A 56,565-nucleotide genomic window follows, 5' to 3' on the forward strand; every position below is an offset into this window, starting at 1 on the left:
CACGTTCGTCGAATGCCTCCTCGTGTACAAGGGCACGGACGGCACCGCCATGAACGGCTGCCAGCTCGACAACACCGGCTTCGCGTTCGAGGGGAACGCCGCGAAGACCATCGAACTGCTCGCCGCGATGCACAGGGGCGGCTTTCAGGAGCTCGTGGAGGCGACCATCGCCACCATCCGCGGTGAGGAAGTCCAGCAGCCCGGCGCCCAGCAACCCGGCACCGCCCAGGCTTAAAGTCCACGTTCAGGGGGCGGCTTCTCAGTTGGGGGCCGCCCCTTTCTGTTGGCGGTATGCTGCCGCGCGTGACCCAGTTCCCGCTGCCCGTGATTCTCGATGGTGACCCTGGCCTGGACGACGCCGTGGCGTGGCTGCTCGCGCTGGGCAGCCCGGAGGACCTGCGGGTGCTGGGCGTGACGACCGTGCACGGCAACGTCTCGCTGGACCGCACGACCCGCAACGCCGGGGTGACGCTGGCCCTGGCGGGCGCGGCGGCGGACGGGGTGGGCGTGTACGTGGGCGCGGACCGCCCGCTCGTGCGCCCGGCGCTGACGGCAGCGGCCGTGCACGGCGAGTCGGGCCTGCCCGCCGGGGGCCTGCCGGACCCGGCCCGCGAGCCGGAGGCCGCGCACGCCGTGGATTTCATCATCCGCACCGTGCGCGCCATGCCGGGCGAGGTGACCCTGATCCCCACCGGCCCGCTGACGAACGTGGCGCTGGCGCTGCGGCTGGCGCCGGACATCGCCCCGCTGATCCGCGAGATCGTGTGGATGGGCGGCAGCACCGCGCAGGGCAACCGCACGCCCGCCGCCGAGTTCAACGCGCTGGCCGACCCGCACGCCGCGCACGTCGTGTTCGGGAGCGGGGTGCCGCTGCGGATGGTGGGTCTGAACGTGACCATGCAGGCGGTCGCGGGGCCGGACCGCATCGCGGCGCTGCGCGCCCTGGGGACCCGCGCGGGGGCCGCCTGCGCCGAGCTGCTCACCTTCTACGCGGACGTGTACCGCCGCCGCTACGGCCTGGACGGCGGGGCGCTGCACGACCCGCTGGCGGTGGCCGCCGCGATCCGCCCGGAGCTACTGGACTGGCAGGCCATGCCCGTCAGCGTGGAGACCACCGAGGGCCTGAACGTGGGGCGCACCGTCTGCGACCTGTACGGCGTGACCGGGCAGACCCCGAACGCGCAGGTGGCCGTGGGCGTCCGGGACGCCGAGTTCTTCGACCTGCTGCTGGCACGGGTGGGCCGCCTGCCCTGAGGTCAGTGCCGGATGACGCACTGGAGGGATTCCTCGTCGGGTGTCAGGGGTTGGAAGCGCGGCAGGAACAGCTCGAAGGTGGCGGGCGCGACGAAATGTGCGCCCGCCTGTTCGTTGCGCGCTGCGATCCGTTCCCGCGCGGTGGCCGGGTCGAAGGGCAGGACGTGCAGGGTGAGGGGCACGCCGAGCGCGGCGGCCTGCGCGCGCAGCTCGTCGCGGCTGGCGCGGGTCCACAGGCCCTCGTCGAGGATGACCGGGACGCCCAGCGTGACGGCCCGCGTCCACTGCGCGAGCATGAGGGTCCGCACGCGGGCCAGCAGGGCCGGGTATTCGGCGGCGGGCGGGTCGGCGCCGTACAGGGCGGTCATCCACTCGTCGGGCGTGAAGCGCAGCGCGCCCAGATCGCGTTCCAGCATGCGGGCCCGCGTCGTCTTGCCGCTGCCGATGAAGCCGTGCAGAGCGTGAATGGCACTCACTCCGGGCCGTCCGTGACGTGCAGCGCAACCTCGTGCGCTTCGGGGAGCAGGTAGGCGCGCAGCGTGCCGCCGCTCAGGTCGGCGATCAGGTACGGCACGTCGTACGCGGCCAGCCGGGTGTCGGTGCGGCTGGGCCGGTCCGGGCCGCGCGGGTGGCTGTGGTACAGCCCCACGAGGTCCAACTCCTCGGCGCGCATGGCCTTCAGGGCGCGCAGCAGGTACGTGGGGTCGGCGAGGTACTCGCGGGTGGGGTCTGGCGCGATGTTCGGCAGGGGGTACAGCGTGTGCACGCACCAGGTTTCGCCGCGCAGGACGCCGCCCAGCGCGCCCACGACCTCGTGGTGGGGGTGGGTGCGGGCGTGCTGCCAGAGGGCCGCGTGCAGCGCGGCGGGAAGGTGCAGGGGCACGCCGGGCATTCTGCCATGACCCACGCCGGGGGTGTGAGGGTCGAAATGCCGTGCTGGTGCGGAATTGCGCGGCACTTTGGGGTACACTGCCCGGCATGGCGAAGGCGCGTTCGAGGGGTGCAGCTCCGGTCAGCCGGTTCGACGGAGAGGCCCTGGGCCTGGTGCTGTTCGCGCTCGGGATCTTCCTGGGCGTGACGGTGTTCATGGAGCCGGCGCAGCCCGGGTCGGAGTCGTTCATGGGGCAGGCGCGGGCGCTGCTGGTGGGCTGGCTGGGCTGGGCGGCGATGCTGCTGCCGGTGGTGCCGGTGGCGTACGGGACGCTGGTGTTTCTGAACCGCGACGTGGGCAACCTGACGCGGCGCGTGCTGGGCGGTGTCCTGGTCGTGCTGTCCCTGCTGGCCCTGCACGAGGTGGCGCAGCCGGGGCAGGCGGGGCAGCTGGCCGGACTGGCGATGCACCCGCTGGTGAACACACTGAGTTACGCGGCGGCGCTGCTGCCGCTGCTCACGCTGACGCTGGGCGTCGAGGTGATGCTGCGCCTCGCGCCACTGTCGCTCCTCAAGGGCTTCTTCCGGTCGCTGAGCGTGCTGCTGGGCGGCGGCGCGGCGCAGGTGCAGGGCGTGATCGAGTCGCGCCAGGAGGGCCGCGACGCCGCGCGCGCGCGGGTGGGGGCGCGGCAGGGGCTGGCGAACCTGCAACGCGAGGTCGAGGGCCTGCGCCGCCTCTACCCGCAGGCGCCGGAGCTGTCCGGCCTGCACGACGAGCTGCGCGCGGCGGGCCGGGACGTGCGCTCGCTGGACGAGGCGGGTCTGAAGAACCTGGACAGGGAGCTGGTCGCGTGGCGCGAGGTGGCGCGCACCTTCGTGGGGCACGCCGCGCGGGACCTGCGGGCCGCCGTGACCACGGAGGCCCCCGAGGCGGGCGCGCAGGTCGAGGCAGTGGCGAACGAGCTGCGCGCCGGGCGGCACGACCTGAGCGCCGAGCTGCCGAGCACCATGGCGAGCGCGGCGCTGGAGCGGCTGCGCCGGGCGCTGATGCTGGAGGTGCAGCGTCTGGCGCAGCGCGCTGGGCGGCTGGAACGCGACCGCAAGGCCGCCGAGAAGGCGCTGGGGAAACCGGACGCGGGCATGCTGACGCGCGAACTGCCCGCGCATGCGGGCCGCGCCCGCGAGTGGGCGGAACTGGCCGAGGAATTCACGGCGTGGCGGGCCCGCGCGGCGGCGTACGTGGGCTGGCCGGACCTGGCCGCCGCCTTCGACCGGGCGCCCACCGAGCTGGCCGAATCGCTCGCGGAGGCGCTGGGCGCCGATCCGGACGCGGTCCTGGCCGATCCCGGCGGCTGGCGGGCGCAACTGGCCCGCGCGCAGGAGGACGCCCGCCGCCGCGCCGAGGCGCTGGCCGCGCAGCCCGTCCCGGAGGCGGCCCCCGCGCTGCCCACCCTGGATTTCGATTTCGGCGCGCCGCTGACCGGTGCCGCCCCGGCCGTGGCGACGGCGCCCCTCTGGACGCCGCCCGCGCGGGCGACCGCGGTGGCGGTCGCCCCGGCCCCGGCGCATATGGGGCCGGCCCACGACCTCTCCCCCGCCCCTGTTTCTGCCCCGCTGGCTGCCCCGGCGGCGCCCGACTGGGACGCGACGCCGCTCCCCCCGGCCGCGGCTGAGCTCCCTCTGGTGGAGTCCGTGCCCACCCCGATAGCGCCCACCCCGGCCGCGACGCTGCCGCCCACGCCGCAGCGTGCCGCGCCGGCCTACACGCCAGAGGTGCGGCCCGATCCAGTCGTGCCGGGCATGGAGGACGCGCCAGACGGCATGGATCCCTTCAGCGGCTGGGATGACGACGACCTGCCGTTTGGCCCGGCGCCCACGATCCCGGCCGCCCCGCCATCCGCCCCTGTCCGGGCGACCACGGCGGCCCCCTGGGAGAGCCCGCAGCCGGAACGCCGCGCCCCCACCCCCGCGCCGGCGGCCCCGCTGCCGCTGTTCACGGGCGAGGCGAATCCGCGCCCGGTGCAGGGCGCGCTGCCGCTGGCCCGTCCGGACGAGACGCTGCTCGATCCGATTCCGGGAGCGGCGCTGAACACCGAGGCGCTGGACATCTCGGCGCGGCAGCGGGCCGGCCTGATCGACGAGACGCTGCGGCACTTCAACCTGCAGGCGCGCGTGGTGGATTACGCGCGCGGCCCGACCGTCACCCGCTACGAGATCGAGCCCGCGCCCGGCGAGAAGATCAGCCGCATCGCGGGCCTGTCGAACGATCTGGCGCGGGCCCTGGCAGTGGGTGGCGTGCGCATCGAGGCGCCGGTGCCGGGCAAGAGCGTGATCGGCCTGGAAGTCCCCAACGCGGAGCGCGAGCCGATCACGTTCCATCAGGCAGCGGCCGCGCCGAGTTTCAAGGGGTCGCGGGCAAAACTGCCGATCATCCTGGGCAAGAGCATTGACGGCGAGATGATGGTCGGGGACCTCGCGAAGATGCCGCACCTGCTCGTGGCGGGCAGTACGGGCAGCGGGAAGTCGGTGTGCGTGAACACGCTGATCACCAGCCTGCTGTTCAAGTACCTGCCGACCGAGCTGCGCTTCCTGATGATCGATCCGAAGATGGTGGAACTCACGCCGTACGACGGGATTCCGCATCTGGTGCGGGCGGTCGTGACCAACCCGGTGGACGCGGCGGGCGTGCTGCTGGGCGCCGTGGCGCACATGGAGCGGCGCTACAAGATGATGTCGCAGGTGGGCGCGAAGAACCTTGAGCAGTTCAACGCGAAGATGCGTCAGGTCGGCGAGCCGGAGCTGCCGCATCTGGTCATCATCATCGACGAGCTGGCCGACCTGATGATCACCAGCCCGAAAGAAGTCGAGTCGGCAATCATGCGGCTGGCGCAGATGGCCCGCGCGACCGGGATGCACCTGGTGCTGGCGACGCAGCGGCCCAGCGTGGATATCCTGACCAGCCTGATCAAGGTGAACGTGCCGGCCCGCATCGCGTTCGCGGTGAGCAGCAGCCACGACAGCCGCACGATCCTGGACGCGCTGGGCGCCGAGCGCCTGACCGGCATGGGCGACATGCTGTTCTATCAGCCGGGCCTCGTGAAACCGATCCGCTTGCAGGGGCCGTACATCAGCGAGGTGGAGTCCGCCCGCATCGCCGACGAGCTGCGCCGTCAGGTGTTCGAGGACGCGTTCGTGGAGGCCTACGGCACGGACTTCGAGGGTGGCGTGGAGGCCAGCGGGCCCAGCGGCGACAAGTCGAACATGGACTTCAGCGACCCGCTGCTGCGGCAGGCGGCTCAGATCGCCATCGAGGAGGGACAGGGGAGCGTGTCGCGGTTGCAGCGGCGCCTGTCGGTCGGGCATGCGCGCGCCGGGAAGCTCATGGACATGCTCGAGGCGATGGGGATCGTCAGCAAGCATCAGGGCAGCAAGCCGCGCGAGGTGCTGGTCACCGAGGCCGATCTGCCGGAGTATTTCGGCCGCTGAGCTCCGTGTCGGTCTTCGATCCGAGCGGCGGGTCCGCCCACCGGCGGGCCGGAGAGGGCACCTGACCAGCTCTCCTCTGCCGGCAGGGGGCCGCAGCTGTACACATGGGCCGCACCGAACGATAAACAATTCAATAAGCTTGTGAATTACTCATGAGAATGGCCCTAATTTCAGGGCTGTTTTCATTTAAGTGACCTGCAAGAATGCTTCCAAAAGTTGCTTTTCCCGCGCTGGTGGTGAAGATTGTTGGACGGTAACCCGCAGTTCAATACCCAATTCCCGAGGTGATCTCATGAAGAAGCACACTGGTCTGCTCACCCTGAGCCTGATGCTCGCCACCCCCGCACTCGCTGGTGGGGCCGGCGCGCCCATGGCCCCCATGCCCGCCGCCGCCTGCAAGAGCATTGCGCAGATCGTCATGACCGACCCCAACTTCAGCACCCTGGCGACGGCCGTGGAAGCGGCCGGGCTCGGCCAGACGCTGATGGGCGGGCAGTACACGGTGTTCGCGCCCACGAACGCCGCCTTCGCCAAGCTGCCCAGCGACACGCTGGCCGCCGCGCTGAACGACCCCGCCATGCTGCGCTCCATCCTCCTGTACCACGTCGTGCCCGGGAAGGTCACGGCCAAGCAGGTCATGACCATGTCCTCCGCCAAGACGGCCCAGGGCGGCAGCGTCCTGATCAACGTGATGGGCGGCAAGGTCATGGTGGACAACGCCACGGTCACGAAGGCCGACGTGATGGCCTGTAACGGCGTCGTGCACGTCGTGGATACCGTCCTGATGCCCGCCATGGCGGCTGCTACCCCCGCGCCCGTGACGGTCACCACACCCGCGCCGGCCCCGGCGCCCATGCCCGCTCCCGTCGCCACCGCGCCGGCCGCGACCGACATCATGTCGATTCCCGCCATGCCCGTGGGCATGACGACCACGACCACCACCACGACGACCACGACCACGGACACCGCCGCAACCACGACGACCGCCGCGACCGAGACGGCCGTCAGCAGCGATACGGTGTACGACCAGCTGGTGAGCGACGAGCGCTTCAGCACGCTGCGCGACCTGCTCAGCGACGCCGGTCTGACCGACCTGCTCATCAACAACGAGTTCACGATCTTCGCGCCCACCAACGACGCCTTCGCGGCCGTGGATCCCGAGACGCTCGCGGTGATCGCCAGCGATCCCGACACCCTCAAGGCTGTCCTGACCTACCACGTGGTGCAGGGCAAGGTCACCGGCGAGCAGGTGGCCGCCGCCACCCAGCTGCGCAGCGAGCAGGGCGCCAGCCTGAACTTCAAGCTGGACGGCTCGACCCAGATGGTCAACGAGGCCATGGTGGACGGCACGCCAGTGGAAGCCAGCAACGGCTACATCTACGCGATCAATCAGGTGCTCCTGCCCCCCGATCTGGTGCTGCCCACGCCCGCGGCCGACGCGGCTACCACGGACACGGCGACGACGGACGCCGCCGCGACGACCGCGACCGGCACCACCGCCACGGTGACCGTCGTGACGCTCCCCGCCGCGCAGGCCGGGACGAACATCACCGAAGTGCTGGCGCAGCCCCAGTTCAGCACCCTGCTGAGCCTGGTGCAGAAGGCCGGTCTGGTCGACGCCCTGATGGCCGGTGACGTGACCATCTTCGCCCCCACCAACGACGCCTTCGCCAAGGTGCCCCAGGCGACCCTTGACATGCTGATGGCCGACAACGACAAGCTCAAGCAGGTCCTGCTGTTCCACGTGGTCACGGGTCGCGTGGTCGATGACGGCCTGAACGTGGCGCAGCTGCGCTCCATGGAGGGCAGCAGCATCGACCTGATGGCCGACGGCAGCAGCTACAAGGTGGGCGTGCGCAGCGGCGACGTCATCACCGGCGGCGTGGTCGCCAGCCGCTCCGATGCGGGCAACAGCGTGATCTACCCGATCGACAGCGTGCTCATTCCCCCCACCCTGAAGTAAGCCTCCCCACGCAGGCCACGCTCCTCCCTGACCGGAGGGCGTGGCCTTCTGATACTGATATGGCCCGGGCACACGGCACGCGGCAGCTGGCCGCTCCCGTCAGGCCGCTGCGTTCAGGCGGTCTGCGCCTCCGGGTGGCTCCGCAGGAAGGCGGCCCAGGTGGCCGGGGTGCGCGGCTGGCGGGCCTCTTCCGTCCAGGCCCAGTACGGCGTGTAGAGGCTACGCGCGGTGACGATCTCGTCCCGGAAGATCTGGGCGCTCAGCCCGGTGCGCAGCAGTCCACTGGACTGGAAGCGGCCCAGCACGCCCGTCCGGTCGTAGGGAACGGCGCGCAGCGTGGCGTGCCACCCGTCGGCGCGGGCGTCCAGCAGGAGGTACTGGGCGCGCGGGTCGCCAGTGGCCGGGGAGCCGACCGCGCCGGTGTTCAGGATCAGGGTGCCGCGGTGGGCGTGCTGCACGGGCCGGTGGATGTGCGACCCGACGATCACGCCGTACTGCCCGCCGTCCGGGGCAGCCACCAGCCCGTCCAGCCGCGCCGGGTCGGTGCGGTCACTGAGGCTCTCGCGGTAGTGGTCGCGGGTGCCGTGCGCGATCTGCACGCGCGGCAGGCCCGGTTCGTCCAGGTCGACCGTCATGGGCCAGCTGGCGGGCACGTGCAGCAGCCCCGCGCGGTCGAGCTGCTCGGTGCTCCAGGCCGTCGCGCCCCAGAAGGGGTCGGCGTACCAGTCGGCGGGCAGGGCGTCGCTGCGGGCCTGCCACAGGCGCAGCAGGTCGTCGTGGTTGCCCAGCGTGAAGGTCACGTCGTCCCGGTCCAGCAGCGTCTGCATGACCTGTACGGAGTCCGGCCCGCGGTTCACGACGTCGCCGTTCACGATCAGCCGCCCGGCCCCCTGGGCCTGCGCGTCGCGCAGCACGGCCTCCAGGGCGTCGGCGTTCCCGTGAATGTCGGCCAGGACAGCAATCCTCATCGCGCGGCATTCTAGGTCAGAGTGGGCCGCGCCACTGGAAGGCGCGGCCCACTCTGGCTGCGGGGGTCAGTTGCGGAAGATGACCTCCTCGCGCCCGAAGGACCGCAGGGCCAGCGCGCCCAGCAGCAGCGCGCCCAGCAGGTTGCCCGCAATCGAGAGGGCCGCGTGCCCGGCGTCGACACTGCCGCGCACCGTGTCCAGGATGGTGACCATGCCCCCGATCAGCGGCGCGGCGTACACGGCGCCGCCCAGCGTCAGGAAGTCCGCGAACTGGAGCATCACGGCCGGGATCACGATCAGGAGGCTCAGCGGCGCGACGTAGGTCTGCGCCTCCTTGAACGAGCGGGCGTAGATGCCCAGGGCGATCAGGGCGGCACTGACCAGCAGGGCGGTCGTGGCCGCCACGGCCAGCAGCGTCAGCAGTGCGGCGGGGGTCAGGCTCAGCTGGCCGCCCAGCCCCTGGGTCAGCGCCCCGGTGGCCTCCGGCTGCCGGGCGAGGTAGGCGCGCATGACCAGCCCGCTCAGGAGAAAGCCGCCCACGCTGAACGCGGCGCTGGTCAGGGCCGTGATGGTGGTCGCCAGCAGCTTGCCCGCCACGACCTCGACGCGGCGCACCGGGGCGACCAGCAGGCTTTCCAGGGTGCCGCGTTCCTTCTCGCCGGCGGTGCCGTCCAGGGCGGTGGCCATGGCGCCGGAGAGGATGAACTGCATCATCAGCAGCGGGATCAGGAAGGCCAGCTGACCGCTGCGCTGCTCCTGCGCGCTGCTGGCGTCCACGGGCTGGAGCCGCACGGGTTCGAGGGTGTCGGCGCTCAGGCCGAGCGTCTCCAGGCGCGCGGTGGTCAGCTGGCGGTTGTAGCCCTGCACGACGTCCTGCACCTTGCTGTAGGCGCCGGTCTGGGCGCGCAGGTTCCCCAGCTTGGCGTACAGCTTCAGGGTGCCGGTGCCGTCGCCGGCCTGGCGGGGCAGCGGCCCGGCGGCCTGAAGGGCGGCGTCGACGGCGCCGCTGCGCACGGCGGTCAGCGGGTCGCTCACCGGCACGAGGTCCACGCCCGCGCGGGTCACGGTGCCGTCCGGGAGGGTCTCGTCACTGCTCAGGGCGCGGCGCAGGCTCTCGGGGAGGGTGCCCGCCACGCCCAGCTGCTGCCGGGCCTGCTGCTGCCCGCCGATCAGGTTGCCCATCAGCAGCGGCAGCCCCAGGGACAGCAGCGGAATGAGGATCAGGGGCATCAGGATCGTGGCGGTCAGGGTGCGGCGGTCACGCAGGGTGGTCAGCAGGTCGCGCGTGGCGATCTGCCAGAGCGTCGCGGGCCGCAGGCCGCGGCGCTCAGCGGGCATGCGGGGCCTCCGGGCGGACGAGTCGGAAAAAGGCGCGTTCCAGGCTGCTGGCGCCGGTGCGGGCCAGCACCTCGGGAATGGTACTGACATTCAGCAGGTGCCCCTCGTGCAGGATGGCGACCCGGTCGCAGACCTCCTCGACCTCGCTCATGACGTGGGTGGAGTACACGGTCAGGCGGCCCGGGGCGCGGGTGGCGTGTACGAAGTCGAGCAGAGTGCGACGCGCGAAGATGTCCAGGCCGCTGGCGGCCTCGTCCAGGATCAGGACGGGCGGGTCGTGGATGACGGCGCGCGCGATCACGACCTTCTGTTTCATGCCGGTGGAGTACTCCCCGGCCCGGACGTCCAGGGTGCGGCCGAGTTCCAGCCGGTCGTCAAGTTCCGCGATGCGGGCGTCCGCCTGCGGGCGGCTCAGGCCGTAGAGGGTGGCGAAGGAGCGCAGCACCTCGCGGCCCGTGAGGCGCGCGGGCAGGCCCATGCCGCCATTGACGACGCCCACCGAGCGGCGCACGCCTTCCGGGTCGCGCAGGATGTCGTGCCCGCCCAGGGTGGCGGTGCCGGCGGTGGGGCGCAGCAGGGTGGCGAGAATGCGCAGCAGGGTGGTCTTGCCCGCGCCGTTGGGGCCCAGCAGGCCGAACACCTCGCCGCCTCGCGCCTGCAGCGTGATGCCCGTGAGCGCCTGGTAGCGCCCGTAGGTCTTGGTGACGTTCTGAATATCGAGCATGCGTCTCCTTCCCCCCATCTGGGGGACTGGGGCTGAATACGCGTCAGTTCACAATCAGGTTCCTGGCATCCTGACGCTGCACGCTGAATCGATCCAGCCCAGGAATGAGACAGATGTGCAGCGCAGGAGAAACCGCGTCAGATACAGCATTTTGCGTTCAGGGACACAGGACGGTCATGAAAAGCAATCCCCCGATTGCTCATGCAAAATGAGAGCGAATCTGTAACAATGGGAAAGTTGCGCTTGAGGCCACTGCGGCCACAAAGTTGCACTGCGTTCAAGTTGAGTCTCGTCGATTCCGTTCCGACCTCGCTGCCCCACGCCCCCCGATCCGGCCGCCCCGCGCGGCCAGGGATCGCCACCGAACCGCCACAGTTCAGCGCCGCCGCCCCCCAGGGCCGGCCGGCGCCCCGGAGGCCCGAATGTTCAATCCCCCCACCCTCGAAGATCTGCAGGAAACCCGCCGCGCCAACGAGAAGCTGGTCCTCAAGGCCCTGGAAAGCAAGCCCGAATGGGTCGAGACCGAACTGGCCAAGACCACCAGCCTGGCCCTGAGCCACCTGCGCGCCGCGCTGGCCAGCCTGCTCGACCAGGGCCGCGTACGCCGCCTCCCCGGCACCGGCACCCGCGCCGTGTACGGCCTGGCCGACCCCGGTCTGGCCGACGTGCCCGCCACCCCCCTGACGAGCGACGCCAAGAAAGTGCGCGACTACCTCGAAGGCCGCGCCGACAGCGCCCTGTACATGAGTGACCAGCTGCGCATGACCCGCGAGGACGTCATGGCTGCCCTGAGCCTCCTGAACGCCCACGGCATGATCACCTGCACCTTCGTGGGCAGCCTGGTCATCTTCCGCCTGAAAGAAACCCAGGCCCTCGGGCAGGACGGCGCCGCCGCCCCCGAGAAGGCCAGCGGCCGCAAGAAAGCCGTCGCCTGAGCCCACCCCGCACCCCTTGCAGCCCCCGCTCCGGCGGGGGTTTGTGCTGCCGGGTGGGTACATAGCCTGACCAGCCTGACTGAACCTTTACCGGGCGTCTGGTATCCTGCCGGGCATGAAACTCGTGCTGGCTGTGATTCAGGATGCGGACGCGACCGCGCTGATCCGCGTGTTGTCCCAGAACGCCTTCGAAGTCACGAAACTCGCCAGTACCGGCGGCTTCCTGCGCGAGGGCAACACCACACTGATGATCGGCGTGGCGGACGAACGCCTCGACGAACTCAAGAGGCACGTGCAGCGCACCTGCCGCACCCGCACGCGCCTCGTCGCGCCCAGCGTCCCGATGGGCGAGCAGAACGAGGGACTCGTGAACGACCCGGTCGAGGTCCCCGTGGGCGGCGCGGTGATGTTCGTGATGGGCGTGCAGGAATTCGTGAAGGTCTGAGCGGGTCAGGGCGCGCGGGCCGGAGGCTGGGCGAGCACGTCCCCTCCGGCCCCTTCTGCTTTTCAGGTGTGCGCTGGTCAACTGGCGGGACGGGTACGGTCTGCGCGGGCCTCACCCGGGAGAATGTGACCGCCACGCCCACCGGCACGCGCTGACCGACCGGTTGGTCCGGGATGATTGACTGGGAGGCTCTCCGCTAGAGTACCGGGCGCTGCCCCACCCGACCCCGTTCCGGTGCGGCTTTCTGTCCCTTTTCGACCTGCGCCCACGCGGCGCGCCCCACCCCGGCAAGGAGCCTTTCACTGTGACCCGACCCAGCACGCCCGTCCTGACCCCTGACCCCACCAACCGCGACTCCGCGTTCCTGAAGACCATGCGCGGCGAGGCCGCCCCGCACACCCCGGTGTGGTTCATGCGGCAGGCCGGGCGTTACATGCCCGAGTACCGCGCGCTGCGCGCCGGGCGCAGCATGCTGGAGTGCATCCGCACGCCGGAGCTGGCCGCCGAGATCACCCTGCAGCCCATCAAGGCCATGCCGATGGACGCCGCGATCCTCTTCAACGACATCCTGACGCCCCTGCCGGTCATGGGCCTGGATCTGGACTTCGTGGGGGGCGTGGGCCCGCAGATCAGCAACCGCATCGAGACGCCCTTCGACGTGGACCGCCTGGGCGTGCCCGCCGCGGCGGAAGTCATGCCGTACACCGCCGAGTCCATCAGGCTCGTGCGCCAGGAACTCGACCCGCGCGGCGTGCCGCTGATCGGTTTCGTGGGCGCGCCGTTCACGCTGGCCAGCTACGCCATCGAGGGCAAGGGCAGCCGCAACTACGAGCGCACCAAGCGCTTCATGTACGGCGAGCCTGCCGCGTGGCACCGCCTGATGGACAAGTTCGAGACGATCCTCGCGGACTACCTGGCCGAGCAGGTCAAGGCGGGCGCGCAGGCCGTGCAGATCTTCGACTCGTGGGTGGGCGCGCTGAGCATCTACGACTACGTGACGTTCGTGAAGCCCGCCACGGGCCGCCTGATCGAACGCACCAAGAAACTGGGCGTGCCCGTCATCTACTTCGGGACCAGCACCCACCACCTCCTGCCCCAGATGTCCTCGCTGGGCAGCGACGTCATGGGCATCGACTGGCGCACGCCCCTGAACGACGCCTGGAAGCTCATCCAGCCCGGCCAGGGCGTGCAGGGGAACCTCGACCCGCTGCTGCTCCAGGGCCCCTGGCGTGAACTGAAGCACCAGACCGACCGCATCCTGGCCGAGGTGGACGGCCGCCCCGGGCACATCTTCAACGTGGGGCACGGCCTGCTGCCCGAGACGCCCGTGGATATGGTCCGCCGCCTCGTGGACTACGTGCACGAGCAGACCGCGAAGTAATCGCGGCCCACCCAAGTCAACCCGAGCGGAGCGAGCAGCGACTGCGCTGAACCCCACCCCGATTCCCCCCTGTGACCTGAGAGGAGCGACATGACCGATTCCACCCACCAAGGAGCGCCGCTGGGCGTGCTGTTCATGGCCTACGGCGGCCCCGAGAGCCTGGAGGACATGCCCGGGTACCTCGCGGACATCCGCGCCGGGCGCGTGACGACGCAGGCCGTGCTGGACGAGATCACCAACAACTACCGCCAGATCGGCGGGAAGAGCCCCCTGCCGGAATTCACCCGCGCGCAGGTCGAGGCGACCATGCAGGAACTCCAGGCGCGCGTGCAGCGTCCCCTGAAGGCGTACATCGGCATGCGCCACTGGAACCCGTGGATCGAGGACGCCGTGCGCGAGATGCTCGACGACGGCATCACGCAGGCGGTGGCGATCGTGCTGGCCCCTCACTACTCGAGCATGAGCGTCGCGAAGTACCAGAAGAAGATCAAGGCGGGCCTGAGCATGAACCACGGCCACATCGACTTCGAGTTCGTGAACGAGTACCACACGGAAAGCGGGTACGTGACGGCCCTGGCCAACCGCGTCCGCGAGGGCATCGAGGCGTTCCCGGAGGGCGAGCGGGACGACGTGCACGTGATCCTCAGCGCGCACAGCCTGCCGGTGCGGATCCTGCGTGAAGGTGACCCGTACGCCGACCAGCTGCACGAATCCGCGCGCCTGATCGCCGCCGCCGCCGGACTGCGCGACGACCAGTGGTCCTGGAGCTACCAGTCCGCCGGGCGCAGCCCCGAGCCGTGGCTGGGGCCGCAACTCGACGAGCACATGCACGACCTGTCGGGCAAGGGCATCAGGAAGGTGGTCAGCGTGCCGGTGGGCTTCGTGTCCGACCACGTGGAGATCCTGTTCGACATCGACATCGCCGCGCAGGAAACGGCCGCCGAACTGGGCATGACGCTGGTGCGCCCCCCGGCCCTGAACACGGACCCGCTGTTCATCGGGACGCTCGCCAGCGTGCTGGAACGCAAGGTGGCCGCGCTGTCATGACCGACGCCGCAGTGAAGGACGGCACAGGGGCGGGCGGTGAGCTGCCTGTGATCATCGTGGGGGGCGGCATCACCGGCCTGAGTGCCGCCTGGGAACTCCAGACGCGCGGCGTGCCGTTCGTGCTGCTCGAAGCCGGGGATTACCTGGGCGGGAAACTGCACTCCGAACGCACCGAGGACGGTTTCCTGGTCGAGCGGGCCGCCGACGCGTTCATCCTCGGCAAGCCGTACGCGGCGCAACTGGCGCGCGAGGTGGGCCTGGACGGTCAGGTCATCCACCCGCGCGAGGACACGAAGAAGATCTACTTCCTGCGCGGCGGCCAGCTCCTGCCGTTCCCGCCGAACATGAAGATGTTCGTGCCGCTGGACGACGAATCGTTCCTGCAGAGTGGCGTGCTGTCCCCCGAGGGCCTGCGCCGCTACCTGGACGAACAGCACGTGCCGCCCAGGCCCCCCACCGACGAGGACGAGTCCCTCGCGTCGTTCCTCACGCGGCGGTTCGGGCCGGAAAGCCTGAACTTCATCGTGCCGCTCGCCGCCGGGATCTACGTGGCGAACCCGCTGGAACTGAGCATGAAAGCGGCGTTCCCGCAGTTCCTGAAGATGGAACAGGAGTACGGCAGCGTCATCCGGGGCAGCCGCGCCACGCCCCGCGCCGCCGGACCCGTCTTCATGTCCTTCCAGGAAGGTACGAGCACCCTGATCCGCGCGCTGCACGAACGCCTCACCGGCGGCGAGATCCGCCTGAACACCCCCGTCCTGCGTGTGCACGAGCACGGCGTGACCCTCGCAGGCGGCGAGGAACTGCGCGGCCGGGCCGTCATCAACACCACCCCCGCCTGGTACGCCGGCGCCATGTACCAGCGGGACTACCCGGAGGCCGCCAGCCTGATCGGGCAGCTCAAGGCGAACAGCAGCGTCGCCGTGGTGCTCGCGTACCGCGCCGAGCAGTTCCCCGGCGACATGCTCCTGCACGGCCTGCAGGTGGACGCCAGCGAGGACACCCTCCTGAAGGCCATCACCGTGCACTCCGCGAAGATGCACGGCCGCGCCCCCGAAGGGCACGTGCTGATGCGCGTGTTCTTCAAGGACATCGAACCCGCGCAGGCCCGCGTCCTGGCGCAGGAGACCGCCGAGCGGCTCTTCGGCGCGCAGGGCGACCCGCTGTGGCACGCGTTCGGCGACTGGCGCGGCAAGAACCCCGCCTACGTCGTCGGGCACCTCGACCACATCGCGCGCATCCGCGCCGCGCTGCCCGCACACCAGCAGATCGCCGGGGCCAGCTACACCGGCGTGGGCGTCCCCGACTGCGTGAACGCCGGACGCACCGCCGCCCGCGCCGTCCTGGCACCCGTCACCGCGTAGACTGAATCCCACCACGCACCGCTTCCACTCCGGAGGCGGTGCGTTCTGCTGTCATACCAGATGATGTATACCGCACCTGCATTTGACCCACCGGCATACCGCATGTAGACTCCGGCAGTCGCTGCGCACGCAGCACTTCGCGGGAACAGAGGGAAGTCCGGTCACGCCCCATCAGGGGGCTTCAGTCCGGCACGGTCGCGCCACGGTCTTCAGTCCGAACGCTCGCCCAGCGAAGAGACGCCCACTTCACGGCCCCCGCGCAAGGGGCACAAGGCGGTTTCCCCTTGATCACCTGACAACCTCTGCCCCGCTGCCCCTGACCCGGCCCCGCTCTGACTGCGGCGCACGTTCGGAACACCGCCGAACCTGCACCTCCGTCGCCGCCGGGCCTCCCCGTCTTCCTCTCGCTCCGCTCGGGTTCGTCTGACGACTCACCGGAAGCCCCTCAGAGGTGTTCCATGACCCTGTCCCTGTCCCGTCCCCCGCTGGGCGGCCTTCCGCCCGTGCCGCCGCGTGAGACGCGCGTGACGCACGTCGTCTTTCCCGGCCTGACGAACCATCACGGCACGCTGTTCGGCGGTGAGGCGCTGTCCCTGATGGATTCGGCGGCGTTCATCGCGGCGACCCGGCACTGCCGGAAGAAGGTGGTGACGCGGCATCTGGACGCCATGGAGTTCCGGCATCCGATTCCGCAGGGGTCGCTGGTGGAACTCGTGGCGCGCGTGGTGCGGACCGGGCGGACGAGCATGACGGTGCAGGTGGACGTGTTCCGTGAGGACATGTACAGCGAGACGCGGGAACTGGCGTGCGCGGGGACGTTCGCGCTCGTGGCGCTGGGTGAGGACGGGCAGCCGGCGCCCGTGCCCCCACTGGCGGACGTGTGCTGAGGGTGCCGTCTGTTCCGTGGACCACCCGGCGCGTTTCCGGGTGGTCCACTCCACGCCGGGCGCCCTCGCTGCTCCTTCTCGCATCCGCTCGGATAGATCGGCTCCTGAGAACCGATCTATCGGAGGGCATGTGAGGCTGGTCTTCGACTCCCTGACGGGGAACGTGCGGCGGTTCGCGACGGCCCTGGCGCGCGAGGCGGGGGGCCTGCCGGTCGGGTCGGTGCGGGACGCGCCGCCCGCGCCGGGTGAGGGGTTCCTGCTGCTGACGTACACGTTCGGGTCGGGGCAGGTGCCGGACAGCACCGCCGCGTTCCTGCGCGAGCACGGCGCGGGCCTGCGGGGCGTGGTGGCGAGCGGCAGTTACCACTGGGGGGAGAACTTCGGGCGGGCGGGCGACCGGATCGCCGCGCAGTTCGGGGTGCCACTGGTGGCCCGGCTGAACAAGGGCGGGACGGCTGCGGACCGCGCGGCGGTGCTGGCGTGGCTGGCGGGGCAGGGCAAGGAATCGAGTGCAGCGTGGGTGTCGCCCGTGGTGGCGGAAAGGACGAACGAATGGATCCCTGGATTGAACTGAACAACAAGGTGCTGGCGGGTGGCGTGGTGGATACGTCGCATGATCAGGAAGCGCTGCGGGTGTACTTCCGCGAGAAGGTCAACCCGAACACCGTGACCTTTCCCAGCCTGGAGGAGAAGATCGCCACGCTGACGGAACGGGGCGTGTGGGACCCGGCGGTGTTCGCGCGCTTCACACCGCAGGAGGTCCGCGCCGTGTTCGAGCGAGCGTACAGCCTGAACTTCCGCTTCCGGTCATTCATGGGCGCGTTCAAGTTCTACAGCGAGTACGCGACCATGACGCCTGACCGCAGGCAGTGGCTGGAGCGCTACGAGGACCGCCTGAGCGTCACGGCGCTGGCCCGCAGCGAGTCGCTGCCGGAAGCGCTGGAACTCGTGGAGCATCTGGTCAACCAGACGTTCACGCCCGCCACGCCCACCCTGATGAACTCCGGGAAGGCGAACACCGGGCGGCTGGTGAGCTGCTTCCTGCTCCAGGACTGCACGGACAACCTGGATTCGATCACGAAGACGCTGTCGTTCGTGGCGGAACTCAGCAAGGGCGGCGGCGGGATCGGCGTGGAGGTCAGCAACCTGCGTGCGCGGGGCGAGAGTCTGCGCGGCATCCAGAACGTCACGAAGGGCGTGATGGGCGTGGCGAAGATGCTGGACAACATGCTGCGCTACGCGGATCAGGCGGGACAGCGGCCCGGCGCGGGCGCGATCTACCTGAGCGTCATGCACCCGGACTTCCTGGACACCCTGAGCGCGAAGAAGATCGCCTCGGACGAGGACGCCCGCCTGAAGACCCTCTCGATGGGCGCAACCATCCCGGACATCTTCCTGGAGAGGGCGCGCGCCGGGCAGGACATCTATCAGTTCTACCCGCACTCGCTGTTCCAGGAGACCGGGCGCGAGTTCACCAGCATCGACTGGACGCGCGAGTATGAGACGCTGGCCGCCAACCCGCGCCTGCGCAAGAAACTCGTGTCGCCCCGCCGCATCCTGGAGGACATCGCCGTCACGCAGGGCGAGAGCGGCTACCCGTACCTGCTGTTCGAGGGCAACGCGAACCGCGCGAACCCCATCCCGAACGTCGGGACGATCAAGATGAGCAACCTGTGCAGCGAGATCCTGCAACCCACCCTCCCCAGCACCTTCCACGCCTACGGGCAGGAGGACAGGGACCAGGTGGGTCTGGACGTCAGCTGCAACCTCGCGTCACTGGTCATTGAGCAGAGCCTCGCGAGCGGCGACCTGGGGCGCGTGGTGCGCTCGGCGGTGAAGCTGCTGGACAACGTGGCCCGCTCGACCAGCATCCACGAGGTGCCGGCCGTGAAACGCGCCAACGAGGAGATGCGCAGCGTCGGCCTGGGCGCGATGGGCCTGCACTCGTTCCTGGCGAAGAACGAACTCGTGTACGGCAGCCCAGAGGCGCTGGAGTTCGTGAACGTGTACTTCGCCGCCGTGCACTACCACGCCCGCCGCACCAGCATGCAGATCGCGCGGGACACCGGCTTCGTGTTCCAGGGCTTCCAGGGCAGCCGTTACCAGACCGGCGAGCACTTCGCGCAGTACCTGACCCAGGATTTCCTGCCGGTCACGCCCGAGGTCGCCGCGCTGTTCAAGGGGCACGACCTCCCCACCCGCGCCGACTGGCAGAGGCTCGTGCAGGACATCCAGACATACGGGCTGGCGCACTCCTTCGTCATGGCCATCGCCCCGACGGGCAGCATCAGCTACGTCAGCAACGCCTCGGCCAGCATCATGCCCATCACCGAACGCGTCGAGACCCGCACGAGCAACAAGGCCCGCACCATCTACCCCATGCCGCACTTAAGCGAGATGACCGAATGGTTCTACGAGGAAGCGTACGACATGGACCAGCAGCGCGTGATCGACACCGTCGCCGCCGCGCAGCGCCACGTGGACCAGGGCATCTCCTGCACGCTCTTCGTGCCCAGCAACGCCAGCACCCGCACCCTGCAACGCTACTACCTGTACGCCTACGCGCGGGGCCTGAAAACGCTGTACTACACGCGCCTGCGCAAGGTTAGCATCGACGAGTGCCTGAACTGCGCCATCTGACGGCGGAACGGGGGACGGGGTGGCATCGGACTACACGACTGACCGTCCGAGGGTCGAAGAGTCAAAGGGTCAAAGAGTCTAGGAAAAGCCCCTCTGCCAAACCATTCTTAGACCCTCAGACGTTTAGACCCTTGGACAGTTAGACCCTCAGCCCCTTCCCTCAAGTCGCCACCGGATAGACCCCCTCTCCCCTCTCCAACCCCTGTGAGACCTGATATGACCCGAGCCCCCTTTACCGCCACGAACTGGAGCGACCCGGAAGACAGCTTCTCGGTCACGTTCTACGAGAAGTACACGTCCCAGCTGTGGTTCCCCGACGAGATTCCGCTGACGAACGACGCGATTCACTGGAAGAGCCTGACCGAGCAGGAACGCTGGACGTACATGCACGCCTCGGCGGGCCTGAATGCGCTGGACACGCTCCAGGGCGAGGTGGGCATGCCGGGCCTGCGCGGCCTCGTGTACGGCCACATCCGCAAGGCGACCCTGCAATTCCAGGGGATGATGGAGGACATTCACGCGCGCAGCTACAGCCTGATGAACAAGACGTTCCTGACGACCACCGAGGAACGCGCCGTGTTCGCGTGGGTGGAGGCGCAGCCGCAGCTTCAGTTCAAGATTCAGTTCATCGAGGACGTGTTCCGCGACCCGGACACCAGCGACTTCGGCCTGTGGCGGAAGATGGTCGTGTCGTGCATGCTGGAAACCGCGCTGTTCTACAGCGGCTTCTACTACCCGCTGCTGCTGGCCGGGCAGGGCCGCATGGTGGCGGCCGGGGAGATCTTCAACCTGATCATCCTCGACGAGGCGGTGCACGGCGTGTACGTGGCGCTGCTGGCGCAGGAGAAGTTCGCCGCGCTGACCGATGACGAGCAGGCGCAGGCGCTCGAGTGGTACGAGCAGAGCCTCAACACGCTGTACCGCAACGAACTGGCGTACACCGAGGTGCTGTACGGCGGCGTGAACCTCGCCCACGACGTCGCCACGTTCATCCGCTTCAATTTCAACGTGCTGGCCGACAACCTCGGCCTCAAACGCCGCTTCCCCGACGAGGACGTGAATCCCGTCGTGCTGAACGGCATCCGCTCACGCGGCACCACCCACGACTTCTTCAGCGCCAAGGGCAGCAGCTACGCCAAACTCCGCGTCGAGGCCCTCACCGACGACGACTTCAGCGAACTCTGGCCCGCTCAGGCGGATTCCGTCTGTTCCGTTGACCACCCGGCACAGCACCGGGCGGCCAACTCCACGCCCGGAACCCTTACCGCTCCTACTCGCATCCGCTCGGATTGAACTGGTTTTACAAACCAGTCAATCGGAGTCATTTTGAGGAGATCGCCCATGACTGACCCAAGACCCTTCGTGCTGTTCACGCAGGACCAGTGCCCACAGTGCGAGACCCTCAAGCGCATGCTGACCCTCCCCCTGCGCGGCGCGTTCGACGACCAGATCGAAGTGCTGCACCGCCAGCAGAACCCCGACGCATTCACCGCCCTGGCCGACGCGCACGCCCTGGCCCGCACCCCGGCCCTGCTGCACCGCCCCAGCGGAAAGCTGCTGCTCGACACCGGCAGCCTCGGCGCGGTCAAGGCGTTCCTGACGCAGTAGGAATATGACCCCAGGCACGCCTGTCACAGCGTTTTTCAGCTGAATTCGGCTTACAGTAGACTGACCGGGTGAATCTCCGCGCGACTGTTCTTGGACTGTTCCTCTTCACATCTGCCGCATCTGCCGAGCTGTGCTTCCCGCAGTACGTCCCGCAGGAAGAGAATGCGTGGAGCGTGTTCACCAGCATGACGCTCCCCAGCAACACCATCGAGAAGTTCTTCGATGACAATGGCAAGCTTGAACGCTGGACAGAAACCACGTTCGACGGCCGGACATTGACGCGCAACATCTACGTCGTGGATGCCTTCGCCAGCAGGACGACCGTCACCGCACAGGTCAACCAGGGCGTCTTTCAGCGGGCCCGGAAATGGTTCGTGCCGGGAGACGACATCGACCTGCCGTCCTCACGCGAAGACCGGGTCAAGACACTCGGGCAGGTCAACCTCAACGCGGGCCGCTTCGGGCCAACTGACATCACGCTGAACTATGACGGGACCGGTCGCCCCCTTTACCTGAAAATGAACGTTCCAGAGCTCTACAACGCCAAGGACATCGAGATTGCCTGCCAATACCCCAGCCCACAACAGGTGATCATGACCGAGACGCTCTACGGCCAGACCATAACCACCACCGCCGAACTGAACGAACGCGGTCAACTCAGTAGACTGACCAGGAAAGGCGGATCGACAGGCTCCGTCACCGTTTTCGGCGCGCCAGACGCCCAGCGTCGCATCGTGTACACCACGGCCCGGCTGGACGGCTTCGTGACGGAGAACGGCACGCTCCTTCTGGACGAGCAGGGCCGAGTCGTGAATGAGACCTCCACCGCCACCCAGTTTGGAAAGGAAACGAGCGTCACAACCTGGGAATACAATGCTCAGGGACAATGGACCGCCAAAACCCTGACGATTGCGGGGCGCACCTACCGCACGACGCGCACCATCCAGAACTAGGGACGGTCTTCCCGCAAGGCGGCTGCTCCTATCCGACCTATTGATAACGGCATAAGTTCGAGTCCATCAAATGTTGAGGCAGGTCGATGTACCGAACCCGCTGCCAGGCCTTCACCAGCTTCGCTTTCAGCATGCCCACTGAGCGGGCACAGAAGTTCCCCAGCACATTCCGCTTCACGTACGCCCACACCAGCTCGATCGGATTCAACTCTGGAGCGTAAGGCGGCAAAAACACCAGCGACAGGCGTTCGTGGAGATCCACGAACGCCTGAGTTGCCTTCGCTCGGTGAATGCCCGCGTTGTCCAGCACCACCACGATCTCCCCCTGCGCATGGCGCAACAGATGCTGGAAGAACCGGATGACGTCCCCACTCCGGATCGCCCCAGGCTTCGTGTGCTGGAAGAATCGACCGTCCGAGGTGATCGCCCCGATGGTCGAGAGTTTTTCCCAGTTGGCCGGGAGTGTGACCAGGGGCGTGACGCCCCTGGTCGACCACGTTCGTCTTCGCACGCCTTTCAGCGAGAAGCCAACCTCATCCAGGTACACCAGGGTTGCGCCCTGCGCGACCTTTTTTTCCCAACTCCGGAGCCACCTGTTCTTTCCAGGACGCGATCCGGAGTTCATTACGTTCTGCTGCCCGTCCATCCGGCATCTGGGGCGTGAACCCCAGCTGACGAAGAATTCTCCGGACGTGATCGGGGTGGTACCACACGTCGAAGTGCCGCCCGATCAGGTCTGCGACTCGTCTGGTGCTCCAGGTCGGATCAGGGAAGCCGTGGTGCAGCGCACCCTCCCGCAGGAGGGTGCGGACCTGTTCGAGCTGGGCGGCGGTGAGTCGGGATGGGCGTCCTGTCGTCACCGTTGCCTGGAGACTGCCGGTGCGCTTCAGGCGTTTCTTCCAGTTACTGACGGTGTGGACGGACACGCCAAAGTGATCGGCAATCGCCTGCTGTGAATGCTGGCCCCCTTGAAGCCAGGGGGTCGCCGCCAGTCGGCGTTCCTCCAGCTGCGCCCGGGAGTACTTGGATGGATGCCATTCAGCCACACCTCCAGCATACCAGCTCGTATTTACGTCGCTATCAATAGTTCACCCGAGCACCACGCTATCCAAGCGGCTGACAAGAACCGCCACACCCTTCTCTCATTCCACACCCAGCGCCGCCAGTTCCTCGCGGAGCTGCGCGGCGTTCTCGTAGCGGATGGCGTGCATGCCGACCCGGCGGGCGGCTTCGGTGTTCTGGGCTCGGTCGTCGATCATGACGGCCTCGTGCGGGGCGACGGCGGCCAGGGTGAGGGCGGCGCGGTAGATGGCGGGGTTGGGTTTCATGAGTTCCAGCGTGGAGGACGTGAAGAACGCCAGCAGGAAGTCGCTGAGGCCGAAGGTGCGGATGCGGTGGTCGTTCAGGTCGCGGCCCTCGTTGTTCAGGGCGTACAGGCGGTGGCGCGTGGCGAGGTCGCGGGCGAGGGCCAGGGCGCCCTCGTGCGGGGTGCTCTGCGCCTCCATCGCGGCGCGGAACTCGCCCGGCGTGAAGGTCTGCGGGTGGCAGAACACGGTCTGCTCCAGGTACTCGTCCAGGGTCATGCGGCCCAGTTCCAGTTCGGGCACGGCCAGCTTGTGGCGTTCACCAAAGTCCGTGGCGTCCAGCCCGAACTGCGCGGCGACGACGGCACGCTGCTCGCGGTCCCAGCCGTTGCTGAGCAGGACCCCGCCGATGTCGAAGAAGAGGGCGCGGATGGTCATGCCCGCAGGGTACGCCCGTGACAGACCGGGGCCGCCTGATCGCCAAGGAAGGGTGAGGTGCCGCGCCCCCGCCGTCCTCCCGATGAGGGAGGATGGAGCATGCGTTCCGTCATGGTGCCTGGCCTGACCCTCCCGCCCCTGGCCGGGGCGGAGCGGCTGGAGGTGAGCGGGCACGGGGTCCGGCTCGGTGGGTACGTGTGGCCGCAACCTCAGGCCGCGCCGCTGTTCGTGCTGCTGCACGGGTACGGGCAGGACGCCGCCGCGATGGTCCGGCCGGCTGAGGCCTTGCAGGCGCGGGGCGCGGCGGTCGTGAGCCTCTCGATGCGCGGCTGGCGCGGTTCCGGGGGGTGCGACGACTACGGGCGCAGTCATCCGGCTGATCTCCGGGCAGCCCTGGGAGACGTCCGGGCGCGTGTGCCCGCCTCGTCGGTGGTGCTGCTGGGCTTCTCGATGGGTGGCCTGATGGCCCTGCTGGCCGCTCGGCAGGGCGTGGGCGTCCCGCTGGATGGGGTGGTGGCCGTCAGCGCGCCCACCGACCTGCGGCGCGTGTATGAGACGACCGGGTACCGGGGGCTGCGCCGCTACTACGACGCGGTGCTCACGCCGGAGCAGTGGGTCAGCTGTTCTCCGGCGCGTTTCACGCGGGGCTGGCGCGTACCGACGCTGAATGTGGTGGGCCTGCGCGATACCATCTGCCCGCCGTGGGAGGGGCAGAGCTTCGCGGCCGCCGTGCGTGGGGGGCTGGTGGAAGTGCCGGATATGGGCCACGAGCCCGGGCCGGACCACTGGCCGGTGATCGTGGAGGCGGCCCTGGCCCGGTTTGCTCCGGCCCTGGCGCAGCGCTGACCTTGCGTCCGGCGGGGCAGCCGGCACCTCACAGGCGGCCAGCGCACGCCCTTACTTCGTGTCGTACCAGTTCGGCCCGACGCCGACCTCAACGGCGAGGGGCACCGTGAGGCTGGCCGCTCCTTCCATGATGCGGCGCACGGTCTCGCTGATCTCCTCGGCCCGGTCCTCCGGGGCTTCGAGGAGCAGTTCGTCGTGCACCTGCAACAGGAGGCGGGCGCCGGTGCCCTGGAGTTCGCGTTCCAGGGTGATCATGGCGAGTTTGATGATGTCGGCGGCGGTGCCCTGGATGGGCATGTTGTACGCGAGGCGTTCCCCGGCCTCGCGCAGGGTGCGGTTGGTGGCGACGAGTTCCGGGACGTAGCGGCGGCGGCCGTAGAGGGTCTCGACGTAGCCGTGCTGGCGGCCGAATTCCAGGGTGCGGTCGATGTACGCGCGGATGCCGGGGTACGTGGCGAAGTACGTCTCGATGAAGCCGGCGGCGTCCGCGTAGGGAATGCCGAGGTCGTTACTCAGACGGTGGGCGCTCATGCCGTACAGCACGCCGAAATTCACGGTCTTGGCGGCGCGGCGCTGATCGGGGGTGATGGTGCCCTCGTTCAGGCCGAGGACCTGCGCGGCGGTGCGGCGGTGGATGTCCGCGCCGTCCTGGAAGGCCTGCTGCATGAGGGGATCGTCGGCGATGTGCGCTAGGAGCCGCAGTTCGATCTGCGAGTAGTCGGCGCTGATCAGGCAGTAGCCGGGGTCGGCGATGAAGCCCTTGCGGATCTCGCGGCCGGTCTCGCTGCGGATGGGGATGTTCTGGAGGTTGGGGTTGAGGCTGCTCAGGCGCCCGGTGGCGACGGCGGCCTGCGCGAAGGTGGTGTGCAGGCGGCCCGTGCGGGGGTTGACGAGGTTCGGGAGGGGGTCGAGGTACGTGCCGCGTAGTTTTTCCAGTTCGCGGTACTCGAGCAGGGCGGGGATGATGGGGTGCTCGTCGCGCAGGGGTTCGAGGGCGGCGACGGCGGTGCTGCGCTTGCCGGTCAGTTTGGTCTTCTTGCCGCTGGCGAGGCCGAGTTCGTCGTACAGCACGGCTTCGAGCTGGTCGCGGCTGCGGATCTGGAATTCCCGTCCGGCCAGCGAGTGGATCTGGGTTTCCAGGGTGCTCAGGCGGGCACCCGTGGCGGCGGACAGGCCGCGCAGGTACTCGCTGTCCAGGCGCACGCCGCGCACTTCCATGCGGGCCAGGACGGCGGACAGGGGTTTTTCCATGTCGTCGTAGAGGGTGCGGCGGGCGTCGTCCAGCAGGGGCGGCAGCAGGTCGAGGAGTTGCGCGGTGATCGCGGCGCGGCCGGCGGCGTCATCGGGCCAGGGGACGTTCAGGTACCGCCCGGTCACGGCGCTCATGGTGGTGTTGGCGGGGTCGAGCAGGTACGCCATCAGCAGGGGGTCGTCGCCGGGTTCGACGCTGGTGCCGCGCACGCTGAGGTGCGTGGCGAGGGCCTTGGCGGCGGCGGCGGTGACGGTGCGCTGCGCGACGAACTGTGCGTCGTCCACCGTGGCGGGGAACTGCTCACGGAGTTTCGCGGCGGCCTTCTCCTGCTCCCTGCGGGCCTTCTCGGCGGCCTTCTGCTGGGTCTTGGTCAGGGGCGCGGCGGGTTCGTCGGGGGGGTCGAACAGGCCGCCGGGCTGGGCGTACACCTCGGCCTTGCGCCACTCGGCGGGTTCGGTGGTGGGCGCGGTGCGGACGGTGCCGGTCGTGCCGTCGAGTTCGAGGGTGGCGGCGTCCACGAGGGCGGCGGTCAGGTCGTCCTCGCGGGACAGGCGGTAGCCCCAGATGACGCCCTGCGCGGGGGTACGCCACGCGGCCTCCTGAATGGTCAGGGCCGGGACGGCGGGCACGGCGGATGCTTCTGGGGCGTCGTGCGGCGCGTCGCGGTGGGTGCTGTCGTTCACAACGTCGGGGACGCTCAGGACACTCTCGATGCCGTCCAGGGCTGCCACGTCCCGCTTGACGGAGTGCAGGTCCAGCTCGGTCAGCAGTTCGTGCAGGCGGTCCGGGTTGCCCGGCAGGCGGCCCGCGCCGAGCTGCACGTCCAGCGGCAGGTCCGTGACCATGCAGGACAGCCGGTGGCTGAACTCCACGGCCTCCTCGGAATCGAGGAGTTTCTGGCGCGTCCCGTCGGGTTTCAGGGTGCCGGCCTTCGCGGCGGCGTAGATGCCCTCCAGCGTGCCGTACTCCTGAAGCAGCTTGGCGGCGGTCTTCGGGCCGATGCCCTTGGCGCCGGGGATGTTGTCGCTGGCGTCGCCGGTCAGCGCGCGGTAGTCCACCCACTGCCCGACGGTCACGCCGTACTTTTCGAGCACCTCGGCCGGGCCGATCAGGCGGAAGTCGTTCGTGATGACGCGCACGTGGTCGTCGAGCAGCTGGTACGCGTCGCGGTCGCTCGTCACGATCCGCACCTGCATGCCGGTGCCCTCGGCCTTGCGGGTGAGGCTGGCGATCACGTCGTCCGCCTCGTAACCGGGTTCTTCCAGGCGGGGGAAGCCGATGGCGTCCACGATCTCACGGATGCGGTTGATCTGGCCGGGCAGGTCGGCGGGCGTCTCGGCGCGGCCGGACTTGTACCCGTCGAACTGCTCGTGCCGGAAGGTCTTCACGGGCGGGTCGAACACCACGATGACCTGATTGCTGCGCTGCCGGGCGAGGCGCAGCGTGAGGCGCAGGAACCCCAGGATGGCGTTGGTGGCCTCGCCCTGCTTGTTCGTGAGGGGCGGCAGGGCGAAGTACGAGCGGAACGCCAGGGCGTGGCCGTCGATCAGCACCAGGGTGTCGGGGGCGGCGGCAGTCATACCCGCCATTCTACTGGGAGCGTAATACCTTCCGGCCGCGCCCCGCAAGGGAACGCCGCTGCGGCGGTGAGGCACCGGCAGCGGCCTGTGGATGGATGGACTCTTGAATGTGCGGGTGGGGATCAGTCCCCGGCCTGAAGCCCCCGGAAGGGCCGCTCCTCCTGCTCGCGCAGCACGGCGCGGTCCTCATGCGTCATGGCGACGAAGGCCACGAGCATGATCAAGAGGGTCAGGGCCGCCATGATCAGGAGGAGATTCATAGGAGCAGTCTGCGCTCCTCTCCCCCGGCCTCCATGACGCGCGCCTCAAGCCCCCTGAAGCTGCCCTTGAGGGGAAATCGATCTATGAATACCGGCTTTAAGGTCGGCGCCCAGCCCCGCAGGCCGGCGGAGTTGGCACGCAGGAAAAAGCCCCGCAGCTGGCGGGGCGGCCCGTCCCGACTTCACCCGGTCGGGTCTGAATTGTGGGTAGCTCAAGCGTAGGGGCGCCGCGTGAGTCCGGCATGCGCGGCTGGTGGGGACGCGTTGATCTGTGAAGGCAGCGTGTGGCTGCGGCCACCCGGACAGGCCCCCACCGGGCGCGGGGGCGGGCGTGTTACCCTCGGGCCCGATGACGTTTGCGCAGGCCGTGACCGACCGCACCCGAGCCCTCCAGACCCGCCTGTGCGTGGGCCTGGACCCCCGCCTGGACGCCTACCGGGACGCGGCGCATCTGCGCGAGCACACCCTGGACGTGCTGGAGGCCGTGGCTCCCTACGCCGCGTGCGTGAAACCGCAGCTGGCCTTCTACGAGGCGCTGGGCCTGGGCGGCCTGCGCGTCCTGGAGGAGGTCTGCGCGGCGGCCCGCACGCTGGGCCTGCCGGTCCTGCTGGATGCCAAGCGCGGTGACATCGGCAGCACCGCGCAGGCGTACGCGCAGGGCTGGCTCACCGGGCGGCACGCGGGCGCGGCCCTCACCGTGAACCCGTTCCTGGGGTTCGAGACCCTCACGCCGTTCGTGGATACGGCCCGCGCGAACGGCGGCGCGGTGTTCGTGCTCGTGAAGACCAGCAACCCCGGGCAGGCCGACCTGCAAGGGGGCGGGATCAGCGAGCGCGTGGCGGACGAGATCACGCGCCTGAACGCCCAGGAAGACGCGGAGTACGCCAGCGTCGGCGCGGTCGTGGGGGCCACGCACCCCGGCGATCTGGCCGCCTTCCGCGCCCGGATGCCGCGCGCGCTGCTGCTCCTGCCGGGCCTGGGCGCGCAGGGCGCGACCGCCGCGCAACTCGCCCCGGCCTTCGATCCGGGCGGCACCGGCGCGCTCGCCAGCGCCAGCCGGGGCGTGCAGTACGCCAGCGGGCTCGACATTCGCGCCAGCGTGGACGCCGCGCGGGACTTCCGCAACGAACTGAACAGCGTGCTCAGTTGATAGGAGAAGGGTGATGGTTGATGGAGAACCCCCTCTATCAACCATCACCCTTCATCTGTCTCCTTTTACCCGAGCGCCGCGAGCATCCGTTCGATGTCGTCCAGCGTCGTGTAGTGCGCGATGCTGGCCCGCACGACGCCCTGCGGGTACAGGCCCAGGTCCTTGAGGGGCTGCACGGCGTAGAAGTGCCCGGCGGCCACGTCCACCCCGGCGGCGGTGAGGCGCAGCGCGGTCTGCTCGGGACTCTCCCCGGCCACGCGGAACGCGACGGTGCCCACGCGACCCTGGGTGCCCTGCGGGCCGTACACGGTCACGAGGTCGTGCGCGAGCAGGCCCCCCACCAGCCGGGCCATGACCGGCGCCTCAAGTTCGTGAATGCGCTGGGAGGCGGCCTCCAGCGCCGCGCGGGTCAGTTCCGCGTGTCCGCCCAGCTCACGCAGGTAGTCCAGGGTGCCCAGCCACCCGGCGAGTAGCTCGAACTGCGGCGTGCCGTGCTCGATGCCCGTGATGTCGCCCTGCGACACGAACTCCAGTTTCGGCCAGGGCAGCGTGGCGCGCAGCTCCGGACGCAGCCACATGGCCCCCAGGTGCGGCGCCCAGACCTTGTACGGGCTGAACGTCACGAAGTCCGCGCCCCAGGCCTGCACGTCCGGGAACGCGTGCGGCGCGGCGTGTACGGCGTCCACGATGCTCCACGCGCCCGCCGCGCGCACCTGCGCCGTGATGGCGGGAATGTCGGGCGTCACGCCCAGCGCGTTGCTGGCCGCCGTGACCGCCACCAGCCGCGTCCGGGGGGACAGCAGCGCCGCCAGATCGTCGGGGTGCAGCGTCATGTCCGGCTGGCGGGCGTGCCAGACCTTCACGGTCACGCCCCGCCGCTCCAGTTCCCGCCAGGGGCTGGCGTTGCTCTCGTGCTCCAGCCCGCTCAGGATCACCTCGTCCCCCTCACCCCACAGGCGGGCGAACGCCGCCGCGAGCCGGAAGGTCAGGGCCGTGGCGCTCTGGGCCAGCGCCACGTCTTCGGGATGCGCGTTCATGAACAGCGCGGTCGCCTCGCGCGCCCGGTACTTCAGGGCCAGGATCTCCGCCCCGGGCCGGTGCCCCGGCATGGCGTTCGTGGCGCCGTAGCGCGTCAGGTGCTCCGTGACCGCCTGGATGGCGCGGGTGGGAATCAGGCCCCCGGCGGCATTGTCGAGGTACGCGCGGCCCGACTGGAGTTGCGGAAACTGGGCACGCAGGTCAGCCTGCGTCAGGACGGCAGCAGTGGTCATGCGCCGAGTGTAGGCGCACGCGGCTCACGGAGTTCCGGGTGGCTGGACAACCGCCGGTCGGTTCGCTCGCCGCCGCCGGCCCGCCCTCCTGCACGCGCCCGCCCCTTTCCGCTCCTCACAAATCATGGGATCGACCAGATCTAGCAGTTCATCCTGCCGGCTTTCACGCCCGTTTGATCGTTCTTTGGTGGGATGCACGCCTCATGGGTCTCGCCTATCCTGCTGGAATGAGTTTCGTGCGTAAGCCCCGGCCGTACTCGTCGGGTCTGCCGTCCGCGCCGGTGTCCGCTCCGCGTGCGCCGCGCGTGCCGAAGGAGAAGGCCCCGCGTCCGGCCCGTCCGCGCAGGCCGCGTTCGTCGTGGGCGGGCGCGGTGACGGCCCTGGCGGGCCTGGGGGCGCTGCTGGTGCTGGTCGTGGGCCTGTCGGGCCTGTGGAACGCCGTGGCGCGCGACTGGCAGTTCCGGTCGGCGGCGGCGGGCGTGCTGGACGTGGTGCGCTGAGTGACGCGGCAGTTTAAAAAGTCGGTGCTGGGCTGGTGGAACCGCTGGCCGCGCACGCCGTTCGTGCGGCGGCCCGAGCCGTGGACGTTGCGGCGGGCGCTGCGGGCGGCGGGCGCGGGTGTGGGTCTGCTGACGCTGGGCATGCTGGGGCTGGGCATGGCGGGCGCGCTGAGTACCGGGGCGCTGGGGCGGGTGTGGAACCTGCGCTCGGAACTGCTGCCCATCGAGGTGCAGGACCGGCGGGGCGCGCCGCTGGGGGTGATCGATCACTGCCGCGAGGGGAACGCGGTGAACGCGGTGCCGTGCCGGGAGTCGCTGAGCGTGCCGCTGACGGGCGTCAGTGAGGCGTTCCTGCTGGCGTACGTGGCGAAGGAGGACGTGCGCTTCTTCTCGCATCCTGGGGTGGATCTGGGACGCCTGCCGCGCGCCATGCTCAGTGGCGCGGGTGGCAGCACGATCACCATGCAGCTGCTGAAGAACAGCGTGCTGGCCGGCCATTTCGATTACGACACGGACCGCCGTGGACCGCTGCTGACGGTGACGCGCAAGGCCACGGAGTTCGTGCTGGCGCCGCTGGTGACGTGGCGCTACGGTCGGCGTGAGGTGCTGGCCATGAGCGTGAACAGCCTTCCGTGGATCGGGATCGGGCAGCGTAAGGGCGTGTACGACGCGTCCAGAGCGGTGTTCGGGGTGGAACCGGCGGACCTGACCCTGGCGCAGAGTGCGTTCCTGGTGGGGCTGCTGCCCGCGCCGGGGCGATATCTGGTGCAGGAGGACACGCCGCCGGAGACGGCCACGGCGCGCTTCCGCTGGATGCGCGCGCAGCAGCTGGTGACGCTGAACATCCTGCGCTCGCACGGGCTGATCTCGGACGGGGCGTACGCGCAGGCGGCCGCCACGCCGGTGCAGCCGAGGTTGTGGCGGGTGGAGTACGCGGGGTCGGGTGCGGACCTGCGGGTGGTGGCGGCGGCCCGCAATCCGGAGTACGCGAACGAACCGGAACCTGTGTGGGCCATGCAGGAGCTCGTGCGACGCGAGCTGCGGCGGGCGGGCGTGGATCCCAAGCGGGTGGGGCGCGTGGTGCTGACCATTGACGCGCAGGCGCAGGCTGCCCTGACGCAGCGGGTGCAGGGCGAGGGCGCGACCGGCCCGCGCGCCGCCGGGGTGGCCGAGGGCGCGGCGGTCGTGGACGTGCGCGGCGGCGGGATCGTGGCGCTGGCGAGCAGCACGGGCGGGAGCCTCAGCAGTGATCCGGGGCGGCAGTGGGCGGCGTCGGCGCTGCGGCCGGTGGCGAGTACCGTGAAGCCTCTGCTGTACTCCCTGGCGTTCGGGGACGGCGTGACGCAGCTGACGGCCTTCCGCGACGGCGCGACGGGGTACGCCGGGCAGGCCATCCGGAACAACTCGGGTGAGTTCCTGAACCGCGCGGTGACGGTGCGCGAGGCGAACGCCCGCAGTCTGAACACCGTGGCGGTGCAGGTGGGTACGCCCCGCGAGAAGGCGCTGCGGCGCACGCTGGACGCGCTGGGGTACCGCGCGGACGCGGGGAACACGTCGAGCGTGTCGCTGGGCACGTACCGCGCCGCGCCGCTGGACGTGGCCGCTGCGTACGCGTCGTTCGCGAACGGCGGGACGCGCTGCGAGCCGCACCTGCTGGCCGAGGTGTACGACCGCGCCGGGCGGCCCCTGTCCCTGCCGCGCCCGGACTGCGCGCCGCTGTGGGACGAGGTGGTCGCCTACGAGACCTTCGACCTGCTGACCGGCGCGGTGACGTCGAACGCGGGGCACGTGAAGTTCCTGCGCCCCACCGTCTGGCAGCGGCTGTCCGGCAAGGGCATGCCGCTGGGCGCGAAGTCCGGCACGACCGACGACGTGAACGACACGTGGTGCGCCGCCGTGACGCCGCAGTACGCGATGGCCGTGTGGATCGGCGACCCGGACGGGCGGCAGAGCGTACCCGTGAACCTCTACCGCGATCAGGCGGCCTGCCGTGAGGTTGGGCTGCTGCGCGACCTGCCGCACGAACGCACGAGCGTCCCGGTGCCGCCGGGCATCACGACCGTGGGTGGGGTGGCGGTGCCGCTGCCGGGCCTGAACCCCCGCAACCCCGCGCCGCCCGCACCCTGAGCCCCCTCTTCCCCCTTCCAGACTCCCGAGGTGACCATGCCCTTCCCAATGATTGTTCCCGCCCTCCTGTCCACGCTGCTGCCCGCGCCGATGAGCGCCTCGACCCTGCTGGGGCTGTCCACGCCGCCGCTGCACCTGACGGTCGCGGTGGACATGACCGGCAGCAGCAAGAACCCGGCGTTCAAGTACGCGGATCAGGCGCGGCTGCTCTCGCAGAGCGTCCTGCTAAACCAGCTGCGCTCCGGAGACACCTTGACGCTGCTGCGCATCTGCGACGGCGTGCAGACCGTCGCGGACTTCAAATTTCAGTCGAAGAACGGCGCGCGGCTGGGCAAGGCCGACATCCTGCGCTACACGGCGGCCCTCACGAAGCCCTGCACCGGGAAGGGCAGCGCCATCACGGCGGGCGTGCAGCAGGCCGTGAAGCGGGGCGCGCAGACGAAAGGTGTGGGGGACGTGACGGTGCTGTTCACGGACGGCGCGCTGCTGGACGACCCGAAGCGCGCGTCGCTGGGCGCGGCGGTGAAGGGCTTCCTGGGCGCGAAGGACACCCGGCTGCTGTTCGTCGCGGGCCTGAGCCCCGAGGCGGGCGCGGGGGGCGTGTCCGTCCGGGACTCGTTCGTGAAGGCGCTGGGCGGCAGTTCCGCCGACAAGCGGGTGCTGCTGGCGGGCGCGTACGACCTGTCGAACGTGTACCCGACGTTCGCGGCGCAGGTGAAGGCGGCCAGGCGATGAGCGAGCGTACGCCGGACAGCCCGGCGGACACCGAAGTGCGCCCCCTGTCGCGCGTGACCCTCAGTGGGCCGGACCTGAGCACCGTGAACCTCGAGTTCGAGGACGGCGCGCGCGAGCGGCGTGCGGACACGCAGCAGGTGATCGTGCCGCCCTTCCCCGAGGAGCCGCCCGTCGAGGCGGAGGTGGCACCCGTCACGTCCCCTGCCGAAGAGCCGTTCGATCCGGCGCTCTACGAGGCCGCGCTGCCCGTCCCCGATCCGCTGGCGGCCGAGGCGTTCATGCCGGTGCTGACCCCAGCGCACTTCGGTGAGCTGCTGGGGGACCTGAGCGGCGAACTGCAACTCGTGCGGGACGAGGCGGCCCGGGCGGCGCTGACGTCGCGCTCGCGGCTGCTGCGGCTGAACGTGGAGCAGTACCGCGTGAACTTCGAGCTGGCCCGCACGACCCTGAACCGCGTGCTGGCCGAGACGGGCGTGGGTGTGCGCACGTCCTGGGCGCGGCAGCAGGAGCACCTGAACTTCATGAACGCGGCGAGCAGCGGCGTGGAGCGCGCCTACGAGCAGGCGACCGAGGCGATCGAGCAGGCCCGCGCGGCGCGCTTCGAGGCGCTGGCGCAGGCGGGCGTGCGCCCCGACACGGTGACCGCCGAGGACTTCTACACGCAGCAGGCGCTGGCCCAGCTGGCGGCCGAGGGTCACGCGGTGCGGCCGCCCGAGCAGAAGAGCGGCAGCAAGCGGGTGTTCAATGCCTTCGCGGTATTCAGCAAGTTCTTCGTGGGGCTGATCAGCGGCGTGAGCATCAATCTGCTGTTCAACCCGGAGTCCCGGCTGTACCTGACGCTGATCGCGCTGACGGCGGGCGTGATGTTCAGCGTGCTGCTGCTGTGGCTGGTGGACGAACTGTCGTACCGCGCGAAGCTGGCCGCCAGTACGCCCGGCATGAGCCGCCCCGCGAACTACGTGCTGGGCATCGTGGCGGTGACGCTGCTGTACCTGGGGGTGGAGGGGTTCCTGAACTGGGACGGCATCCTGCGGACCACGCAGGAGATCGCCGCGAACGCTGCGCAGCAGGGCCAGCTGACGGACCTGAGCGCCGCGCCGGACGGGCCGACCACGCCGGAGCACTGGTCGCTGCTGGTGTTTACGCTGGCGCTGGTGGGGATGGCGGCGGGTGCGGCGCTCATCCAGGGCCGCGAGCGGGCGCGTGGGGTGCTGGAGCGGGAGCGGCTCACGGCGCGCGTCTCGGCGCTAAAGGCGGGTGGCACGTGGCACGAGGTGGCCCGCGCGACCGATCTGGTCACGTACCTGGAGGCGGCGCGCGACCGGCTGGCCCCGCCGCGTGACGTGACGAGTCCGGACCACGCGCGGTTGAACGAGCGGGTGCTGAGCCACTGGGAATCCGAGCGGGACGGTCAGGTGCAGGCAGTGACGGGCGCGCTGGTGCGTGAGGCGCGGGCGCTGCACGAGACGCTGGAGGAGTTCGCGGCGCAGGTGCAGGCAGCGCGCTTCCCGCAGCGCCGGGCCGGGTGGCGGGGCCTGCTCGGCTGAACGGCAGTGGGCAACAGGGAGAGGTTGGGGGCGAATCCCACCTCTCCCATTTTTGTGATCATAGTCTCAATTAATAGTTTAATGTTAAGTAATATGGAGGCATGACGACCTTCTCACCCGCTCCCGGCACCAGCCCCGTCCAGGGTCTGCACCACGTCACCGTCATGGCCAGCGACCCGCAGCGCAACCTCGACTTCTACACCCAGGTGCTGGGCCAGCGGCTGGTGAAGGTCACCGTGAACTTCGACGACCCTGGCACGTACCACTTCTACTACGGCGACCACACCGGGCAGCCCGGCACGATCATGACCCACTTCCCCTGGCCCGGCGCCAAGCGCGGCGAGCGGGGCAACGGTGAAGTCGTCGCCACCGCATACAGCGCCCCCGCCGACTCGCTGGGCTACTGGCAGGAGCGGCTGGCCGCGCACGCGCTGACCGTCACCGGGGGCACCCGCTTCGGGCAGCCGGTCCTGACCTTCGAGGACCCGGACGGCACCTGGGTGGAACTGGTGTTCGAGGACGGGCAGGCCGTGCAGCCCTGGCCCGCCTCCCCGGTGGACGCCACGCACGAACTGCGGGGCTTCCACTCGGTGACCGCCTGGGTGCGCGACACCGACGCCGTGCGGCAGCTGCTGGTGGGACAGCTGGGCTTCACCGAGGTCGGCAGCGAATCCGATACCGAAGGGGTGCGCACCCGCTTCCAGGGCAGTGGCGACGGCGTGGGCCTGTTCGTGGACGCCGTGGAACGGCCCGGCAAACCGCGCGGGCACTTCGGGGCGGGCAGCATTCACCACGTGGCGCTGCGCACCCGCGACGACGCCGAGCAGGAGGCGTACATGGCCAGCCTGACCGGCGCCGGGTACCGCCCCACGCCCGTGCAGGACCGCCAGTACTTCCACTCGATCTACTTCCGTGAACCGAACGGCGTGCTGTTCGAGATCGCCACCGACGCGCCCGGCTTCCCCGACGACGAGCCCGTGGCGGAACTGGGCAGGCACCTCAAGCTCCCCGCGTGGTTCGAGGGTCAGCGGGCGCAGATCGAGGCCCACGTGCCGCGCATCGTCAGCCGCGAGTACGGCGTGATCATCGGCCAGCGCGACCTCGGCGCCACAGCACCAGCAACCGAGGCGACCCCCGAGGACGAGGGCACGGGCGTGCAGGTCTTCACCGCGGGCCGCCCGCTGGACGACGCGCGCGTGGCGATGGTCCTGCTGCACGGGCGGGGCGGCACGGCGCGCGACATCCTCTCGCTGGAACGCGACTTCAACCTGAGCGCCTTCACGTACCTCGCCCCGCAGGCCGAGGGGAACACCTGGTATCCCCTGTCGTTCCTGGCGCCGGTCGAGCAGAACCAGCCGCATCTGGACCGCGCGCTGGGCACCGTGGACGCCGTGATGAGCGAACTGGCCGCGCGCGGCATCCCCGAGGGGCGGGTCGTGCTGGGCGGCTTCAGCCAGGGCGCGTGCCTCGCGCTGGAGTACGCCAGCCGCACCGAACGTAAGCCCGGCGCGGTGGTCGCCTTCAGCGGCGGCCTGATCACCCTGGACCAGGGCAGCGCCTTCCCCGGCACGCCCGTCTTCATGGGCGTCGACCCGCGCGACGGGCACATTCCCCTCGCCCGCTTCGAGGAGACGGCCGCGCAACTCCGCGCCCGCGGCGCGCGCGTGGATGCCCGCGTCATCCCAGGCCTGGGCCACACCATCAACGCGGACGAACTGAACGCCGCGCGCTCGGTCATGCAGGAGATCGCCGGCGCGTTGAGTTGATGGTTAATAGTTGACGGTTGATGGAGGACAGCTCTTCTCCATCAACCATCATCGTTCAACTGTCTACCGCAGCAATGCGGCGACGAACACCAGTAACGCGTCCGGGCCCTCGAAGCCGGGGGTCAGGGCGCGCAGGGTGAAGAGGGCGCGGTTGCCCTGGACGTCCACCCGCTCCAGCGTGTAGCGGGTGGCGCAGGCGCGCGCGGCGGGCAGGGTGCGGTCACGCCAGACCTCCTGGCCGTTCACGGTCAGCCGGACTCCGGCAGGGACCTCACCCGGGGGCAGCATCTCCGGGTACGGGCACCGGGCCGCGAGGCGCAGCACCTCCAGCCGGACAGGTACGGTGCGGGTCCAGAGGCGCACGGGGGTCACCTCGACCTGCCCGGCACGCACGCCGTCCGGCCAGCGGGGGTAGGGCACCGGGTACACCCGCTGGTACCGGGGCACCGACAGGGGGCGCGCGGTGAACGGAGCGACCATGCTCCGCGTGGCGGCCGTGTTCAGCAGGGCGTTCAGGACGCGGCGTGGGGTCGCGTCGTCCGTGCGAGTGGCCGCGTACCGGATGCGGCCACTGCGGGTGTCCAGCACGGTCACCTGCGCCGTGCCGAAACCGCTCCCATCCCGCTCGCCGCTGACGACGGTCATCACCTGCGCGCCGTCCGCGCTGAAGCGCACCTGGGTGACGGGCAGGCGTTCGTTCGCCCCGGCCAGACTGGTCAGGCTGAACGCCAGCAGAAGCGGGAGGAGTCGGCGCATAGGTGCACCGTACTCCTCCCGCGCCCGCGGCGTGAAGGGGGTTATTCCTTGACGCCCCCGGCGACGGCGCCGCCGACGAAGAAGTTCTGGAACCCGTAGAACAGGCCCACGATCGGCAGGGCGCCCAGCGTGGCAGCGGCCGCGAACACGCCCCACTTGGTGCTGAACTGGCCGCTGGTGAACGAGCGCAGCATCACGCCGACCGTCCAGTGCTCCACGCCGGTCATCAGGATGCTGGCCAGGATGAACTCGGCGTACGTGCCGATGAACTGATTCAGGAAGATGAACACGAGCATGCCGCGCGACAGGGGCAGCACGACGCGCGTGAAGGTCTGCCAGCGGGTCGCGCCGTCCACCATCGCCGCTTCCTCCAGCGACTCGGGGAGGCTCTCGACGTACCCCTTGAAGATCCAGGTGTTGAAGGCGATCGCGCCGCCCGAGTACGCCAGGATCAGCCCGGCGAAGGTGTTCCCCAGGCCCAGGTCGGTCAGGAGTTTGAACACCGCAACGAGCGCCAGGAACACCGGGAACATCTGGATGAAGATGAAGAACAGCAGCATCTGGAAGCGGCCTGGGAAGCGCAGGCGCGCCATGGCGTACCCGGCAGTGGTGGACAGCAGGATCGCCAGCACGCCGGTCAGGCCGGACACGAGCAGGGTGTTGCGCACGGAGAGCAGGAACTTGCTCTCGTTGCTGCCGCCCGTGAACTGCGCCGGGCCCATGAAGATCACGAGCACGGCCAGTGCGGCGACCAGCACGCGCAGACCCCAGGCGCGCACGTTCGCCAGCGCGTCGGTGTCACGCCCGACCTTGCTGACGATCAGGGAGATCAGGACGGCGGCCAGCGCGGCCCCGCCGATCACGGCGAGCAGCAGCTGCCACGCGGGGATGGTGACGCCCTCGAACAGCTTGGCGAAGTTCTCCAGGTTCAGCTGCTTCAGGTCGGGCAGCAGGCCGGTCTTGTAGAAGATGTTCGGGTTCCCGAAGTCCGGGAAGGCGAACAGGCTGTTGCGCGGGTCGAACGCGGCGATCAGCACGTAGAACAGCGGGTAGATGGCGATCAGCACGACCAGGATCAGGAACAGGTGGGTCAGCTGGTCGCCCAGCACGGCGGCGTAGCTGATGCGGCGGCCCGTGCGGGCCATACCGATCCGCTGCCCCAGCAGGCTGGTCAGGGCCAGCACGCCGCTGGCGGCCAGCAGGAACAGCAGGAAGCGCACCCAGCCCCGGTCGACGTAGTAGATCGAGAAGCTCTTCTGCTTGTCTTTCAGGCTGTCGACCAGCGCGGCGCCCAGCCAGCCGATCAATGCCAGGACGACGACCCCGATGATCCAGGGCAGCGCCTTGCGCAGGGCGGAGGGTTCGCGGTGGACATACCCGCCGGGTGGGAGGTTGTTGGGGGCGGTGGTCATTTGCGGGCCTCCTCGAACACGCCGGCGGCCTTGAAGTTCACGATGCTGATCGCCAGGGTCAGGAAGAAGATGATCAGCGCGATGGCGCTGGCCAGCGCGAAGTTCTGCCCGCCGGCCGACACGAACGCCGTGTTGTACCCCCACGAAAGCAGGATGTCGGTGCTCTGCGCGGTGCTCTCGCGGCCTTCCTGGGCGGGACCGCCGGCCGTGAGCAGATAGATGATCCCGAAGTTGTTGAAGTTGAACGCGAAGCCCGACAGCAGGATCGGCGTGAACGAGTTACGCAGCAGCGGCAGGGTGATGCCGGTGATCTGCTGCCAGCGGCTGGCGCCGTCGATCTCGGCGGCCTCGTACAGGTCGTCGTTGATGGTGCTCAGGGCGCTGATGGTGGCGGTCATCATGTACGGGAAGCCCAGCCACAGGTTCACCATCAGGATGCTGATCTTGGCCCACAGCGGATCGTTCAGCCAGGGAATCGCCACGATGCCCAGCAGCCCCAGGCTCTTGTTCACGATGCCGAACTGCTGGTTGAACAGCGCGACCCACATCTGCACGCTGATCACGGTGGGGATCGCCCAGGGCAGGAACAGCAGCGTGCGGTACACGTTGCGGCCCTTGAGGCGCTTGTTGTACAGCAGGATGCCCAGGATCAGGCCCGCGACCGAGTTCAGGACGATGGTGCTGAACGCGAAGATGACCGTCCACAGGAACACGGGCCACAGGGCGCGGCTGGCCTTCCCGAAGATCTCCTGAAAGTTCGCGAGGCCCACGTAGCTGATCTTGTTGATGCGGGTGGCCTGCGCGACCTGCACGCTCTCGGGGGTGGGCGCGGCCAGCGTGAAGGCGTTCCCCTGCGCGGAGGCGACCTTCACGCGGTACGGGACGCTGGCGTCCTCGTCGTACAGCACCAGGGTCGCCCCGGCGCAGTTGGCGGCGGCGCAGTTCAGGTATTCCTGCGCGCTGCCGCTCAGGCCGCCCAGGGTGACGGTGCGGCGGTCGCTGCTCAGGGTGGCGTCCTGCCGGGCGGCGCTGTCCGGGTTGCCGCTGTTCTGCCCGCTGTAGTTCGTGAAGGCGTAGTTCACGGTCAGCACGACCGGCAGCACCGTGAACGCCAGGATGAACACCAGCGCGGGCAGCAGGTAGAACCAGTTCGTGATCCACGGGAAGGCGCGGTGGGTCAGCGGCGCCAGGACCAACAGGGATACCACGGTGAACACCAGTAGCAGGTAGGCGGGGGCGCCGGGCACGACCTGCGCGGCCAGGGTGGACAGCAGCCAGCCGATCAGGACGGACGCGCCCATCAGGGCGGCCAGGATCAGCAGGGCCAGCAGGATGCCGCGTGAGCCCTGGGGGGGCACGGTCGCGCGGGAGCGGGGTGGGGACAGGGTGGTCATCTCGTGGGGGCCTCCAGGCGGACGTGGGTCGGGTGCAGGTGCGCCGGGCACGTCCGGGGTGAAATCAGTTCGCAGTAAGGTAACGCCGCTGCCACGGGGGCAGCGAGGGTGCTCATCAAGACATCTGACGGGGCGCGGCTCCAGCGGCGGCCCGGCGGCCGGGAACGCCACGACAGTCAGGACGCGGGTGGACGATACGCCTTGTCCGGCGCACCGTCCCTCCGCGTCCTGAGTGGCCCGGGTGGAGCGAGGTTGTGGTCATGCTCGCCCCACCTCCAGGCGGGTTACTTGATGTTGCTGTTGATTTCCTGGACGGCCTTGTCGAGGATCTGGCCGTAGTTCTGGCCGGACTTCTGGACGCTCTGCGCGATGGCGTTGCTCCAGGGGCCCCACACGGCGCCCATCTGGGGCACGTTGGGCATGGGGGTGCCCATGCTGATGGTCTTGCCGAAGCCCTGCACGACCGGGTCGGCCTTGAGCTTGGTGCGGGCGCTGAGGCTGGCGGGGATGCGGCCGCCGGCCTTGTTGAACGCGACCTGGGCGTCGGAGGAGCTGATCTGCTTGGCGAACTGCGCGGCGGCCACCTTGTTCTTGCTGTAGGAGTTCAGCATGGTGCCCTGCACGCCCACGAAGGGGCTCCACTTGCCGGTGGCGCCGGGAGGGGTCGGGAAGGGGATGATGCCGTAGTTGATGTTGGCCTTCTTGATGTCGCCCATGTCCCAGGGACCGGTGAGGAACATGCCGAGGCGGCCCTGCACGAAGGCGCTCTTGGCGGCGTCGCCGTTGACGCCCTCGGGCACGAGGTTGTACTTGTAGCGCAGGTCGTTCAGGAACGCGCTGGCCTTGTCGGCGCCGGCGTTGGCGAGACCCACGTCCTTGACGTTCAGGGTGCCGCCGTTGTTCTTGAAGACGTAGCCGCCGTAGGCGCTGATGATGCCGTACTGCATGTAGGCGTTGCTCAGGTCAGCGAGGTAACCGAACTTGCCGCTGCCGGTGTTCTTCTGGGCGGCGGCCAGGAAGGCGCTCCAGGTGGTGGGGGCGGTGGGCACCAGGGCCTTGTTGTACACGACGGCGACCGCTTCGGCGAACATGGGGATGCCGAAGAGCTTGCCCTGGTAGGTCATGGCGTTCAGGGCGGTCTTGTCCAGGTCGGTGCGGCTGGTGACGTACTTGTCCATGGGCTCGATGACGCCCGCAGCGGCCAGCTGACCGAGGCGGTCGTGGGGCTGGGTGGTCAGCAGGTCGGGGCCCTGGCCCTTGGGGGCGCTCTGGATGAACTTGTCGGTCATCTCGCCGAAGGGCACGCTGACGATGTTCACGGTGTTGCCGGTCTTCGCCTTGAAGTCGGCGGCCTGCGAGCGCAGCCACGCCAGTTCGCTGTCACCGAAGTGCGTCCAGACGGTGATGGTGGCGGCGCTGGCCTGGCCGAGCAGCGCGAGAGACAGAATGGTCAGAGCTTTTTTCATAGGTCTCCTTACATGGCGCGACTGTGAATCGCTTCCATTTCGAGGGATCAACTTTGATTCCATCGGCCTTCCACGGCAGGGAGGCGCCCGGAGTCCGCGCGGCTGAGCGTCCGCAACGGGTGATTATTCTGGTTGCTCAACCGACAGTATAGAGGCAACCGGGCCTGCTGACAATGGGGTGACACCGACAATTTCACCGTCCCAGTCAGGGAGAAATCAGTTACGGCCCGGGGCGGATGACCCGGCACGGCATTCTGACGTTCCACTGAACAAAGTTAAAACTGGAAGCGGTTCACGGAATCCTAACCTTCTCACGAGGCCTTTGGATATCCCCTGGCACCGTGGAACGCGTGGAAGCCGGTTAGACAGACTCAGCCGGGCGAGCACACTGGAGGCAGATGAGCACCGGACGCCGGTACGGCACTGATCCGAAGCGCCGGCCACGCCCTGTGCAGACATCAGGCCACATGGGCGCCGGTTCACGCACCACCGTCAGGACTTACCGTTCTGTCCTGACCGATCGGTCAGGGTGCGGGCGTATACTTCCGGGCATGTCGTCCGCCGCCCCCTCCCCCGCCCCGGCCACCACCGGGCGAACCAAGCTGATCCTGTTCCTGACCATCTTCATTGCCATGCTGGGCCTGAGCGTCCTGTTTCCGATCATCGCCCCGCTGGGCCGCCAGCTCGGCCTCACTGAGACGCAGACCGGCTGGTTCTCCACCGGCTACTCGCTGATGCAGTTCATCTTCTCGCCCATCTGGGGGGGCCGCAGCGAACGCGTGGGCCGTAAGCCCGTCCTGCTGATGGGCCTCGTGGGCTTCTCGATCAGCTTCGGGCTGTTCGGCGTGCTGGCCCAGGCGGGCCTGAATGGCGCCCTGGGCGGCACCCTGCTGTTCGTCCTGCTGGTCGCCTCGCGCGTGATCGGCGGGATGCTCTCCAGCGCCACGCTGCCCACCGCGCAGGCCATGATGGCCGACCTGAGCAGCGCCAAGGACCGCGCCGCCAGCCTGGGCCTGATCGGCGCAGCGTTCGGGTTGGGCGTCGTGTTCGGCCCGGCCATCGGCGCCGCCCTGAGCGGCATCAGCCTGACCGCGCCGGTGTTCTTCAGCGCCGCGCTGGGCCTGATCACCGCGCTCGTCGCGTGGCGCACCCTGCCCGAAACCCGCGTGAGCGGCGCCAAGGTCGCCGCGAAGGGCAGCCGCCGCGCGCTGCTCTCCCAGCCCACCGTGCTGCTGCTGCTGGCCGTCAGCGCCCTGTCCACCCTGGCGAGCGTGGGCATGGAGCAGACCATCGGCTTCTACGTGCAGGACACCCTGCGCCTGACGCCCGAGGGCGCGGCGCGCACCGTGGGCATCATGCTGACCCTGTTCGGCTTCGTGGCCGCGCTCGTGCAGGGCGGCGCGATCCGGCCCCTGGCCAAGAAACTCCCCACCACCCCGCTCGTCTCGGCGGGCCTGCTGATCATGGGCGTGGGCATGCTGCTCGTGCCCGCCGGCCAGGCGTTCTGGCCGATCACGCTGGCCCTGGCGGTCGTGGGCGTCGGCAGCGCCATCCTGAGCCCCAGCCTCAGCGCGGGCCTGAGCCTCTCGGCCGGCGAGGACCTCCAGGGCACCGTCGCGGGGCTGAACAGCAGCGCCCTGGCCCTGGGGCGCATGGCCGGCCCGCTCATCAGCACCGGGCTGTACCAGACGGTCAGCCACGCCGCGCCGTACATCCTGAGCGGCAGCGTCCTGCTGGCCCTGCTGGCCGTCATGCTGCTGATCCGTCCGAAGGTGCAGCCCGCCGCCGCCTGACCGGCCCACCCTGCGGCCTCCCTCCCGGACCCGGGGTGGGGGCCGCGTGACTTGGACGTCCTGCCGGGCCGCGCGTACACTGCCCGGATGACCGACGCACGCCGCCCCCGCACCGCCCGCGACCGACCCAGATCCGACGCCGACCGGCCCGGCCCGTTCAACCCGGCCCGTGAGGTCGCCGTGCGGGTGCTGCTGCGCGTCATGGACGCCCACGCGTTCGCCGCACCCGCGCTGGACGCCGCCTTGCAGGAGGCCCGCCTGCCGGCCCGCGACGCAGGGCTGGCCACACACGTCGTGTACGGCGCGCTGCGGCACGCGCCCAGCCTGACCCGCGCGCTCGACGCCCGCCTGAGCGGCGACACGCACCCCAAGACCCGCGCGGTCCTGCTGGCCGGGGCGTTCGAGCGGCTGTTCCTGGGCACCCCGCCGCACGCGGTCGTCAGCGAGTACGTGAACCTCGCGCGCGGGGCGCGGCTGGCCCCCCCCGGACTGGTGAACGCCGTGCTGCGGCGCCTGGAGGCCCTGAGCCCCGAGGAGACCGTCCCGGACGAGATGCCCGCGTGGCTGGCAGACGTGTACCGCCGCGCGTACGGCGCGCAGGCGGACGCGGTACTCGCGGACCTGCTGGAGCCGCAGCCGCTGTGGCTGAGCCTCAGCGACGCGGGCGTCCGCGCGCTGGAGGACGAGGGCAGCGTGCTGGAAGGCACCGTGCAGGGCGTGGACCGCGTCGCGCTGGACCGCCCGCTGCGGCAGACCGCCGCGTTCCAGCAGGGGCAGGCGCAGCCCATCAACCCGGCCAGCCTCGCCTGCGTGGACGCGCTGGGTGACGTGCAGGGCGCGCGGGTGCTGGACCTAGCGGGCGGGGCGGGCGTGAAGGCCGCGATGCTCGCCACGCGCGGCGCGCAGGTCACGAGCGTGGACGTCGTGGCCCGCAAGCACGACCTCGCCCGCGCGAACCTGAAGCGCCTGGGCCTGACGGGGCAGTTCATCACGCACGACCTGACCCAGCCGCTGACCACCGAACCCGCGCCGGTCGTGCTGCTCGACGCGCCCTGCACCGGCAGCGGCACGCTGCGCAGCCACCCGGAGATCAAGCTGCGCCTCACGCCGGACGCCGTGCAGGAGATGGCCGAGCTTCAGGCGCGGATGCTGCCGAACGCCGCCGCGCTCGTGCAGCCCGGCGGGACCCTGGTGTACTCGGTGTGCTCGGTCACGCCGCAGGAAGGGCCGCAGGTCGTGCAGGCGTTCCTGGACGCCCACCCGGAGTTCACGCCGCAGGCCGTGCCGGACCTGGAGGTGCCGCACGTGCCCGCCGGGCCGGGCGTACTGACCGTGCCGGTGGACGGGGTGGACGGATTCTTCATCGCGCGCCTGAACCGGCAGGCCTGACCCGCCGCGGACCGGACGGTCAAGGTAGGCTGAGCGCATGCGCCTCCTGCCTGCCCTGACCGTCACCGCGCTGCTGGCCCTCTGCCCGCTCGCCGCCGCGCAGACCCCCGCGAACTGCGCCCTGGCGAACGCCGTGGACAGCGGCAGCTACGCCAGCCTGACCATCGACACCTGGTCGGAGGCCGACGAGGACAACGCCGCCGGTAACTGGGCAGACTGCCGCGCCGCCGCGCTGCGCCGTAGCCTGGGCGGCAACCCGAAGCTCAGCGCCCGCATCGACGGCCTCCGCAGGCAGATGCAGCAGCTGCGCGCACTGGAGGGCCAGTTCGCCTTCATCCGCGCGGGCGGCGGCACCCTGTACTCCCACGCCATCCCCCGCTCGTTCCCGTATCTGGAAGAACAGCTCGCAGGGCTCGCCGCGCTGGCCCGCACCCCACTGGGCGCGCAGACCGGGCAGCGCTACGCCGCGCTGATCGCGCAGACCCGCAAGGATCACGCGGCGTACGTGGCGACTCTGCGCGCCTACCGACCGACCCCCGACGAGACCTACTCGTCGTACAACGCCGCCGAGTGGAAGCAGCTGGTGGACCGCTACGAGGCGCTGGGCCGCGCAGTCATGAGCACCCTGGGGACGCGGGGCGACGCCGCGACCGCCCTGGGATACGCCATGCTGACCACCACACTGTTTCCCGCCGACGGGGACTTCTAGGCCGCGACGGTCGACAGCCGCAGCAGATGGGACCAGGCGTCGCGTTCCAGGGTGAAGGCCCACGCGGCGCCGCTCAGTCTCACGCCTGTCAGGGTGACGATCCCGTCCGCCCGGGTGAACGTCAGCAGCACCTGATCAGCCCCGCAGAGGGGTGGCCGGGCGTCCCAGCCCTGCGCCGCCGCCTCTGCCTGCCAGCCGAGGAGCACGGCCTGCAGGTCGCCGACTTCGGGCACCAGCAGCAGGGGGGCGCCGCCGGAGGACTGGCGAGGCCCGCCCCACAGGGACAGGCCCGGCTGGGAAAGCGACCCCTCACCCTCCCGGGTGATCAGCGGCAGGTCGAGGTGGCGGCGCTGCGGCGTTCCCAGCCCCAACACCGTGTCGCCCAGCTCGAACCGGTCCTCGCGCACGTCGAAACCGACCGCCTCGCCGGGCTGCGCGGGCAGGCCCGCCGCGAGCAGCGCGCCGCGCACCGCCTCCCGCGCGCTGAACTGCGCGGCCGGGTCGCCGGGGACGCGCAGCCGGACGTGCCGCGCGCCGGCCAGATCACGGTAGACGCCCAGTGGGCTCACACCGGCCGGCCAGTGCACATCCCTGAGCGGAGCGGGCAGTTCACCCACCCGCCACGACACCTGGGGACGCAGCAGGTGCAGGGCCAGGCGCACGCGCACGCCCCATGGGCTCGGGGACACGGCGGCGCGCGGATACCGGAACGTCCAGCGGGGCATGCCTCACCGTACCGGCAGATGCGGCGTCAGGACAGCGAACCTGACCGGGCCGCGCGAGACGACCCGGCCGGACGGCAGGCGACTTACTCGCCCAGAGCGGCGTCGAGGGCAATCTCGATCATGGCGTTGAAGGTCAGCTGGCGTTCCTCGGCGGTGGTTTCCTCGCGGGTGACGAGGTGGTCGCTGATGGTCAGGACGGTCAGGGCCTTCACGCCGTGCTTGGCGGCCAGGGTGTACAGCCCGGCGGCTTCCATCTCGACGGCCAGCACGCCGAAGTCCGCCCAGATTTTGTACTGGTCGAAGTCGTCGTGGTAGAAGGTGTCGCTGCTCATGATGTTGCCGACGTGCGTGGCGTGGCCGCGCTCGCGGGCGATCTGGTAGGCGCGCATCAGCAGTTCGAAGTCCGCGATGGGGGCGAAGTTCTTCGCGCCGAACCGGATGTTGTTGATGTTGCTGTCGGTGCAGGCGGCCTGCGCGAGCACGATGTCGCGCACGTGCACGTCGGCTTGGTAGCTGCCGGCGGTGCCGACGCGGATCAGGTTCTTGCAGCCGTACTGGGTGATCAGTTCGCTGACGTAGATCATGGAGCTGGCGATGCCCATGCCGGTGCCCTGCACGCTGACCTTCTTGCCCTTGTAGGTGCCGGTGTAGCCGTGCATGCCGCGCACGGTGTTGTGCAGCACGGGGTCGGTCAGGAAGGTCTCGGCGATGTGCTTGGCGCGCAGCGGGTCGCCGGGGAGCAGGACGGTTTCGGCGATCTGGCCGGGTTCGGCGTTCAGGTGAATACTCATGACCCCTAAGCCTATCAAGTCCGGGCGCAGCTGTGAACGCGCCGGTGGGGTCAGGCCGGGGCGCTCAGGGTCTCGCGGACGGCCCGCAGGAAGCCGGGCACGTCGGGGGTGCTGCCCTGCGCGAGCTCCGGGCGGCCGCCCCCCTTGCCTCCACTGGCGGTGAGGGCGGCCCTCAGGAGCGTCCCCGCGTTCAGGGCCGGGTGGGCGCTGCCGATGCCCACGCGGCCAGCCCCGGTCACCGCCGCGATCACCTCGCCCACCGGGAGGTCGGTCAGGGCCGCCTGGAGGCCCGCCGGGTCCGGCAGCGTGACCACACGCAGGGTCACGTCCCCGAGCGGCTCGCTGGGCGCGGCGTCCCGCAGCGTGCGGGCGTGCGTGGCGTGCAGGGCGTCGACCTGCGCGGCCAGCGCGGTGCGTTCGGCCGTCAGGGCCTCGACCCGTTCGGGCAGGCGCTCGACCGGCACGCTGAACCCCTGCGCGAGGCGGCGGGCGTCCGCGTACACGCCGCCCAGGTACGCGCTGGCCTCCTCGCCCGCCATGAAGGTCACGCGGGTCACGCCGCCCTTGATCCGCTCGGTACGCAGGATCACGACCGGGGCGGCCATGCTGGCGCGCGGGACGTGCGTGCCGCCGCAGGCGCTCACGTCGAACGGCGTGCCGTCCGCGCGGCGGTAGATGACCAGCCGCGTGTCGCCGCGCACCTTCGACTCGCGCCGCAGCGGGTAGCGGCTCAGCTCGGCCTCGGGCACGACTGGAGTGTCCAGGGTCAGCTCGGCGCGGCCCAGCGTCTCGCGCAGCAGCGCCTCGGCGGCGCGCACGTGCGACTCGGCCGGGTCGCCGCTCAGGTCGATGGTGCACTCGGGGGCGTTCATATTCACGGCCACCACCTCGAACGCCGGGTTCACCTGCACGAACGCCTGGGCGAGCAGGTGCTCGGCGCTGTGGCGCTGCATGTGCCGCCAGCGGCGGTCGGCGTCCACGTCGCCCTGTACGGTCTGCCCGACCGGGGGGAGCGCGCCGTCCAGCGCGTGCCAGATCAGCCCGGTGGCCTTGTCGCGGCGGCTGCCGGTCACGCGGGCCTCACCTTCAGGCCAGCGCAGCGTGCCCGTGTCGGCCGCCTGCCCGCCCGCGTCCGGGTACAGGGCAGTGGCGTCCAGCGCGACCTCCTGCCCTTGCGCGTGCGTGACGGTGCCGGTGAAGGTCATCAGGGTGCTGTCGTGGTACAGGGGGCGGGTCATGCCGCCCAGGGTAGCGTCCCGTTCCCGGCCGCCGCGGGCCGCCAGCGGTGAGGGGCACTTCACGGCGCACTTAACCGCAGGGGCGGGCCCGGCCCCTACACTGGGCGCTCCAATCGGAGGCCCGTGGGCTTCCGGCCGCAGGAGGAAGCATGTCACGGTCTGGAGTACTGATGCTGGGGACGGTCGCCGCCATCGCCGCGCTGTTCGCACTGGGCAGCGCCCTGGGGTGGCCCACCCCGTCCGTGCTGGGCGGCGCGGTCGCCCTGCTGCTGCTGGGCGTGGCGCTCGCCGTGACGCGCCTGCGGCGCCGGACGCGCCGGCCCACCGAATCGTCCGGACGCTGAACCGGCACAGCAGGCAGCGCCCCGGCCTGACTGGCCGGGGCGCTGCCTGCTGCCGGGGAGGGTCGATCACCTTCCCCGGCAGGGATTCAGATTTCCACGTGGGCGGGCTGGGCGCGTTCGCCCTTGGCGCGGCGGGGAATTTCCAGGTTCGGCATCATCAGCGTGGCCAGGAAGGCCAGCGCGGCGACGACGATCGAGTAGCGGTAGATCGAGCTGATGGTGTCCGCGAAGGCGACCTTGGCGGCGCGGGCGCTGGCGAGCGTGATCTTCTCGCCGTCGTTCACGCCGCTGAGGGCCGCGCTGAGGGCCTGCTGGGTGGCCTGCTGCTCGGCCTGGGCTTCCCCCTGGTCGAGCCCCTGCTTGATGCCGGCGAGGATCTGCGCGCGGGCCTGCGGGCTGGCCAGGGCGGGCGCGGGAATCTTCGCGAGGTTGTCGCGCAGCGCCTGCGGCAGCTGGGTGTTGCCGGCCAGGGCCTGCACCTGCGCGGCGTCGCCGCTGTTCACGGCCTGCTCGACCGTGGCGTAGGTCTGCGCGAAGCCGGCCTTCACCTGGGCGGGCACGCCCCCCTCGGGGATGCCGGTCAGCTGCGTGCGGGCGTTCTCGGGCAGGGTCTTGATGAACGGGTCGTTCTTCACGGCCGCCAGGGCCTGCTGGTCGCCGGTCTGGATGGCCCTGGTGAGGTTCTCGCGCAGCGTGGCGAAGCGCGCCTGGATGTCCTCGGGTTTCTCGGGGGTGGCGCTGCGGTCGCCGCTGGTCTTGCTGTTGCCGGATTTGATGTCGTCACTGATCTTCTGGAGGGTCGTGGCGACGGTGCCCTGGTTACTGGCGGCCTGCGCGGCGAACTGCGTGGCGAGGTTGCTGCTCACCCCGGCGGTCAGGATCGCGCCGAAGATCGCGGTGCCGATGGTGCTGCCCATCTGCTGGAAGAACTGCCCGGCGCTGGTCGCCACGCCGATCTCCCAGGGCTTGACGGCCAGCTGGAGGGCGGTGGTGTACAGCGGCAGGGCGGGGCCCAGGCCCAGACCCAGCAGCACCATGCGGAACACGACGCTGCCGTAGCTGCTGTCGGCGTTCAGGGTGCTCAGCGCGAAGAAGCCCAGGCCCGCGGCGATCAGGCCGATGAGCATCAGGGGCTTGTAGCGGCCCATGCGGCTGGCGATCTGACCGCTGCCGATCGCGCCGATGATCAGGCCGACCGTGAGGGGAATGGTGGCGGTCCCGGCCTTGGTGGCGCTCACGCCCTGCACCTGTACGAGGTACAGGCTGAGGAACAGGATCGCGCCCAGGAAGCCGGCGCCGATCATGAAGCGCGCCAGGGCGCCCCAGGCGAAGGTGGGGTTCTTGAACAGGGTCAGGGGCAGGATGGGGCTCTCGTGGCGGCTCTCGACGAACAGGAACGCGATCAGGCTCACGGCGCTCAGGGCGAACAGGCCCAGGATCTGCGGGCTGCCCCAGGCGTAGTTCCCGTCGGCGCCCCAGGTGAGGGCCAGCAGCAGCGGCACGGCGAACACCAGGATCAGGAAGGCGCCCAGCCAGTCCACCTTGGCTTTCAGGCCGCTGGCGAGGCGGGGCATCTTGCTGGCGATGAACGCCAGGGCGATCAGGCCGATGGGCAGGTTCACGTAGAACACCCAGCGCCACGACACCTGGTCGGTCAGGAAGCCGCCCAGCAGTGGCCCGATGACGCTGCTCAGGCCGAACACGGCGCCGAACAGGCCCTGGTAGCGGGGCCGGTCGACGGGTTCGAAGAGGTCGGCGATGATCGCGAACGCCACAGAGCCGAGCGCGGCGGCCCCGACGCCCTGGAGGCCGCGGAACACGACGAGCTGCATCATGCCGCCGCCGAAGAGGTTGCCCAGGAAGGGTTCGCCGCTCAGGCCGCACAGGGCGCTGCCGATCAGGAAGATCACGATGCCGATCATCAGGATGGGTTTGCGGCCGTACAGGTCGGAGAGCTTGCCGTAGATGGGCACGAGCGCGGTGTTCGTCAGGAGGTAGGCGGTGGTGACCCAGGAGTACAGGCTCAGGCCGTTGAGTTCCTGCGTGATGCGCGGCAGGGCGGTGGAGACGATGGTCTGGTCCAGCGCGCTGAGGAACAGGCCCAGCAGGACGCCGAGCAGGATCAGGCGTTTGGTGGGCAGGTCGAGGGTCTTGGCGTAGTCGATACGCCCTTCGGGTTCGGCGGTGTGTGCGCTCATGGATGCTCCTGGCAGGAGTAGAGGGGTTCGATTTCGTCCAGCACGCGCTGGAGGTGGTGGGTGGCGGCCTGGACGGTGTCGAGTTGCAGGCCCTGGAAGGCGGTGACGTAGGCGCTGACGAACTCGCTGTCCATGCGGCCCACGATGTCGCGCCCGGCGTCGGTGAGGTCCACGAGTTTCTCGCGGCGGTTCTCGGGGTTCTCGGTGCGCTGCGCCAGGCCGCGCTTGACGAGCCGTTCGACGAGGTGGCTGGCGGCCGGGACGCTCAGGCGGGTGAGTTCGCTGAGCTGCGTGACGGTCATGGGCGCGCGGGCGCGCAGCTGGTGCATGGCGGTGATCTGCGAGAAGCTCAGGTCCCATTCGAGGAGTTCGTCCTGCATGCCCCGCATGACGCGGCTGCTGATCAGGCGGTGCAGGCGTTTCATGGTCTTGCCGAAGACTTCTGCGGCCTGCACGTGTTCGGGGCTCAGGGGGGGACGGTCGGGTTCGGGCGGCGGTTGTTCCGGCGGCAACATGCTTCGAAGGTTGCAACAGTCTTATTGAAAAGAAAGTGCAGCTCCCCACATCTTTTCAAGGATCGTCCATTCGGCTTACCCCGCCGGGGTGACGTCAGCGAAAAGGCCGGGCGATCCCGGCCTCCCCCTCCGTCCACCGGGTTATTTCAGGGCGTTCCACGCCGCCTGCACGGCCGCGCCCCGCTCGAAGTCCACACCCAGCGCGCTGAAGGCGTCCTCCAGGATCCCGGCAATCGCCAGCGCGTCGTAGCGGTCGGCGTAGCCCATGGTGCTCACGCGGAACACCGCGTCCTCATGCGGCGCCTGACCGGGCAGGGCGCGCTGCCCCATCGCGGCGAGCTGCGCCGCCACCTGCCGCCCGGTGATCCCAGCGGGCGGCGTGAGGACCGCCACGGCCGGGCTGGTGCGCGGCGCCCAGGCGGGGGCGCCCAGCGCGGTGCCGGCGGCGATCAGCGCGTCGGTCTTGCGGCGCTGCTCGGCCCACAGCACCTCCAGCGGCACGCTCAGCAGGCGGTCCAGGGCGGTGCTCAGGGCGTAGATCAGGTTGATGGCCGGGGTCTGCGGGGTGTTCCCGGCCTTCTGTCCGGCCAGTTCGCGGGTCATGTCCAGGTAGAAGCCGCGCTCTGGGTTCTGGATCATCCGGGCCTGCACCTCGGGGCTGAACAGCACGAAGCCCAGCCCCGGGGGCGTGGCGGTGCCCTTCTGGCTGCCGGACACGATGACGTCCACGCCCCAGGCGGCCGGACGCAGCTCGGCCACCCCGTAGGAGGTGATGCCGTCGGCGATGATGATCAGATCAGGGTTCTGCGCCTTGGCGGCCCGCGCGATGGCTTCCAGGTCGTGCAGCGCGCCGGTGCTCGTCTCGCTGTGCGTGATGAGCAGGGTGTGCGCGCCGCGCGCGGCGTCCGCGACCTCCTGCGGGTCGAGCACCTCGCCCCAGGGTTTCGCCACGAGGCTCGTGTCGTACCCGAAGCGGCGGGCCATCTCGCCCCAGCGTTCGCTGAACTTCCCGGCCTGGGCGTTCACGACCTTCGCGCCGCCGGGCGTGGTGCTCACCAGCGCGCCCTCGAAGGCGCCGGTGCCGCTGCTGGTGGTGATCACGGCGTCGTACGGGTCACCCAGCAGCCGGGTCAGCTTCTCGCGGGCCTCCATCAGCTTGGCGATCCCGGCCTGCGCGCGGTGATGCATCTGCGGCTGGGCCAGTTCGGCCAGCACGTTCGGCGCGACCTCGACCGGGCCGGGCGCGATCAGGCGTTCGCGGTTCAGGGGCGTGAAGTCCGGGCGGGCGGCATCGGTCATGCCCAGCATCTTAGGTCGCCCGCCCCGGGAACCGTGCCGCCCCTGTGCAGCCCTGCGTGAGCAGCCTCGCCAGAACGGACCCGACTGTGCGCGCACTGCAGGAGGCTCGTGCTGAAATGCAGGCATGTTCCCTGCGCTGCGGCTGGCCCTGCTGACCCTGAGCCTCGGGCCGGGCGGGACCGGCGCCGCGCAGCCCGCCAGCGTGCCCTACGGCACGCCGCCGACGCTTGCCCCGGAGACGGCGTCGGCGGCGCCACTGGCCCTCCCCGGCGGGGCCCCGGTCGCCGCCGACACCCTGATTGACCGCGCGGACCTCCTTGATCTGCTGGTGCAGGCCGACTTCCGGGCCTGCGGGCAGGACGGGCGCGCCACGCTCGTCAGCGTGACGCCCACGCAGATCGGGACGGACGATCCCCGGGCATGGCTGCTGCACCTCCTGGACCTCACCAACGCGGCCCGACGGCAGGGACAGCGCTGCGGCGACGAGCTGTTGCCCGGCGCTCCACCCCTGCGCCGGAACGAGCGGCCCAGACGCACCTGAACGACCTGATCCGGCTGAACTTCCGGGTTCACGTCAATCCGGTCACCGGCAGCGCGCCGCCGGCCATCCCGGCCTTTTGGTCGGCGAGAGCGCCACGGACGACGCCACGACCTCCGAGGACGCGCTGCACATCCTGCTGGGCACTCCCGACCACTGCCGCGTCACGAACCCTGACTGGCGTGACGTCGGGGCCGGGCAACGGAACGCCCGGCACGACGTTCACCACGTACTGGGTCCAGGACTTCGGCCGCTGAGCGCAGCGGGGAGCCAATCCACCGCCGAGCCCCGCGACCCTCCCGGCGGGCCCCCGACCGGCCGGCGTCCTGCCGGGCCATACCCCGTACCGGGTCGCCCCGCGTCCATGAAGACGACCGCTAGCCGGGAGGCGGGGCGCGCGCTTTACCCTGCGGCATGCGAATCGTGATCGTGGGCGGCGTGGCCGCCGGAATGAGCGCCGCGAGCCGCGCCCGGCGCTTCAACCCGGACGCGGAGATCGTGGTCTTCGAGCGGGGGGAACAGATCAGTTACGGCGCCTGCGGGCTGCCGTACGTGATCGGCGGTGAGGTCGAGGCGTTCGACCGGCTGATCGCGCGCACGCCCGAGCAGATGCGCGCGCGCGGCATCGGCGTGCGGCTGCGCCATGAGGTGACGGGCGTGGACGCCGGGGCCGCCACGATCACGGTGACGGACCACGCCAGCGGGCGCTCCAGCACCGAGGCCTACGACCGGCTGCTCATCGCCACCGGGGTCTCCCCCATCCGGCCCGACTGGGCGGTCACGCCCCTGGGCGGCGTGCATGTCCTGCGGGACATCCCCGACGGCGAGGCGCTGGACGCCAGCGTGCGGGGCGCGAAGCGGGCCTGCATCGTGGGCGGCGGCTACATCGGGCTGGAGCTGGCCGAGGCGCTGCGGGCGCGCGGGCTGAGCGTCGTGCTGCTGGAAAAGGGACCGGAGGTGGCGGGCCGCACGCTGGACCTGGGCTACCAGCGCCGCGTGCGCGCCGAACTGGAACGCCACGGCGTGGATGTCCGCTGCGGCGTGACCGTGCAGGGCCTCACCGGCAAGGACCGCGTGAGCGGCGTGCAGACCGACCGCGGGCTGGTGCGGGCCGATCTGGTGGTCGTGGCGGTGGGCGTGAAGCCGAACGTGGCCCTGGCGAAGGCGGCGGGCGCGCGCCTGGGCCGCACCGGCGCGGTGGCCGTGAACGCCCGGCAGGAAACCAGCGTGAGCGGCGTGTTCAGCGCCGGGGACAACACCGAGAGCGTGCACCGCGTGACGCGCCGCCGCGTGCACATCCCGCTGGGCCTGCCTGCCAACCGCATGGGCCGCATCGCCGGGGTGAACATGGCGGGCGGCGAGGCGCGCTTCCCCGGCGTGGTCGGCACCGGCATCTTCAAGACCTTCGACCTGGGCGTGGCCCGCACCGGCCTCACCCAGGCCGAGGCCGACGCGCTGGAGCTGAAGGCCGTCAGCGTGGACGTCAGCAGCACCGACCACGCCGGGTACCACCGCACCAGCCGGCCCATCCACGTCCGCCTGACCGCCGAGAAGGGCACCGGCCGCCTGCTGGGCGCGCAGCTGGTCGGCGAGAACCACCTCAGCGTCAAGCGGGTGGACGTCGTGGCGGCCCTGCTGGGCGAGCGGGCCACCGCGCAGGACCTCTTCGACGCCGACCTCGCCTACGCCCCGCCCTTCAGCGGCGTGTGGGACGTGCTGCTGGTCGCCGCCGACCGCCTGCACAGACTGGTGTGATCGCAGCGCGGCCCGCCTCCACCGGGAAGCGGGCCGCGTACGCCGTGCGGTTTACGCCCGGACGAGGTACGCGCTGTCGATGACGTCCAGCGCGCGGACCTGATCGAGCTGTTCGGCGGTCAGGGCGTCGTCGAGGGTCAGGGTGAACAGCGCCTGCCCGCCCTTCTCGGCGCGGCCCAGGGCCATCCCGGCGATGTTCACGCCCCAGCTGCCGAGCAGGGTGCTGAGCTTGGCGACCGCGCCGGGTTTGTCCTGGTTGCTGGCGATCAGGATGAAGCCTTCGGGTTCGAGTTCCACGCGGAAGTCGCGCAGGCGGGTCAGGCGGGGGTTACGGCCGAACACCGTGCCGCCCACGGTGCGGGTGCGTTCCTTCTCGCCCCGGCCGCCGCCCGTGACCTTCACGATCACCTCGGTCTGATAGTCGGGGCTGTCCTGTTCCTCGCGGATGGCGATGTTCACGCCGCGTTCCCTGGCCAGGGCGCGGGCGTTGATCATGTTGGGCGTCTCGTCGGTGATGCCCGACAGGTAGCCCACCAGGACGCTCGTGACGACCGGCGCGGGGTCGGCGGGGAACTCGCCCCGGAAGGAGACCTCCACGTCGTGCGCGCCGGGCAGGAGCTGCGCGAGGACGCGGCCCAGCTTCTCCCCGAGCTTCAGGTAGCCGCCCAGGGCCTCCAGCGTCTTGGCGTCCAGCGCGGGGGCGTTCACGGCGCCCTTGCTGACGTCGCCGTGCAGGGCGTCCAGCACCCGCGAGACGATCTCCGCGCCGACGCGTTCCTGCGCCTCGAAGGTGTTGGCGCCCAGGTGCGCGGTGATGCCCAGGTTCGGGGCGCCCAGGAAGATGTGGTCCGGCGCGGGGGGTTCGTCCACGAACACGTCCACCCCGGCGGCGAACAGGTGCCCGCTGTGCAGGGCGTCCACGAGCGCCTGCTCGTCGATGATGCCGCCGCGCGCGGCGTTCACGGCGATCGCGCCCTTCTTCAGGCGGGCGAGCTGCTCGGCGCCGATCATGCCGCGCGTCTCGTCGGTCAGGGGGGTGTGCACGGTGATGGCGTCCACCTGCGAGAGCAGCTCGTCGAGGGTGGCGGCGCGGGTGACGCCCAGCCGCTCGAACTTGCTGTCGGGCACGTAGGGGTCGAAGGCCACGACGTGCATGCGCAGCCCCTGCGCGCGGTCGGCCACGATGGAGCCGATGCGGCCCAGCCCCACGATGCCCAGGGTCTTGTCCTTGAGTTCCAGGCCCAGGTACTTGCGGTCCCACTGCCCGGCGCGGGTCTTGCTGTCGCTACGGGTCAGGCCGCGCGCGGCGGCCATCAGGTGCATGACGGCCAGCTCGGCGGCCGACACGTTGTTGCTCTCCGGGGCGTTCAGGACGAGCAGGCCGCGCAGGCTGGCGTAGTCGAGGTCGATGTTGTCCACGCCCACGCCGCCGCGCCCGATGACCTTGAGTCTGGGCCCGGCGGCGTCAATCAGTTCACGGTCGACCTTGGTGCGGCTGCGGGTGATCAGCGCGTCGTACTCGGGCAGGCGGCGCAGCGTCTCGGCGCGGTCCATGTTGCCCTGGTAGTCGATCTGGAAGCCGGGGTGGTTCAGGTCGCCGGGAT

Annotated in this window: 49 protein-coding genes (2 of these 49 running past the window's edge); 28 read left to right on the top strand and 21 right to left on the bottom strand. The window is 70.2% G+C overall.

Going from position 1 to position 56,565, the window contains the following annotated elements; translation table 11 throughout:
• Both AUC44_RS08945 and AUC44_RS08950 read left to right on the top strand, forming a co-directional pair.
• Positions 1-235, top strand: partial view of a hypothetical protein gene (locus AUC44_RS08945; RefSeq protein ID WP_062158310.1) — the 3' portion only. The gene continues 71 nt to the left of window position 1, outside the view; 235 of the gene's 306 nt are visible here — the last part of the coding sequence; its start codon lies beyond the left edge, outside the window; the stop codon is at positions 233-235.
• 56 nt (positions 236-291) lie between these two features.
• Complete coding sequence (locus AUC44_RS08950; protein ID WP_062158311.1) at positions 292-1,254, top strand: nucleoside hydrolase; 963 nt, start codon at positions 292-294, stop codon at positions 1,252-1,254.
• 2 nt (positions 1,255-1,256) lie between these two features.
• Here the strand turns inward: AUC44_RS08950 and AUC44_RS08955 are convergent, their stop codons facing one another.
• Both AUC44_RS08955 and AUC44_RS08960 read right to left on the bottom strand, forming a co-directional pair.
• Positions 1,257-1,730 carry a P-loop nucleotide/nucleoside kinase family protein gene (locus tag AUC44_RS08955; protein ID WP_062158312.1) on the bottom strand — a complete coding sequence of 158 codons (474 nt, stop codon included), beginning with the start codon at positions 1,728-1,730 and terminating at the stop codon, positions 1,257-1,259.
• Positions 1,727-2,146, bottom strand: coding sequence for a M67 family metallopeptidase (locus tag AUC44_RS08960; protein ID WP_062158313.1), 420 nt, complete (start codon positions 2,144-2,146; stop codon positions 1,727-1,729). Before AUC44_RS08960 ends, AUC44_RS08955 begins: the two co-directional genes overlap by 4 nt.
• Positions 2,147-2,232: 86 nt before the next feature.
• Between AUC44_RS08960 and AUC44_RS08965 the strand changes: the two genes are divergently transcribed.
• Together AUC44_RS08965 and AUC44_RS08970 are read left to right on the top strand one after the other, a co-directional pair.
• Positions 2,233-5,610: a DNA translocase FtsK gene (locus AUC44_RS08965; RefSeq protein WP_062158314.1), complete on the top strand. Its 3,378-nt coding sequence runs from the start codon at positions 2,233-2,235 to the stop codon at positions 5,608-5,610.
• A 292-nt stretch (positions 5,611-5,902) separates the two neighbouring features.
• A complete protein-coding gene (locus AUC44_RS08970; protein WP_062158315.1) occupies positions 5,903-7,573 on the top strand; it encodes a fasciclin domain-containing protein in 1,671 nt (556 codons plus the stop codon).
• Positions 7,574-7,686: 113 nt separating this feature from the next.
• Here AUC44_RS08970 and AUC44_RS08975 read toward each other — a convergent pair whose 3' ends face one another.
• The 3 genes from AUC44_RS08975 to AUC44_RS08985 form a co-directional block, all read right to left on the bottom strand.
• Positions 7,687-8,541 carry a metallophosphoesterase family protein gene (locus AUC44_RS08975; protein WP_062158316.1) on the bottom strand — a complete coding sequence of 285 codons (855 nt, stop codon included), beginning with the start codon at positions 8,539-8,541 and terminating at the stop codon, positions 7,687-7,689.
• Positions 8,542-8,607: 66 nt separating this feature from the next.
• On the bottom strand, positions 8,608-9,879 hold the full coding sequence (locus AUC44_RS08980; RefSeq protein ID WP_062158317.1) for an ABC transporter permease: 1,272 nt from the start codon (positions 9,877-9,879) through the stop codon (positions 8,608-8,610).
• Positions 9,869-10,603 carry an ABC transporter ATP-binding protein gene (locus AUC44_RS08985; protein WP_062158318.1) on the bottom strand — a complete coding sequence of 245 codons (735 nt, stop codon included), beginning with the start codon at positions 10,601-10,603 and terminating at the stop codon, positions 9,869-9,871. Before AUC44_RS08985 ends, AUC44_RS08980 begins: the two co-directional genes overlap by 11 nt.
• Before the next feature lie 422 nt (positions 10,604-11,025).
• On the opposite strand from AUC44_RS08985, the gene AUC44_RS08990 reads away from it, so the two are divergent.
• The 11 genes from AUC44_RS08990 (at position 11,026) to AUC44_RS09040 (ending at position 21,863) form a co-directional block, all read left to right on the top strand.
• Positions 11,026-11,538, top strand: a complete 513-nt coding sequence (locus tag AUC44_RS08990) for a transcription initiation factor IIE subunit alpha family protein (RefSeq protein WP_062158319.1) — start codon at positions 11,026-11,028, stop codon at positions 11,536-11,538.
• A gap of 115 nt (positions 11,539-11,653) precedes the next feature.
• Positions 11,654-11,983, top strand: coding sequence for a cyclic-di-AMP receptor (locus tag AUC44_RS08995; RefSeq protein WP_062158320.1), 330 nt, complete (start codon positions 11,654-11,656; stop codon positions 11,981-11,983).
• 304 nt (positions 11,984-12,287) lie between these two features.
• The gene (gene hemE, locus AUC44_RS09000; protein ID WP_082689010.1) at positions 12,288-13,364 is read left to right on the top strand and encodes a uroporphyrinogen decarboxylase; all 1,077 of its coding nucleotides are present in this window, start codon (positions 12,288-12,290) and stop codon (positions 13,362-13,364) included.
• A gap of 90 nt (positions 13,365-13,454) precedes the next feature.
• Entirely contained in the window at positions 13,455-14,411 is a 957-nt protein-coding gene (gene hemH, locus AUC44_RS09005) for a ferrochelatase (protein WP_062158321.1), read from the top strand.
• Positions 14,408-15,775, top strand: coding sequence for a protoporphyrinogen oxidase (gene hemG, locus AUC44_RS09010; protein WP_062158322.1), 1,368 nt, complete (start codon positions 14,408-14,410; stop codon positions 15,773-15,775). The genes hemH and hemG overlap by 4 nt, the downstream gene beginning before the upstream one ends.
• Before the next feature lie 458 nt (positions 15,776-16,233).
• Entirely contained in the window at positions 16,234-16,662 is a 429-nt protein-coding gene (locus tag AUC44_RS09015) for an acyl-CoA thioesterase (protein WP_062158323.1), read from the top strand.
• Between the two features lie 130 nt (positions 16,663-16,792).
• Positions 16,793-17,236: a class Ib ribonucleoside-diphosphate reductase assembly flavoprotein NrdI gene (gene nrdI / locus AUC44_RS09020; RefSeq protein ID WP_062158324.1), complete on the top strand. Its 444-nt coding sequence runs from the start codon at positions 16,793-16,795 to the stop codon at positions 17,234-17,236.
• Positions 17,215-19,302 (top strand): class 1b ribonucleoside-diphosphate reductase subunit alpha, encoded by a 2,088-nt coding sequence (gene nrdE, locus AUC44_RS09025; protein WP_062158325.1) that lies wholly within the window; start codon positions 17,215-17,217, stop codon positions 19,300-19,302. Before nrdI ends, nrdE begins: the two co-directional genes overlap by 22 nt.
• A 216-nt stretch (positions 19,303-19,518) precedes the next feature.
• Complete coding sequence (locus AUC44_RS09030) at positions 19,519-20,595, top strand: ribonucleotide-diphosphate reductase subunit beta (RefSeq protein WP_082689011.1); 1,077 nt, start codon at positions 19,519-19,521, stop codon at positions 20,593-20,595.
• 48 nt (positions 20,596-20,643) lie between these two features.
• Positions 20,644-20,910: a hypothetical protein gene (locus AUC44_RS09035; protein WP_062158326.1), complete on the top strand. Its 267-nt coding sequence runs from the start codon at positions 20,644-20,646 to the stop codon at positions 20,908-20,910.
• A 68-nt stretch (positions 20,911-20,978) separates the two neighbouring features.
• On the top strand, positions 20,979-21,863 hold the full coding sequence (locus tag AUC44_RS09040) for a hypothetical protein (protein ID WP_062158327.1): 885 nt from the start codon (positions 20,979-20,981) through the stop codon (positions 21,861-21,863).
• Positions 21,864-21,900: 37 nt separating this feature from the next.
• On the opposite strand, the gene AUC44_RS16825 is transcribed toward AUC44_RS09040, so the two are convergent.
• Positions 21,901-22,909 (bottom strand): IS630 family transposase gene (locus AUC44_RS16825; RefSeq protein WP_197408525.1). Its coding sequence is split into 2 segments (ribosomal slippage): positions 21,901-22,440 and positions 22,442-22,909, totalling 1,008 coding nucleotides; the frame shifts between segments, so codons are not numbered across the junction.
• A 96-nt stretch (positions 22,910-23,005) separates the two neighbouring features.
• Complete coding sequence (locus AUC44_RS09050; RefSeq protein ID WP_062158329.1) at positions 23,006-23,605, bottom strand: HAD family hydrolase; 600 nt, start codon at positions 23,603-23,605, stop codon at positions 23,006-23,008.
• Between the two features lie 99 nt (positions 23,606-23,704).
• Between AUC44_RS09050 and AUC44_RS09055 the strand changes: the two genes are divergently transcribed.
• Complete coding sequence (locus AUC44_RS09055) at positions 23,705-24,451, top strand: alpha/beta hydrolase family protein (protein ID WP_082689012.1); 747 nt, start codon at positions 23,705-23,707, stop codon at positions 24,449-24,451.
• 51 nt (positions 24,452-24,502) lie between these two features.
• Here the strand turns inward: AUC44_RS09055 and polA are convergent, their stop codons facing one another.
• Both polA and AUC44_RS16490 read right to left on the bottom strand, forming a co-directional pair.
• Complete coding sequence (gene polA / locus AUC44_RS09060) at positions 24,503-27,283, bottom strand: DNA polymerase I (protein WP_062158330.1); 2,781 nt, start codon at positions 27,281-27,283, stop codon at positions 24,503-24,505.
• A 122-nt stretch (positions 27,284-27,405) separates the two neighbouring features.
• Positions 27,406-27,543: a hypothetical protein gene (locus AUC44_RS16490; RefSeq protein WP_157445258.1), complete on the bottom strand. Its 138-nt coding sequence runs from the start codon at positions 27,541-27,543 to the stop codon at positions 27,406-27,408.
• Positions 27,544-27,892: 349 nt separating this feature from the next.
• On the opposite strand from AUC44_RS16490, the gene pyrF reads away from it, so the two are divergent.
• Positions 27,893-28,693 carry an orotidine-5'-phosphate decarboxylase gene (gene pyrF / locus AUC44_RS09065; protein ID WP_062158331.1) on the top strand — a complete coding sequence of 267 codons (801 nt, stop codon included), beginning with the start codon at positions 27,893-27,895 and terminating at the stop codon, positions 28,691-28,693.
• 65 nt (positions 28,694-28,758) lie between these two features.
• Here the strand turns inward: pyrF and AUC44_RS09070 are convergent, their stop codons facing one another.
• Entirely contained in the window at positions 28,759-29,964 is a 1,206-nt protein-coding gene (locus AUC44_RS09070; protein ID WP_062158332.1) for a cysteine desulfurase-like protein, read from the bottom strand.
• Positions 29,965-30,191: 227 nt separating this feature from the next.
• Between AUC44_RS09070 and AUC44_RS09075 the strand changes: the two genes are divergently transcribed.
• From AUC44_RS09075 to AUC44_RS09095, 5 genes are all read left to right on the top strand, one after another.
• The gene (locus AUC44_RS09075; RefSeq protein WP_062158333.1) at positions 30,192-30,464 is read left to right on the top strand and encodes a hypothetical protein; all 273 of its coding nucleotides are present in this window, start codon (positions 30,192-30,194) and stop codon (positions 30,462-30,464) included.
• Entirely contained in the window at positions 30,465-32,591 is a 2,127-nt protein-coding gene (locus AUC44_RS09080; protein ID WP_231724399.1) for a transglycosylase domain-containing protein, read from the top strand.
• A 48-nt stretch (positions 32,592-32,639) separates the two neighbouring features.
• Positions 32,640-33,326 (top strand): VWA domain-containing protein, encoded by a 687-nt coding sequence (locus AUC44_RS09085; RefSeq protein WP_231724400.1) that lies wholly within the window; start codon positions 32,640-32,642, stop codon positions 33,324-33,326.
• Complete coding sequence (locus tag AUC44_RS09090) at positions 33,323-34,873, top strand: hypothetical protein (protein ID WP_231724401.1); 1,551 nt, start codon at positions 33,323-33,325, stop codon at positions 34,871-34,873. The genes AUC44_RS09085 and AUC44_RS09090 overlap by 4 nt, the downstream gene beginning before the upstream one ends.
• A gap of 101 nt (positions 34,874-34,974) precedes the next feature.
• Positions 34,975-36,639 (top strand): VOC family protein, encoded by a 1,665-nt coding sequence (locus AUC44_RS09095; RefSeq protein ID WP_062158335.1) that lies wholly within the window; start codon positions 34,975-34,977, stop codon positions 36,637-36,639.
• Positions 36,640-36,702: 63 nt separating this feature from the next.
• On the opposite strand, the gene AUC44_RS09100 is transcribed toward AUC44_RS09095, so the two are convergent.
• From AUC44_RS09100 to AUC44_RS09115, 4 genes are all read right to left on the bottom strand, one after another.
• Entirely contained in the window at positions 36,703-37,395 is a 693-nt protein-coding gene (locus AUC44_RS09100; protein ID WP_062158336.1) for a DUF2259 domain-containing protein, read from the bottom strand.
• 41 nt (positions 37,396-37,436) lie between these two features.
• Positions 37,437-38,807 (bottom strand): sugar ABC transporter permease, encoded by a 1,371-nt coding sequence (locus AUC44_RS09105; RefSeq protein ID WP_062158337.1) that lies wholly within the window; start codon positions 38,805-38,807, stop codon positions 37,437-37,439.
• A complete protein-coding gene (locus AUC44_RS09110; protein WP_062158338.1) occupies positions 38,804-40,201 on the bottom strand; it encodes an ABC transporter permease subunit in 1,398 nt (465 codons plus the stop codon). The genes AUC44_RS09105 and AUC44_RS09110 overlap by 4 nt, the downstream gene beginning before the upstream one ends.
• 284 nt (positions 40,202-40,485) lie before the next feature.
• Positions 40,486-41,667 (bottom strand): sugar ABC transporter substrate-binding protein, encoded by a 1,182-nt coding sequence (locus AUC44_RS09115; RefSeq protein WP_062158339.1) that lies wholly within the window; start codon positions 41,665-41,667, stop codon positions 40,486-40,488.
• A 551-nt stretch (positions 41,668-42,218) separates the two neighbouring features.
• On the opposite strand from AUC44_RS09115, the gene AUC44_RS09120 reads away from it, so the two are divergent.
• The 3 genes from AUC44_RS09120 (at position 42,219) to AUC44_RS09130 (ending at position 45,558) form a co-directional block, all read left to right on the top strand.
• On the top strand, positions 42,219-43,460 hold the full coding sequence (locus tag AUC44_RS09120) for an MFS transporter (RefSeq protein ID WP_062158340.1): 1,242 nt from the start codon (positions 42,219-42,221) through the stop codon (positions 43,458-43,460).
• Between the two features lie 87 nt (positions 43,461-43,547).
• The gene (locus AUC44_RS09125; protein WP_082689013.1) at positions 43,548-44,849 is read left to right on the top strand and encodes an RsmB/NOP family class I SAM-dependent RNA methyltransferase; all 1,302 of its coding nucleotides are present in this window, start codon (positions 43,548-43,550) and stop codon (positions 44,847-44,849) included.
• A 37-nt stretch (positions 44,850-44,886) separates the two neighbouring features.
• Entirely contained in the window at positions 44,887-45,558 is a 672-nt protein-coding gene (locus AUC44_RS09130) for a hypothetical protein (protein ID WP_062158341.1), read from the top strand.
• Here the strand turns inward: AUC44_RS09130 and AUC44_RS09135 are convergent.
• From AUC44_RS09135 to AUC44_RS09145, 3 genes are all read right to left on the bottom strand, one after another.
• Complete coding sequence (locus tag AUC44_RS09135; protein ID WP_062158342.1) at positions 45,555-46,283, bottom strand: hypothetical protein; 729 nt, start codon at positions 46,281-46,283, stop codon at positions 45,555-45,557. The two genes, AUC44_RS09130 and AUC44_RS09135, sit on opposite strands and share 4 nt — an antisense overlap.
• 83 nt (positions 46,284-46,366) lie before the next feature.
• A complete protein-coding gene (deoD, locus tag AUC44_RS09140; protein WP_062158343.1) occupies positions 46,367-47,074 on the bottom strand; it encodes a purine-nucleoside phosphorylase in 708 nt (235 codons plus the stop codon).
• Between the two features lie 50 nt (positions 47,075-47,124).
• On the bottom strand, positions 47,125-48,312 hold the full coding sequence (locus AUC44_RS09145) for an alanyl-tRNA editing protein (RefSeq protein WP_062158344.1): 1,188 nt from the start codon (positions 48,310-48,312) through the stop codon (positions 47,125-47,127).
• A gap of 149 nt (positions 48,313-48,461) precedes the next feature.
• Here AUC44_RS09145 and AUC44_RS16495 point away from each other — a divergent pair, with 149 nt between their 5' ends.
• Positions 48,462-48,656 carry a hypothetical protein gene (locus tag AUC44_RS16495; RefSeq protein WP_157445260.1) on the top strand — a complete coding sequence of 65 codons (195 nt, stop codon included), beginning with the start codon at positions 48,462-48,464 and terminating at the stop codon, positions 48,654-48,656.
• Between the two features lie 86 nt (positions 48,657-48,742).
• On the opposite strand, the gene AUC44_RS09150 is transcribed toward AUC44_RS16495, so the two are convergent.
• The 3 genes from AUC44_RS09150 to AUC44_RS09160 all read right to left on the bottom strand — a co-directional run bounded on the left by AUC44_RS09150 (position 48,743) and on the right by AUC44_RS09160 (position 52,668).
• On the bottom strand, positions 48,743-50,854 hold the full coding sequence (locus AUC44_RS09150; RefSeq protein WP_062158345.1) for an MDR family MFS transporter: 2,112 nt from the start codon (positions 50,852-50,854) through the stop codon (positions 48,743-48,745).
• Entirely contained in the window at positions 50,851-51,369 is a 519-nt protein-coding gene (locus AUC44_RS09155; protein ID WP_062158346.1) for a MarR family winged helix-turn-helix transcriptional regulator, read from the bottom strand. Before AUC44_RS09155 ends, AUC44_RS09150 begins: the two co-directional genes overlap by 4 nt.
• Before the next feature lie 141 nt (positions 51,370-51,510).
• Positions 51,511-52,668, bottom strand: a complete 1,158-nt coding sequence (locus AUC44_RS09160) for an aminotransferase class V-fold PLP-dependent enzyme (protein WP_062158347.1) — start codon at positions 52,666-52,668, stop codon at positions 51,511-51,513.
• A gap of 124 nt (positions 52,669-52,792) precedes the next feature.
• Between AUC44_RS09160 and AUC44_RS09165 the strand changes: the two genes are divergently transcribed.
• Both AUC44_RS09165 and AUC44_RS09170 read left to right on the top strand, forming a co-directional pair.
• Complete coding sequence (locus AUC44_RS09165) at positions 52,793-53,209, top strand: hypothetical protein (protein ID WP_062158348.1); 417 nt, start codon at positions 52,793-52,795, stop codon at positions 53,207-53,209.
• Positions 53,210-53,620: 411 nt separating this feature from the next.
• Complete coding sequence (locus tag AUC44_RS09170; RefSeq protein WP_062158349.1) at positions 53,621-54,961, top strand: FAD-dependent oxidoreductase; 1,341 nt, start codon at positions 53,621-53,623, stop codon at positions 54,959-54,961.
• A gap of 51 nt (positions 54,962-55,012) precedes the next feature.
• Here AUC44_RS09170 and serA read toward each other — a convergent pair whose 3' ends face one another.
• On the bottom strand, positions 55,013-56,565 hold the 3' portion of the coding sequence (gene serA / locus AUC44_RS09175; RefSeq protein WP_062158350.1) for a phosphoglycerate dehydrogenase. It continues 76 nt past the right edge of the window; only the last 1,553 of its 1,629 coding nucleotides appear in the window; its start codon lies beyond the right edge, outside the window; the stop codon is at positions 55,013-55,015.

The sequence above is a fragment of the Deinococcus actinosclerus genome (assembly GCF_001507665.1).
GTDB classification, from domain to species: Bacteria; Deinococcota; Deinococci; order Deinococcales; family Deinococcaceae; genus Deinococcus; species Deinococcus actinosclerus.

Coding starts and splice junctions, on each gene's coding strand:
- AUC44_RS08990 (WP_062158319.1), top strand. CDS start 11,026: ATGTTCAATCCCCCCACCCTCGAAGATCTGCAGGAAACCCGCCGCGCC.
- AUC44_RS09070 (WP_062158332.1), bottom strand. CDS start 29,964: ATGACCACTGCTGCCGTCCTGACGCAGGCTGACCTGCGTGCCCAGTTT.
- AUC44_RS09100 (WP_062158336.1), bottom strand. CDS start 37,395: ATGCGCCGACTCCTCCCGCTTCTGCTGGCGTTCAGCCTGACCAGTCTG.
- AUC44_RS09155 (WP_062158346.1), bottom strand. CDS start 51,369: ATGTTGCCGCCGGAACAACCGCCGCCCGAACCCGACCGTCCCCCCCTG.
- AUC44_RS09160 (WP_062158347.1), bottom strand. CDS start 52,668: ATGACCGATGCCGCCCGCCCGGACTTCACGCCCCTGAACCGCGAACGC.
- deoD (WP_062158343.1), bottom strand. CDS start 47,074: ATGAGTATTCACCTGAACGCCGAACCCGGCCAGATCGCCGAAACCGTC.
- AUC44_RS09030 (WP_082689011.1), top strand. CDS start 19,519: ATGACCCGAGCCCCCTTTACCGCCACGAACTGGAGCGACCCGGAAGAC.
- AUC44_RS08960 (WP_062158313.1), bottom strand. CDS start 2,146: ATGCCCGGCGTGCCCCTGCACCTTCCCGCCGCGCTGCACGCGGCCCTC.
- hemG (WP_062158322.1), top strand. CDS start 14,408: ATGACCGACGCCGCAGTGAAGGACGGCACAGGGGCGGGCGGTGAGCTG.
- AUC44_RS09055 (WP_082689012.1), top strand. CDS start 23,705: ATGCGTTCCGTCATGGTGCCTGGCCTGACCCTCCCGCCCCTGGCCGGG.
- AUC44_RS09035 (WP_062158326.1), top strand. CDS start 20,644: ATGACTGACCCAAGACCCTTCGTGCTGTTCACGCAGGACCAGTGCCCA.
- AUC44_RS08985 (WP_062158318.1), bottom strand. CDS start 10,603: ATGCTCGATATTCAGAACGTCACCAAGACCTACGGGCGCTACCAGGCG.
- AUC44_RS09105 (WP_062158337.1), bottom strand. CDS start 38,807: ATGACCACCGCCCCCAACAACCTCCCACCCGGCGGGTATGTCCACCGC.
- AUC44_RS08970 (WP_062158315.1), top strand. CDS start 5,903: ATGAAGAAGCACACTGGTCTGCTCACCCTGAGCCTGATGCTCGCCACC.
- polA (WP_062158330.1), bottom strand. CDS start 27,283: ATGACTGCCGCCGCCCCCGACACCCTGGTGCTGATCGACGGCCACGCC.
- AUC44_RS09125 (WP_082689013.1), top strand. CDS start 43,548: ATGACCGACGCACGCCGCCCCCGCACCGCCCGCGACCGACCCAGATCC.
- AUC44_RS09120 (WP_062158340.1), top strand. CDS start 42,219: ATGTCGTCCGCCGCCCCCTCCCCCGCCCCGGCCACCACCGGGCGAACC.
- AUC44_RS09110 (WP_062158338.1), bottom strand. CDS start 40,201: ATGACCACCCTGTCCCCACCCCGCTCCCGCGCGACCGTGCCCCCCCAG.
- AUC44_RS09150 (WP_062158345.1), bottom strand. CDS start 50,854: ATGAGCGCACACACCGCCGAACCCGAAGGGCGTATCGACTACGCCAAG.
- AUC44_RS09165 (WP_062158348.1), top strand. CDS start 52,793: ATGTTCCCTGCGCTGCGGCTGGCCCTGCTGACCCTGAGCCTCGGGCCG.
- AUC44_RS09075 (WP_062158333.1), top strand. CDS start 30,192: ATGAGTTTCGTGCGTAAGCCCCGGCCGTACTCGTCGGGTCTGCCGTCC.
- pyrF (WP_062158331.1), top strand. CDS start 27,893: ATGACGTTTGCGCAGGCCGTGACCGACCGCACCCGAGCCCTCCAGACC.
- AUC44_RS09090 (WP_231724401.1), top strand. CDS start 33,323: ATGAGCGAGCGTACGCCGGACAGCCCGGCGGACACCGAAGTGCGCCCC.
- hemH (WP_062158321.1), top strand. CDS start 13,455: ATGACCGATTCCACCCACCAAGGAGCGCCGCTGGGCGTGCTGTTCATG.
- AUC44_RS09135 (WP_062158342.1), bottom strand. CDS start 46,283: ATGCCCCGCTGGACGTTCCGGTATCCGCGCGCCGCCGTGTCCCCGAGC.
- AUC44_RS09050 (WP_062158329.1), bottom strand. CDS start 23,605: ATGACCATCCGCGCCCTCTTCTTCGACATCGGCGGGGTCCTGCTCAGC.
- AUC44_RS09015 (WP_062158323.1), top strand. CDS start 16,234: ATGACCCTGTCCCTGTCCCGTCCCCCGCTGGGCGGCCTTCCGCCCGTG.
- AUC44_RS09115 (WP_062158339.1), bottom strand. CDS start 41,667: ATGAAAAAAGCTCTGACCATTCTGTCTCTCGCGCTGCTCGGCCAGGCC.
- AUC44_RS08950 (WP_062158311.1), top strand. CDS start 292: ATGCTGCCGCGCGTGACCCAGTTCCCGCTGCCCGTGATTCTCGATGGT.
- AUC44_RS16495 (WP_157445260.1), top strand. CDS start 48,462: ATGTCACGGTCTGGAGTACTGATGCTGGGGACGGTCGCCGCCATCGCC.
- AUC44_RS08965 (WP_062158314.1), top strand. CDS start 2,233: ATGGCGAAGGCGCGTTCGAGGGGTGCAGCTCCGGTCAGCCGGTTCGAC.
- AUC44_RS08995 (WP_062158320.1), top strand. CDS start 11,654: ATGAAACTCGTGCTGGCTGTGATTCAGGATGCGGACGCGACCGCGCTG.
- AUC44_RS09170 (WP_062158349.1), top strand. CDS start 53,621: ATGCGAATCGTGATCGTGGGCGGCGTGGCCGCCGGAATGAGCGCCGCG.
- AUC44_RS09130 (WP_062158341.1), top strand. CDS start 44,887: ATGCGCCTCCTGCCTGCCCTGACCGTCACCGCGCTGCTGGCCCTCTGC.
- AUC44_RS16490 (WP_157445258.1), bottom strand. CDS start 27,543: ATGAATCTCCTCCTGATCATGGCGGCCCTGACCCTCTTGATCATGCTC.
- AUC44_RS09085 (WP_231724400.1), top strand. CDS start 32,640: ATGATTGTTCCCGCCCTCCTGTCCACGCTGCTGCCCGCGCCGATGAGC.
- AUC44_RS08980 (WP_062158317.1), bottom strand. CDS start 9,879: ATGCCCGCTGAGCGCCGCGGCCTGCGGCCCGCGACGCTCTGGCAGATC.
- AUC44_RS09145 (WP_062158344.1), bottom strand. CDS start 48,312: ATGACCCGCCCCCTGTACCACGACAGCACCCTGATGACCTTCACCGGC.
- AUC44_RS09095 (WP_062158335.1), top strand. CDS start 34,975: ATGACGACCTTCTCACCCGCTCCCGGCACCAGCCCCGTCCAGGGTCTG.
- nrdE (WP_062158325.1), top strand. CDS start 17,215: ATGGATCCCTGGATTGAACTGAACAACAAGGTGCTGGCGGGTGGCGTG.
- AUC44_RS08975 (WP_062158316.1), bottom strand. CDS start 8,541: ATGAGGATTGCTGTCCTGGCCGACATTCACGGGAACGCCGACGCCCTG.